Source organism: Perlucidibaca sp., assembly GCF_057084925.1.
This window is the reverse complement of the sequence record NZ_JBXMRC010000027.1, coordinates 113450-171120: the sequence shown is the minus strand read 5'-3', so window position 1 is coordinate 171120 and position 57671 is coordinate 113450. Positions and strand designations below refer to the sequence as shown.

Annotated in this window: 47 protein-coding genes, 2 tRNA genes and 1 pseudogene (2 of these 50 running past the window's edge); 16 read left to right on the top strand and 34 right to left on the bottom strand. The window is 55.4% G+C overall.

All coding sequences use genetic code 11. The features are described 5' to 3' along the window. A protein-coding gene (locus AC14IB_RS08605) for a DUF4394 domain-containing protein (RefSeq protein ID WP_484231490.1) crosses the window boundary here: on the top strand, window positions 1–1239 show its 3' portion. 441 nt of this gene lie to the left of the window's left edge; only the last 1239 of its 1680 coding nucleotides appear in the window; its start codon lies off the left edge, out of view; the stop codon is at window positions 1237–1239. A gap of 80 nt (window positions 1240–1319) precedes the next feature. On the opposite strand, the gene AC14IB_RS08600 is transcribed toward AC14IB_RS08605, so the two are convergent. From AC14IB_RS08600 to AC14IB_RS08585, 4 genes are read right to left on the bottom strand one after another with little or no spacing between them, the layout of a single operon-like run. Then, window positions 1320–2387, bottom strand: coding sequence for a mechanosensitive ion channel family protein (locus AC14IB_RS08600; RefSeq protein ID WP_484231489.1), 1068 nt, complete (start codon window positions 2385–2387; stop codon window positions 1320–1322). A 40-nt stretch (window positions 2388–2427) separates the two neighbouring features. Continuing rightward, window positions 2428–3282: an alpha/beta fold hydrolase gene (locus AC14IB_RS08595; protein ID WP_484231488.1), complete on the bottom strand. Its 855-nt coding sequence runs from the start codon at window positions 3280–3282 to the stop codon at window positions 2428–2430. Beyond that, on the bottom strand, window positions 3279–4193 hold the full coding sequence (locus AC14IB_RS08590; RefSeq protein WP_484231487.1) for an acyltransferase: 915 nt from the start codon (window positions 4191–4193) through the stop codon (window positions 3279–3281). The genes AC14IB_RS08595 and AC14IB_RS08590 overlap by 4 nt, the downstream gene beginning before the upstream one ends. 15 nt (window positions 4194–4208) lie before the next feature. Further along, complete coding sequence (locus tag AC14IB_RS08585; protein WP_484231486.1) at window positions 4209–5405, bottom strand: L-dopachrome tautomerase-related protein; 1197 nt, start codon at window positions 5403–5405, stop codon at window positions 4209–4211. Window positions 5406–5576: 171 nt separating this feature from the next. Here AC14IB_RS08585 and AC14IB_RS08580 point away from each other — a divergent pair, with 171 nt between their 5' ends. Next, entirely contained in the window at window positions 5577–6359 is a 783-nt protein-coding gene (locus AC14IB_RS08580; protein ID WP_484231485.1) for an SDR family oxidoreductase, read from the top strand. Here AC14IB_RS08580 and AC14IB_RS08575 read toward each other — a convergent pair. The 10 genes from AC14IB_RS08575 to AC14IB_RS08530 all read right to left on the bottom strand — a co-directional run bounded on the left by AC14IB_RS08575 (window position 6336) and on the right by AC14IB_RS08530 (window position 14990). Further along, window positions 6336–7358, bottom strand: coding sequence for a CDGSH iron-sulfur domain-containing protein (locus tag AC14IB_RS08575; protein WP_484231484.1), 1023 nt, complete (start codon window positions 7356–7358; stop codon window positions 6336–6338). The two genes, AC14IB_RS08580 and AC14IB_RS08575, sit on opposite strands and share 24 nt — an antisense overlap. Before the next feature lie 60 nt (window positions 7359–7418). Continuing rightward, window positions 7419–7495, bottom strand: a tRNA-Arg gene (locus AC14IB_RS08570). A 92-nt stretch (window positions 7496–7587) separates the two neighbouring features. Next, a tRNA-Ser gene (locus AC14IB_RS08565) sits at window positions 7588–7678 on the bottom strand. Between the two features lie 67 nt (window positions 7679–7745). Next, window positions 7746–8273: a chalcone isomerase family protein gene (locus AC14IB_RS08560; RefSeq protein WP_484231483.1), complete on the bottom strand. Its 528-nt coding sequence runs from the start codon at window positions 8271–8273 to the stop codon at window positions 7746–7748. 111 nt (window positions 8274–8384) lie between these two features. Then, on the bottom strand, window positions 8385–8597 hold the full coding sequence (gene csrA / locus AC14IB_RS08555; protein ID WP_068860090.1) for a carbon storage regulator CsrA: 213 nt from the start codon (window positions 8595–8597) through the stop codon (window positions 8385–8387). A gap of 155 nt (window positions 8598–8752) precedes the next feature. Then, on the bottom strand, window positions 8753–9979 hold the full coding sequence (locus AC14IB_RS08550; RefSeq protein ID WP_068860092.1) for an aspartate kinase: 1227 nt from the start codon (window positions 9977–9979) through the stop codon (window positions 8753–8755). Window positions 9980–10038: 59 nt separating this feature from the next. Then, window positions 10039–12672, bottom strand: a complete 2634-nt coding sequence (gene alaS / locus AC14IB_RS08545; protein WP_484231482.1) for an alanine--tRNA ligase — start codon at window positions 12670–12672, stop codon at window positions 10039–10041. 123 nt (window positions 12673–12795) lie between these two features. Beyond that, entirely contained in the window at window positions 12796–13383 is a 588-nt protein-coding gene (locus tag AC14IB_RS08540) for a regulatory protein RecX (RefSeq protein WP_484231481.1), read from the bottom strand. After that, entirely contained in the window at window positions 13349–14398 is a 1050-nt protein-coding gene (gene recA / locus AC14IB_RS08535; RefSeq protein WP_484231480.1) for a recombinase RecA, read from the bottom strand. Before recA ends, AC14IB_RS08540 begins: the two co-directional genes overlap by 35 nt. A 91-nt stretch (window positions 14399–14489) precedes the next feature. Continuing rightward, the gene (locus AC14IB_RS08530) at window positions 14490–14990 is read right to left on the bottom strand and encodes a CinA family protein (protein ID WP_484231479.1); all 501 of its coding nucleotides are present in this window, start codon (window positions 14988–14990) and stop codon (window positions 14490–14492) included. Between the two features lie 137 nt (window positions 14991–15127). Here AC14IB_RS08530 and AC14IB_RS08525 point away from each other — a divergent pair, with 137 nt between their 5' ends. The 6 genes from AC14IB_RS08525 (at window position 15128) to fdxA (ending at window position 22429) form a co-directional block, all read left to right on the top strand. Further along, on the top strand, window positions 15128–16285 hold the full coding sequence (locus tag AC14IB_RS08525) for an iron-containing alcohol dehydrogenase (RefSeq protein WP_484231478.1): 1158 nt from the start codon (window positions 15128–15130) through the stop codon (window positions 16283–16285). Further along, window positions 16285–17439: an iron-containing alcohol dehydrogenase gene (locus tag AC14IB_RS08520; protein ID WP_484231477.1), complete on the top strand. Its 1155-nt coding sequence runs from the start codon at window positions 16285–16287 to the stop codon at window positions 17437–17439. Before AC14IB_RS08525 ends, AC14IB_RS08520 begins: the two co-directional genes overlap by 1 nt. Window positions 17440–17450: 11 nt before the next feature. Then, the gene (locus AC14IB_RS08515) at window positions 17451–17912 is read left to right on the top strand and encodes an acyl-CoA thioesterase (protein WP_484231476.1); all 462 of its coding nucleotides are present in this window, start codon (window positions 17451–17453) and stop codon (window positions 17910–17912) included. After that, window positions 17909–19360: an NAD-dependent succinate-semialdehyde dehydrogenase gene (locus AC14IB_RS08510; RefSeq protein ID WP_484231475.1), complete on the top strand. Its 1452-nt coding sequence runs from the start codon at window positions 17909–17911 to the stop codon at window positions 19358–19360. The genes AC14IB_RS08515 and AC14IB_RS08510 overlap by 4 nt, the downstream gene beginning before the upstream one ends. Window positions 19361–19419: 59 nt before the next feature. Beyond that, window positions 19420–22029 (top strand): DNA mismatch repair protein MutS, encoded by a 2610-nt coding sequence (gene mutS / locus AC14IB_RS08505; RefSeq protein ID WP_484231474.1) that lies wholly within the window; start codon window positions 19420–19422, stop codon window positions 22027–22029. Between the two features lie 76 nt (window positions 22030–22105). Beyond that, window positions 22106–22429, top strand: a complete 324-nt coding sequence (fdxA, locus tag AC14IB_RS08500) for a ferredoxin FdxA (RefSeq protein WP_068860113.1) — start codon at window positions 22106–22108, stop codon at window positions 22427–22429. Window positions 22430–23096: 667 nt separating this feature from the next. Here the strand turns inward: fdxA and AC14IB_RS08495 are convergent. Together AC14IB_RS08495 and AC14IB_RS08490 are read right to left on the bottom strand one after the other, a co-directional pair. Next, on the bottom strand, window positions 23097–24710 hold the full coding sequence (locus AC14IB_RS08495) for an ATP-binding protein (protein WP_484231473.1): 1614 nt from the start codon (window positions 24708–24710) through the stop codon (window positions 23097–23099). Window positions 24711–24712: 2 nt separating this feature from the next. After that, window positions 24713–25423: a response regulator gene (locus AC14IB_RS08490; protein WP_068860116.1), complete on the bottom strand. Its 711-nt coding sequence runs from the start codon at window positions 25421–25423 to the stop codon at window positions 24713–24715. Between the two features lie 535 nt (window positions 25424–25958). Here AC14IB_RS08490 and AC14IB_RS08485 point away from each other — a divergent pair. The 7 genes and pseudogenes from AC14IB_RS08485 to AC14IB_RS08455 all read left to right on the top strand — a co-directional run bounded on the left by AC14IB_RS08485 (window position 25959) and on the right by AC14IB_RS08455 (window position 36714). Further along, entirely contained in the window at window positions 25959–28826 is a 2868-nt protein-coding gene (locus tag AC14IB_RS08485) for a ribonucleoside-diphosphate reductase subunit alpha (RefSeq protein ID WP_484231472.1), read from the top strand. Between the two features lie 24 nt (window positions 28827–28850). Next, on the top strand, window positions 28851–30179 hold the full coding sequence (locus AC14IB_RS08480) for a ribonucleotide-diphosphate reductase subunit beta (protein ID WP_484231471.1): 1329 nt from the start codon (window positions 28851–28853) through the stop codon (window positions 30177–30179). A gap of 5 nt (window positions 30180–30184) precedes the next feature. Beyond that, window positions 30185–30493, top strand: a complete 309-nt coding sequence (locus tag AC14IB_RS08475) for a hypothetical protein (RefSeq protein WP_484231470.1) — start codon at window positions 30185–30187, stop codon at window positions 30491–30493. A gap of 165 nt (window positions 30494–30658) precedes the next feature. Then, entirely contained in the window at window positions 30659–31537 is an 879-nt protein-coding gene (locus AC14IB_RS08470) for a hypothetical protein (protein ID WP_484231469.1), read from the top strand. Between the two features lie 247 nt (window positions 31538–31784). Continuing rightward, a complete protein-coding gene (locus AC14IB_RS08465; RefSeq protein ID WP_484231468.1) occupies window positions 31785–32777 on the top strand; it encodes an efflux RND transporter periplasmic adaptor subunit in 993 nt (330 codons plus the stop codon). Between the two features lie 12 nt (window positions 32778–32789). Beyond that, window positions 32790–35849 (top strand): annotated as a pseudogene (locus AC14IB_RS08460) (efflux RND transporter permease subunit). Window positions 35850–35910: 61 nt separating this feature from the next. Then, a complete protein-coding gene (locus AC14IB_RS08455; RefSeq protein ID WP_484231467.1) occupies window positions 35911–36714 on the top strand; it encodes a tRNA threonylcarbamoyladenosine dehydratase in 804 nt (267 codons plus the stop codon). A gap of 80 nt (window positions 36715–36794) precedes the next feature. Here AC14IB_RS08455 and AC14IB_RS08450 read toward each other — a convergent pair whose 3' ends face one another. The 17 genes from AC14IB_RS08450 to rpsP all read right to left on the bottom strand — a co-directional run bounded on the left by AC14IB_RS08450 (window position 36795) and on the right by rpsP (window position 56100). Continuing rightward, window positions 36795–38186 (bottom strand): NAD(P)(+) transhydrogenase (Re/Si-specific) subunit beta, encoded by a 1392-nt coding sequence (locus tag AC14IB_RS08450; RefSeq protein ID WP_484231466.1) that lies wholly within the window; start codon window positions 38184–38186, stop codon window positions 36795–36797. Between the two features lie 12 nt (window positions 38187–38198). After that, entirely contained in the window at window positions 38199–38561 is a 363-nt protein-coding gene (locus AC14IB_RS08445) for a proton-translocating transhydrogenase family protein (RefSeq protein ID WP_484231465.1), read from the bottom strand. 13 nt (window positions 38562–38574) lie between these two features. Next, entirely contained in the window at window positions 38575–39705 is a 1131-nt protein-coding gene (locus AC14IB_RS08440; protein ID WP_484231464.1) for a Re/Si-specific NAD(P)(+) transhydrogenase subunit alpha, read from the bottom strand. A gap of 258 nt (window positions 39706–39963) precedes the next feature. Beyond that, window positions 39964–40209, bottom strand: coding sequence for a hypothetical protein (locus tag AC14IB_RS08435; protein WP_484231463.1), 246 nt, complete (start codon window positions 40207–40209; stop codon window positions 39964–39966). Between the two features lie 141 nt (window positions 40210–40350). Then, on the bottom strand, window positions 40351–43713 hold the full coding sequence (locus AC14IB_RS08430; protein WP_484231462.1) for a thrombospondin type 3 repeat-containing protein: 3363 nt from the start codon (window positions 43711–43713) through the stop codon (window positions 40351–40353). A 16-nt stretch (window positions 43714–43729) separates the two neighbouring features. Further along, entirely contained in the window at window positions 43730–44890 is a 1161-nt protein-coding gene (locus AC14IB_RS08425; RefSeq protein ID WP_484231461.1) for an OmpA family protein, read from the bottom strand. Window positions 44891–45004: 114 nt separating this feature from the next. Continuing rightward, on the bottom strand, window positions 45005–46537 hold the full coding sequence (gene lysS / locus AC14IB_RS08420; RefSeq protein WP_484231460.1) for a lysine--tRNA ligase: 1533 nt from the start codon (window positions 46535–46537) through the stop codon (window positions 45005–45007). Window positions 46538–46549: 12 nt separating this feature from the next. After that, a protein-coding gene (prfB, locus tag AC14IB_RS08415) for a peptide chain release factor 2 (RefSeq protein WP_157686398.1) occupies window positions 46550–47645 on the bottom strand; the annotation gives its coding sequence in 2 pieces (ribosomal slippage) (window positions 46550–47581 and window positions 47583–47645; 1095 coding nt in all). Between the two features lie 77 nt (window positions 47646–47722). Continuing rightward, entirely contained in the window at window positions 47723–49474 is a 1752-nt protein-coding gene (recJ, locus tag AC14IB_RS08410; RefSeq protein ID WP_484231459.1) for a single-stranded-DNA-specific exonuclease RecJ, read from the bottom strand. 74 nt (window positions 49475–49548) lie between these two features. After that, window positions 49549–50700 (bottom strand): threonine synthase, encoded by a 1152-nt coding sequence (gene thrC / locus AC14IB_RS08405; protein ID WP_484231458.1) that lies wholly within the window; start codon window positions 50698–50700, stop codon window positions 49549–49551. After that, on the bottom strand, window positions 50697–52010 hold the full coding sequence (locus AC14IB_RS08400; RefSeq protein ID WP_484231457.1) for a homoserine dehydrogenase: 1314 nt from the start codon (window positions 52008–52010) through the stop codon (window positions 50697–50699). The genes thrC and AC14IB_RS08400 overlap by 4 nt, the downstream gene beginning before the upstream one ends. A 103-nt stretch (window positions 52011–52113) precedes the next feature. Further along, window positions 52114–52851, bottom strand: a complete 738-nt coding sequence (locus tag AC14IB_RS08395; protein ID WP_484231456.1) for a DsbC family protein — start codon at window positions 52849–52851, stop codon at window positions 52114–52116. Window positions 52852–52932: 81 nt separating this feature from the next. Further along, window positions 52933–53817, bottom strand: coding sequence for a site-specific tyrosine recombinase XerD (xerD, locus tag AC14IB_RS08390; protein WP_484231581.1), 885 nt, complete (start codon window positions 53815–53817; stop codon window positions 52933–52935). A 172-nt stretch (window positions 53818–53989) separates the two neighbouring features. Then, window positions 53990–54361 carry a 50S ribosomal protein L19 gene (gene rplS / locus AC14IB_RS08385; protein WP_068860157.1) on the bottom strand — a complete coding sequence of 124 codons (372 nt, stop codon included), beginning with the start codon at window positions 54359–54361 and terminating at the stop codon, window positions 53990–53992. 156 nt (window positions 54362–54517) lie between these two features. After that, the gene (gene trmD, locus AC14IB_RS08380; RefSeq protein WP_484231455.1) at window positions 54518–55267 is read right to left on the bottom strand and encodes a tRNA (guanosine(37)-N1)-methyltransferase TrmD; all 750 of its coding nucleotides are present in this window, start codon (window positions 55265–55267) and stop codon (window positions 54518–54520) included. 42 nt (window positions 55268–55309) lie between these two features. Beyond that, on the bottom strand, window positions 55310–55849 hold the full coding sequence (gene rimM / locus AC14IB_RS08375; protein ID WP_484231454.1) for a ribosome maturation factor RimM: 540 nt from the start codon (window positions 55847–55849) through the stop codon (window positions 55310–55312). A gap of 2 nt (window positions 55850–55851) precedes the next feature. Next, window positions 55852–56100: a 30S ribosomal protein S16 gene (gene rpsP, locus AC14IB_RS08370; RefSeq protein ID WP_068860161.1), complete on the bottom strand. Its 249-nt coding sequence runs from the start codon at window positions 56098–56100 to the stop codon at window positions 55852–55854. Between the two features lie 121 nt (window positions 56101–56221). Between rpsP and AC14IB_RS08365 the strand changes: the two genes are divergently transcribed. After that, window positions 56222–57115 carry a DMT family transporter gene (locus tag AC14IB_RS08365; protein ID WP_484231453.1) on the top strand — a complete coding sequence of 298 codons (894 nt, stop codon included), beginning with the start codon at window positions 56222–56224 and terminating at the stop codon, window positions 57113–57115. Here the strand turns inward: AC14IB_RS08365 and AC14IB_RS08360 are convergent. Then, window positions 57045–57671: the 3' end of an ArnT family glycosyltransferase gene (locus AC14IB_RS08360; RefSeq protein WP_484231452.1), read on the bottom strand. The gene runs 1008 nt beyond the window's last position; only the last 627 of its 1635 coding nucleotides appear in the window; the start codon falls outside the window, past its right edge; its stop codon occupies window positions 57045–57047. The two genes, AC14IB_RS08365 and AC14IB_RS08360, sit on opposite strands and share 71 nt — an antisense overlap.

Here is a 57671-nt window from a genome sequence, read left to right as displayed (position 1 = left end):
CCAGTCGTCGACCGATTGCGGGTCATTGGAAGCGAAGGTGCCAACCTGCGAGTGGATGTCAACACTGGAGACACTATCTCTGATGGCAATATCGAGACCGGCCACACTATTACTGCTGCTGCCTATGAAGACAGCTTCTCTAGTTCCGGCCGCACCACTCAGCTATTAACGCTCGATAGCATTGCAGATAGCGTAAACTTACAAGACCCGCCTAATAGTGGCTCTCAATCCCCCCTCAAAATGCTTTTAGGCACTACCAACGTTGAAAGAATTGATGGCTACGACATCAATCCAAGCAATAATGCTGGCCTAGCTATACTGTCAGTGGGTGGTACTCAGCAGCTTTTCAACATCAACCCAAGTGCTGCCGGTAATGCAGCCTCCTTATTAGCGGCACCACCGCGGCTGACAAGCGGAATTAAATATAAGGCCCTCACTTTCATCACTACCGCCAACCCGACAGTACTGGCCCTGACTAAAGACAACAGATTCAGCAGTTTCAACGCTAACACACCAAATCAAGTGAGCAATCCGGTAACTATCAGTGGGTTGACGGCACCTGAGAAAGTTATCGGCATCGACTTCAGTCAATCTGCTCGCAAGCTCTACGCCCTGACAGACACCAGCAACGTATATACGATCAATCTCAACCCGCCTGCGGTATCCGGCAACCCTGATGCTGGAGCAGCTACATTAGTAAGTACTCTGAATCAAAAACTGAAAACACCTAACATCACATACACCATGGACTTCAATCCATTCGTCGGCACTGCACCCAATCCAAATCTACTTCGTCTCATTGGTAGCAATAACGACAACGCTGAAGTCACGGTCCAGGATGGCACCGTTATACTCAACAAGGCTATTTCAGGCGCAGCAACACCTCTGGTCAAGGCTGCTGCTTACGTCAACAACTTCCGCGGGACATCTCCCACGAGACTTCTCGTGATTGATCAAGCCAGTAACTCACTGAGCATGCAGGATATTTCCACGGACATGGCCAGACAAGGCTCACTGACACGCCTTGCCGCCTTGGGCATCACCTTAGACCCTAGCAGCCCAGTCGGTTTCGACATCTCCGGTCGCAACAACGAAAACCAACTGCTGATGGCTCGAACGACTCCCAATAGTAACTTCTCGCTGTATCGCGTTAATAGCGCGGTCACCAGCAATCCGCTCACGTTAGTGGGTGCCATTGCGAGCTCCAGCGACTTTATCGACATCGCCATTCGTTTCTAAGTCACGCTGATACAAAACAGCCCACGCCTTCGGACGTGGGCTTTTTTGTATCTACAGGCGACCTCGGTGAATTTCAGTGTTTACCGAGACACTGGCTTTAAAGCCCCAGGGGCTAGCGCAGCTGCCGAATGGGACAACTCAATACCCGCCTCTTGCAATCGCTCGAGCAACGCCAAGTTCACCTGCTGCTGTGCATCCATGCTGAGCTGAAAGTCTGGATTGGTCATCCAATACACCACTTCAAACTCGAGAGCCGATGAACCAAACGCTTTGAAATGTGCGCGCTCGAAACGGGCCTGCGGCACGGTCGCCACAATGTCCCGCAGTAGCTCGGGAATGGCCGCCAGTAGCGCGGGAGAAGTTTCGTACACCACCCCGAAATTGAACAACATGCGGCGTTCGGTCATGCGCTTGAAATTACGAATGCGTGTTTTCAGCAGATCACTGTTGGAGATAATGATTTGCTCACCCGTACTGCTGCGCAGGCGCGTGGTTTTCAGGCCCACATGTTCAACACTGCCGGTGAACGAGTCCACGGTAATAACATCACCAATCACAAACGGCTTATCAATCACAATCGATAACGAGGCAAACAGGTCGCCCAGGATGTTTTGCATGGCTAATGCCACCGCAATACCGCCCACGCCCAAGCCCGCCACCATGGCGGTTACGTTGACGCCAAGGTTATCCAGCATAAACAGGACCAAGAAGGTCCACAGCAAGACGCGACCGACAAAGCTGATCGCAGCAAGGCTAGTCGCAGCGGCTAAATCTCGGCTCATGCTTTGACGGCGATAATGTTCAATCCAGAAATTGAGAGCACCGCTCAGCCATAAACCCAGCTGCAAGAAACCCGAAATGGTGGCGACTTTAATCAAGACATGGTCAATACCTACGGGCAAATCAAGGTAGCGTGTACCCGCCAATAAGGTCACCCCAAACACGAGGAGTTGCTTGGTGTAACGCGCCATCGCAACGATTACATCGTCCATTTTCCGGTGCGATGTACGTGCCACTTTCGCTAAGCGATGCTCAATGAGCCACTTCAAAACGCCCACAAACAAATTGATGCTCAGTGCCAGGCCAAGCGCCGTGCTCCAGTCGCGCAGGCTATTGCCTTGCCAGATAAATTCCAAATCCACCATCATGAACAATTCCTAAAATAAGACGCGAGCATCGCTCGCAGGGCTAGTCAGCCCAGTGTTGTGAAAGTGCCTGCAATACCTCCTCAGGCATTTCGACTTGCGGGAAATGGCCGCAGGCCAGCTCCGTTACTGGCCGCCCGGGCAACAGCTCCCGAAAGCGCGCCACCATATGTGCACCCGATACGGGATCGTGTACGCCATCAATCAGGCTCAAAGGCACCAGCGTGTGTTGTAACGCTCCCACCCATCGGGTGCGTTGACGCTGGCGCTCGCGAATGTACTGAATATGCTTATGAAGCAAGTGCTGGCCCTGCTGGCGAGACATTAACGTCCAATAGTCTGACAGCTCTTGAGGCGTCGGCTGTGTATTGGGCCCAAACACTTCTGCCATGCCCTTTCCGAAGCGTTTTGCACTGCTTAAGCGCGCCACACAAGCACCCAAAGGGGTGAGCAACAGACGCTGTAAGGGGCGCATACGGTGCGCTTCGGGAAACAGTCCGCCATTGAGCAAGCACACGCGTGTGAGTTGAACAGGCACCGGCCCTTCTAATTGACGCGCTAGCCAGGCCTGCGTGATAGTGTTGCCCACATCGTGGGCCAGGATTCTGACCTTCGTGATGCCCAGCGCACTCAATACAGCCCAGGTCCGCTGCAAATGCGCGCCAATGGTGTAGTCACCCTGTCGGGGTTTATCTGAAAAACCAAACCCGAGCTTATCGTAGGTAATGACGCGATAACGTTTGGTTAGTGTCGGCCAAATCGCCTGAAAGTCCCACGAGCTGGTTGGAAAACCATGCAACAGGAGTAAGGGTTCGCCTTCACCAGCCACGCGAAAAAACACGCGGCCGTCATTCAGTTCCAGGTAATCCCCACCCTGCTCCCACTCGTGTAGATTCATGATGACGAAGTGCCCCCCGCTTCCTGCAACAACTCGCCGATGCGCTGATCTTTAAGCTGCCAAAGTTGCGCGACCCAGGAGTGGAACTCGGCACGGTATTTGGGGTCATTCTCATAATCACCCTGATAAAAAGCATGCGGCAGCGTGATGGACTTCACCTCCACAATTACCCGTGGCACACGACCCGCCAAGAAATCCCACAGCCCTTTTGAGCCATCGGGATACACGATGGTGATGTCTAGCAGCGTGTTAATACGTTCCCCAAACGACGTCATGGCAAAGGCTAATCCGCCCGATTTTGGCTTCAATAAATAGCGATACGGCGATTGGGTGCGCGCATGCTTCTCTGGGGTGAATCGCGTGCCTTCCAGAAAGTTCAGCACCAGCACGGGTTGAGATTTGAATTTTTCACAAGCTCGGCGTGTCGTCTCAATGTCTTTGCCTTTTAAGGATGGATTCTTCGCGACCTGCTCCCGCGTATACCGTTTCATAAAGGGGTAGTCTAAACCCCACCACGCTAGGCCCAGTAGCGGCACCCAAATCAATTCCTGCTTCAGGAAGAACTTGAAAAATGGCGTTTTAAAACCAAACGCTTTCATCACCACCACAATGTCATTCCACGATTGGTGATTAGCACACACCAAATATTGGCCCTTGGGATCAAGACCTTCCGGCAAGCGGATATCCCACTTCACGCGCATAAACACGGCAATAAACAGGGAGTTAAAAAACGCCCAGATTTGCGCGCATTTTGAAGCAAAACGAGAGCACAGATCTCGCCAGGGTCGGATGGGAATCATCAGCTTAAGAATGACGGCAAAATAGATTGGAATAACCCAAAAAGAAATATTTGCGATCATCAGCAGCAGCATAAAAAGTGCTTGTAGTGGGCGCGGCAACCAAAACAACATGACCTATCCTCTCAGTTATTGCCCGGGCACGCCCTCAGTGCCGGGTTTGAAACGAAATATGCGATACGGCGCTTGCTCACGCATATGAGACTTACTGCGCAACATCTGATCCGGGATGGCCGAGTCAGCCACATAAAGCCAGCCATCTGGCCCAAAAGACAGGGCATCCGCCCAGCGCAAGCGCTTCATATCTTGCACCACCGTGCTGAGCAAACCCGCGGGCGTCATCTTCATGACGCTGCCATGCTCCACATCGGTGATGAAAATATTATCGTTACGATCCATAGACAAGCCATCATTCAATGGCTTGCGACCCAGGGCTTTAACTTGCAACGCAGCTTGCCCAGCTTCTTCACGGCGAAGCGCCGCGGTGGGCACACTGAATAAGGTGTCATGAGCCATGGCGCCGTAGACCAGAAACTGGTCATTTTTACTGATGGCGATGCCGTCAATCCCGGGCTTCAACGTAAACAGCCCACCCAGCCAAGACATCGTTTTAGTGGGGTTGCGAATAATCCACGACTGCGGCATGACCGACGGATCTTGGTCCAGCGCGCGCCAGGCATCACCCGATTTTAGATCCACCATCACCAGCCCGGGTGAGTTTCGCAAAAAGCTCACATCGGCAATATAGGCCATGGTACCCGTTGAATTGACCTGCAAGTCCTGCAAAAAAGAACCCTTAGGTGCCGCATCCGACTTCAGCGAAAAATCCTTTAACACCTTGCCTGTGTTGATATCAAAACCCAATAAACGGGGCTGACGAAACCCATGTTGACCATGATCTATGGTCCACAAAGTGCCGCGAGCATCAATCACGACACCCATTACCGCGTCGAATAAATCGGCCTGAGCAGCTTCCGATGGAAAGGCACGAATGCGGCCATCTGTTTCACGCACCAGAAGTTTATTGCCTGAAGGACGCGACTCCGGATGTACCGTAAAAAATACGCGTCCAGTCGCCGATACCGCGAGATTGCCCAATGGCTCGGGATAGGCCAAAACCTCCTCAAGCACTGGCATATTCGCGGCAGGCATGGTCAGGTCTGGGTAGGGCTTGCCACCACCAAAGCGCAAGTAGATAGCACCAATCACCAAAGCCAACACCACAATGGCAAGTAATGCTCGTTTTTTACCCACCCCACTGCGAGCTGATCGATATCGACTGCTACTTTGTCGAACTAATAAACGCTGATCGGCCTTCTTCAACATTGAGACTGCTTCCTGAGGCGATACATCATTAAACGCTCATGGCGCTAGGCATGAACGCAAACTAACAGAACTTGCAGGTCATTTTGTCATATTTGGTCATTTTCAAGCACTTACCCATGTGTATGCTCCAGATATCGCCTCCTCAATCAGGCATTTCTCGAGAAAATCGTTATGAGCTTATCGTTGTTTGATTTGACTGGCCAAACGGCTTTAATTACCGGCGGCTCTCGTGGGCTCGGCCTGCAAATGGCTCAGGCACTTGGCTCGGCGGGCGCACGCATTATGCTCAGCTCACGTAAAGCTGCAGACCTTGCCCAGACCACCGAGCAGCTCCGCGCTGTCGGCATTGATGCCGACTGGATAGCGGCCGATGCGGGTAACCCCGACAGCATCGCTCAACTGGTGGCAGAGGCATTGCGACGATTAGGGCATATCGATATCTTGATCAATAACGCCGGAGCAAGCTGGGGTGCAGCCGCCAGCGAGCACCCGCTATCCGCTTGGGATAAAGTCATGGACTTGAATGTGCGTGGCTACTTCCTTCTGGCACAAGCTGTCGCGCGTGACAGCATGATTCCCCGCCGCCAAGGTCGCATCATCAATGTCGCGTCTATTGCGGGTCTCGGCGGAAACCCGCCGTGGATGGAAACCATTGCCTACAACACCAGCAAAGGCGCTGTGGTGAATTTCACCCGCGCACTGGCCTGCGAGTGGGGACAGTTTGGTATTAACGTGAATGCCCTTGCCCCCGGATTCTTCCCGAGCAAAATGTCCCAAGGACTCATCGAACGCGTTGGCAGTGATGCCATGGCAAAGCAGGCTCCCCTCCAGCGCTTGGGCGATGAGCAGGACTTAATGGGCGCTACCTTGCTATTTGCCAGTGCCGCCGGCAAACACATTACCGGCCAAATTCTGGCGGTAGATGGCGGCTTAAGTGCCGTCGTGGGGGCTTAGCCCCCTGAGCGCAGCCAATAGCGGTGTCAGCACCCGTTCCCTCACCACCGGGTGTTGACGCTCGACCGGATAGCAACGCACCAAGGCCAAGTGATCCACGCCCTCGGTCTTTGCTAAAGCGATATTTTCTACTTGAGTTGCCACGCTGCTAGGCAAGGCATTCCCCCGTGATGTTGGGTCGGTCCCTAAGCAGTCTTCGTGGGAATAAATGTTGAGCAGTGTGTGAATATTGCTGGGGATTCGACGCACCGGAAACGCCCACTGCGCAGGATGCAAGCGCCCCAACCCACCTGCGGCAATGCTCACCAACACATCCACATTCAAACCACGAGACGCCAGCACCTTAGCCACTTTAATGACCTGAAAACCACCTTGGCTATAACCCACCAACGCGATCTGACGGCCCTGCGCTTTGGCGACTTGCAGGAAATCGGCAACCACCTGAGGTGACGTGTTATTGCTAAATAGGCTAGCGTCTTCAAAGCCTGCATCTCTCAACCAACTTAAGAGATGCCTAGCCATGTGCCGGCCTGCCAAAAGGCCATGAATCAACACGACTCTGGGTGCCTGGGTGTTCGCCGCGGCATCAGACATCCACGCGATTTCCTGCTCCATTCTTGGCAATTCAGACTCCTGTATTTTGCGCTGATACAGCTCACTTAAGCGATTATGCGCGGCATCACAATAGGGCGCCTGACGTGTGAATTTGCAGGTACAGACCCAGTCCAGTTGCGTGCGTTTAGGGGTGAAAATGAGCGGCCTCCAAGACGTGCCCGCGTGGCTGCCGTCACAAAAAGGCTGGCGTTGAGATAGTCCGCAACTACACCATGCGTAATGCTGACCGACTTGTAGCGAGACCAACGCAGGTTCAATACAGGCGACCACAGGGAGTCCGTGAGACTGAGAAACGGCAGGAGACTTTTCTGGGACATAGCGCTGTACGGATGTATCAGCTAGCGTGTTATGACGACGCTTTTTCAATGCAAAAAATTTGTTCATTTGCAGGCCACCCAGAAAGACAAAAGGGCTAACCGTTTCCGGTTAACCCTTTGTTTCGTATGGTGCGCCCAGAGAGATTCGAACTCCCGACCCCCAAGTTCGTAGCCTGGTGCTCTATCCAGCTGAGCTATGGGCGCATTGCTGAGGCCGCGTATTCTATGGATCGGCCTCGGTATCGTCAAGCTGATGTTGCTTGAAATTCAAACACTCAGAACAACTTACGCGATGATGGCGGAGAGTAAGGGATTCGAACCCTTGAGGAGCTTTTGGCCCCTACTCCCTTAGCAGGGGAGCACCTTCGGCCTCTCGGTCAACTCTCCATCAAGGCGGCGATCATACAGACGCAAACGCGACTTGAAAAGGCTGTGACGCTGTAATTTCCACCACTTAACGCTTTTGACCATGCTGTGACAGCAATTGTTTACGCATTTCAGGTTCAGACGATTTCGTACCCAACCAAATATTGAAGAACTGCTGGGTGAACTCCGCATCCTTGACTTGACCTATACGCTCCAGACCCCGATAGAAGACCACCTCCCCCACGTTCGTTCTAACCGCAGTCAATTCGCTACCCGCTTGCACATCAGGAAATATCGAGGCCATTTGGCGTCGCCAAAGTGCTAAGTTTTTCTCATTGGCATAGCCCTGTTTGCGCATTTCCTCCACGCTACGCTGAGCAATCATGTCACCCTCAAACGCCCGTAAATAACGCAAGCTCAGTACATAGGGCTTATCCGGATGAAACTGGCCTTTAGGTGCATACAGCGTGGCGTCGTAGACTTTGAACAACAGCACCGTTAAGCGTGCCTTACCGACAACTTCCGGCTGCTCTAGCACCTGCTGAGCCAGCGTCATATTCGCTTGAGCACTACCTGTGAACACCAGTAATACCAAGACTTTTAGCCACTGAGACATCGCCCCCACCTTTTTACTTATGTTCGGAAGCCTCTAATAAACATATAACGGAGATGGACACCATTAAACAGAAAAGCCTCTACAAGAGAGGCTTTTTCAGTCACTAAGTACTTAGTAGTTACCCACGTCGTCCTCGAGGCTACTGGCTTCGCCAGGATTTTTTTCCTGCTGTATGCGCTGATAAATCTCTTCACGATGCACAGCCACATCTTTCGGCGCGTTCACACCAATACGAACTTGGTTGCCTTTAACGCCCAAGACGGTAACTGTCACTTCATCGCCAACCATTAAGGTTTCGCCAACACGACGGGTCAAAATCAACATGTCAAACTCCAAGATAAACGGACTGAACAAGTCCAAAAATGTTTGGGGTGGGCGCGGAGTCCGCCTCCAAAAGCCCTAACGATAACCTTAGCTATCGCGATGGCTTGGGACGCTCCTTCGCCCATGACACATCCCGCCAACCAATTGCAGCAGATTTAAGCTGCTGGCGCATCCAAATCAAACGCGGTGTGCAGTGCACGCACAGCCAGCTCTAAATACTTCTCTTCAACCACCACAGAAATTTTGATTTCCGAGGTCGAGATCATCTGAATGTTAATGTTTTCCTTCGCCAGGGTGGCAAACATTTTGCTCGCAACACCGGCATGAGAGCGCATACCCACACCCACGAGCGAAACCTTACAAATTTTGTCGTCGGCAATGAGTTCGCGAGCGCCAATATCGTTAGCGACCGACTCGAGCACAGCCACGGCTTTCTTCATGTCACCACGAGCCACGGTAAATGTGAAGTCCGTTGTACCATCGGCAGACACATTCTGTACGATCATATCGATTTCAATGTTGGCATCGCCAACCGGACTCAAGATGCGCGACGCAATACCGGGGGTATCTGGCACGCCACGCACCGTCAGCTTGGCTTCGTCACGATTAAACGCAATCCCGGAGATGACCGGCTTTTCCATATCGTCCTCTGCATCAACAGTAATCAAAGTACCGCCACCCTCACCAAAGCTGGAGAGTACGCGCAACGGTACATGGTATTTGCCGGCAAATTCGACCGAGCGAATCTGCAGCACTTTCGAGCCTAACGAGGCCATTTCGAGCATTTCTTCGAAGGTAATGGTCTCGAGACGGCGGGCTTGCGGCACAACGCGTGGATCCGTGGTGTAAACACCATCCACGTCCGTATAGATCTGGCACTCATCTGCCTTTAACGCAGCCGCCAGAGCCACACCGGTTGTATCTGAACCGCCACGACCCAGGGTGGTGATATTGCCTTCAGGATCAACGCCCTGGAAGCCTGCCACGATGACCACGCGACGCGCATCTAAATCAGCACGCATGCGAGCATCGTCAATCGCCTCAATACGCGCTTTATTAAACGAGCTATCGGTTTTGATCGCGACTTGCGCACCCGTGTAGGAACGCGCCGGCACACCGCGCTTCATCAGTGCCATCGCCAACAAGGCAATGGTGACTTGCTCACCGGTGGAAACCATCATGTCCAGTTCGCGGGGCTCTGGCTCTGGCGAAATCGCCTTCGCTAGACCGATCAAACGATTGGTCTCTCCGCTCATGGCCGACAGCACCACGACGAGGTCATGACCTTCGTCGTACCAGCGCTTCACACGCTCAGCCACAGCCTCGATACGATCTGTCGTGCCTACCGACGTACCACCGTATTTTTGAACAATTAGTGCCATTTCTTTAATCCGTAACTCAATGACCTTTCACAAGGTCGCTTAAACCATGACGAAGGCGCTTAGTTCACGCGCTCATTCACAAACTGTTTCACCGAAGCCAAGGCCGCAGGCAGCGCACCCACATCCGAACCGCCCGCCATGGCCATATCTGGACGACCACCGCCTTTACCGCCAACCTGAGCCGCCAAGTAGCTCACCAACTCACCAGCTTTCACGCGTGACATTACGTCGGCACTCACGCCAGCGGCGAGGCTCACCTTGCCATCCTGCACCGTCGCCAACACTACTACCGACTGACCAAGCTTATTGCGTAGCTGATCGACCGTATCGCGCAAGGATTTCGCATCGGCACCATCAAGTACAGAGGCCAATACCTGAACTTGACCCACTAATTCCGCTTGATTCACTAAATCATTACCAGCAGAAGCCGCCACTTTCGATTTCAGTTTATCCAGCTCTTTCTCTAACTCACGCTGACGCTCAAGTAACTGTCGCACTTTTCCGGCGACCGAATCACGATTGCCCTTAACGGCATCAGCCAGTTCCAGCAGCGTTTGCTCACCGGCATTCAACCAGGCCAACGCGCCTTCGCCAGTTCGAGCCTCAATACGACGTACCCCTGCAGCTACACCCGCCTCAGAGGTAATTCTCAATAGGCCGATATCGCCTGTACGTGCCACATGAGTGCCGCCGCACAATTCCACAGAGAAACCCGCCTCACCCATGGTCAGAACGCGAACGACATCGCCATATTTTTCACCGAAAAGCGCCATGGCACCTTTAGCACGGGCAGTATCAATATCCGTCACATCGGTTTCTACGGCGGTATTGGCCAAAATTTGACCATTCACACGCGCTTCAATTTGGCGCAACGTTGCTAACGGAATGGCTTCTGGATGCGAGAAGTCAAAACGCAGATAGTCCGCACAAACCAATGAGCCCTTTTGCGTGACATGCGTGCCTAATGTTTCGCGTAATGCCGCATGCAGTAAATGAGTGGCGGAGTGATTACGCGCAGTGGCCACGCGCAAATCCGCTCGCACGTCTGCCGCTAAGGTGTCGCCAACCGTTAACACGCCTGCGGTAATCATGGCCTGATGCAAATGATGTGCGCCGGCTTTTGTGGTGTCCTGCACTTCGGCCACCACTGTTGCATTACGCAAATAACCCACATCGCCTGCCTGACCACCAGACTCTGCATAGAAAGGGGTTTTATCTAAGATGATCGCAACCTGATCGCCGACATTAGCTGATGTTACTGATTCACCGCCGACATACAGCGCACGCACCTGCAAAGCCTCAGCTTGCGTAGTGGCATATCCCAAGAACGTGGTTTCGCCATCCAGCTTGATGAGTGTGTTGTAGTCCATATCAAAGCGCGAGCTGGCACGAGCGCGCTCACGCTGCGCGGTCATGGCCGCTTCAAAACCGGCAAGATCCAGCGTGAGGTCGCGCTCACGGGCAATATCACCGGTGAGATCGACGGGGAAACCATACGTATCGTAAAGGCGGAATACGGTCTCACCCGGAATCACACTGCCTTTAAGACCGGCAAGATCTTGATCCAGGATGCGCAAACCTTGCTCCAGCGTGCGAGCAAACTGCTCTTCTTCTTGCTGAAGCACACGAATAATGGTGGCCTGCTGAGCTTGTAACTCCGGATACGCGCCCCCCATTTCCGTGACTAACGCTGGCACGACACGATGGAAGAAAGTGCCGGTAGCGCCTAGCTTGTTACCGTGACGGCAGGCTCGACGAATAATGCGGCGCAGGACATAGCCACGGCCTTCGTTCGACGGCACCACGCCATCTGCAATCAGGAAAGAACACGAACGAATGTGATCCGCAACAACCTTGAGCGATGCCTGATTATCGTTGGCACAGCCAATGGCCTCAGCGGCCGCCTTTAACAAGGACTGAAACAGGTCGATTTCATAGTTAGCATGCACATGCTGCATAACGGCCGAAATACGCTCCAACCCCATGCCAGTATCCACACTGGGCGCGGGCAACGGATGCAGTACGCCATCCGCCGTGCGGTTGAACTGCATAAACACGTTGTTCCAGATTTCGATAAAACGATCGCCGTCTTCATCGGGGGAACCGGGTGGGCCACCGGCAATGTCGGCACCGTGATCGTAGAAAATCTCTGTGCAAGGGCCGCAAGGACCGGTATCGCCCATCGCCCAGAAATTGTCAGAAGCGTAAGGAGCACCCTTGTTGTCGCCTATACGGATGATGCGTTCAGCCGGTACGCCAATGTCGTTTTGCCAAAGCGCAAAAGCCTCGTCATCACTGGCATAGACCGTCACGGTGAGCTTATCTTTTGGAATATTGAGCCATTGCGGAGAAGTCAAAAACTCCCACGCATACTGAATGGCATCACGCTTAAAGTAGTCACCAAAGCTGAAGTTACCGAGCATTTCAAAGAAGGTGTGATGACGCGCGGTGTAACCGACATTTTCCAAGTCGTTGTGCTTGCCACCCGCACGAACACATTTCTGAGACGACGTGGCACGGGTATAGGCCCGCTTGTCTAGGCCGAGGAAGCAATCCTTGAATTGGTTCATGCCCGCGTTGGTAAACAGCAGCGTCGGGTCATCATGCGGCACCAATGAGCTGGACGCTACTCGGGCATGCCCTTTTTGCTCAAAAAAACGAAGGAATGCTTCGCGGATTTCAGCGCTTTTCATGTACCGCTCCGAACCAATCAACCTGACGACCACCGAATTGCTATGCACATGCAGCCACAGCAGGCAAAAGACCGACGATTATAACGACAGAATTCTTGTGTTCGCAGCAAATCTGGATGAATTTCAGCAGTCTTCGTTTAGATCAACTAGCCGTCCTTCATCGGCATCGTTATCGATCCATTGATTTGCGCTTAACGCTAGCTTCATAGCTGTAAGTGCTTGCCCCATCGAAAAGCCACGATACTGCAAAAAACGTATGTATCGCGCCTTATCATTCATGTCACGGGATAATTCCGTGCCAAAACGTCGCAGCAATAGTTCGAGTGCGCGCTGCTCCCAATCGATATCGGCGGTTTGCTCGATGAGTGCCGGATGTTCGGCATCTAAGCCACGCTGTTGTAACACGTGTTTAATTGAGCGCTGACCACGCCCACGCAGCAATTGCGACCTGACGAGAGACTCCGCGAAACGGTCGTCACTTTGCAGGGAGTACTCAACCAATCGGCTTAGCACATCCTCAATTTGCTCTTGCGATGCGCCAAACTGGCTGAGTTTTTGGATCAGCTCCGTACGACTGTGCTCTCGCCGCCCTTGCAGCGACAGCGCTTTGTTCCAGACCTGCTGGGCCGTGATAACGATGGGTTCATCGTTATCACTAGCACCAAAGCCTACCCGCTTAGAAGCCGGCTTCTTCGAAAACGCCCGGCTCATCTGCATCCTCCGGCACTGCCGTTACAGGCCCAATGAGCTGATCTCGAATTTGATCTTCGATCACCTTGGCAATACTGGGGTTTTCAATCAGGTACTTACAGGCATTGGTCTTGCCCTGGCCGATTTTGTTGCCTTGGTAAGCGTACCAAGCACCGGACTTATCAATAAGGCCCAGTTTGACGCCCAGATCAACAATTTCACCCTGGAGATTAATGCCTTGGCCGTAAAGAATTTGAAACTCAGCTTCTTTGAATGGAGGCGCTACCTTGTTCTTAACCACTTTTACGCGGGTCTCAGAACCAATCACTTCCTCACCTTCTTTCACTGCACCAATGCGACGAATGTCCATACGAACCGAGGCATAGAACTTCAATGCGTTACCACCCGTCGTGGTTTCTGGGCTGCCGAACATGACACCGATTTTCATACGAATTTGGTTAATGAAAATGACCAAGCAATTCGAACGCTTGATGTTGCCCGTGATTTTGCGGAGTGCCTGCGACATGAGTCGAGCCTGCAAACCCACGTGCATGTCGCCCATTTCGCCTTCAATTTCAGCTCGCGGTGTTAGCGCGGCAACCGAGTCGATGACGATGATGTCGATGGAGTTTGAACGCACCAGCATGTCTGCAATTTCAAGCGCTTGCTCGCCGGTATCGGGCTGGGACACGAACAAGTCTTCGGTGTTAACGCCCAACTTAGCCGCGTACTGCGGGTCTAAGGCGTGTTCAGCATCAATAAACGCAGCGGTACCGCCAGCGCGTTGGCAGGCTGCAATGACTTGCAACGTCAGGGTCGTTTTGCCCGATGATTCAGGACCGTAAATTTCAACAATACGACCTTTCGGCAACCCGCCAATACCCAGCGCAATATCCAGACCTAAAGACCCGGTGGAAATGGCGGGAATGGCACCTGAAGCAGGCTGGTCACCCAGACGCATGACGGAACCTTTACCAAATTGCTTTTCAATTTGCGCCAGTGCCGCATTCAGTGCTTTTTGCTTGTTATCGTTCATCGGCGTTTCCTCTTTAGTCTGGCGGGAAGCCATGCTTAATGTTTTCAGTCAGTGTGGGGCCTAACGGCCATTACTGTTCTTGCGTACAGTATTATGGCATAGGGCCTAAGACTTCGCTACCGCACAAGGACTTAATTAATTCAGTCAGCGCCAAAGCGACTGTTTGCTCACGAATTTCCCTGCGATCGCCAGCAAATAATCGGCAGGCGGTTTGCGTGCCTTGAGGACTAGCCCAGGCCAACCAAACTGTGCCCACAGGCTTATCTAGACTGCCGCCACCAGGCCCTGCAACACCACTGACAGCGATTGCCCAGTCAGCCCCTGCACGTGTTCTGGCACCTTCAGCCATCGCCGATACCACGGCTTCACTGACGGCTCCATGTGCCTCAATCAGCTCGGGCGCAACGCCTAGTTGTGCGGACTTAGCTGCATTGCTGTAGGTCACCCACCCCTGACCAAACCAAGCCGAACTGCCCGCAATACGGGTTATGGCCTCAGCAATACCTCCGCCGGTACAGGACTCTGCCGTCGTGACCTGCAAACCTCGCTGTTGCAATGCTTCACCACACTGTTGAGCTAATTCGGTCAGCACGTTTTATCCTCAAGAGTTGCCGCGTAGAAGCGCACAGTATCGCCAAAAACAGTATGCTCGGCAGTTCATTATTCGTGCTACACACGCTCATCTGGTGAGCTATTTCATCCGAATTTCAGATTAAAAGAGAGGCACCTATGCTTAATTTCAGCTATCGCAACCCCGTCAAAGTCGTTTTTGGTGCAGGTAGCATCGCGCAGTTAAGCAAAGAAATTCCGCAAGATGCCCGTGTGCTCATTACCTATGGCGGTGGCAGCGTAAAGGCAACAGGGACACTGGCCGAAGTGCATGCCGCACTGAGCACGCAGACCGTTTTTGAATTTGGCGGCATTGAGCCCAACCCGAGCCTGGAAACCATCCAGCGCGCCCTCGCCGTGGTGAAAGCAGAACGCATCGACTTCATTCTCGCGGTGGGCGGCGGCTCGGTAATGGATGGCAGCAAGTTTCTCGCCGCGGCCGCCTGCTACGAAGGCGATGCCTTGGAGCTGCTGCACAGCCGGGGCCGCAAAATTACCGGCGCTTTACCACTGGGCGTGGTCGTGACATTGGCCGCCACCGGCTCAGAAACTAATAACGGTGGTGTACTGACGCATCTCGCCACGCACACCAAGCTGGCCTTCAGCCACCCGCTGCTGTATCCGCGCTTCGCCATCATGGATCCGGCCAAGACGCTGACCCTGCCGGCGCGCCAGATTGGCAACGGCGTGGTCGATGCCTTCGTGCATGTGGTCGAGCAATACCTGACCTATCCGGTCAATGCCAAGGTGCAGGATCGCTTCGCCGAAGGCCTGCTGCTGACGCTGATCGAGGACGGCCCGAAAGCCTTGTCAGAACCAGAAAATATAGAGGTTCGCGCCAATCTGATGTGGGCCGCCAGCCAAGCGCTCAACGGCCTCATCGGTGCCGGCGTGCCGCAGGACTGGTCTACACATATGATCGGCCACGAGCTGACCGCCGCGCACGGCATTGATCATGCGCAAACGCTGGCCATTGTGCTGCCGGCAATGCTGCAGGATCAGCGTGAAGCCAAGCACGACAAGCTCGTGCAGTACGCCGAGCGCGTGTGGAACTTGCACGACGGCAGTGCCGATGAGCGCATCACCGCCGCCATCGCCAAGACTCGTGACTTCTTTGAAACCATGCAGGTGCCGACGCGACTATCGGCTTATGGCGTTGGCACGGAACATCTCGATCATCTCGTCGAACAGCTGCAGGCACACGGCATGATCAAGCTCGGCGAGCGCCAGGCTGTCACACCCGAGGTCTCGCGCCGCGTTCTGGAGGCAGCACTCTGATGGCTACCAGCTTCAGCTTCGAAACCAGCCCGCGCATTCTTTGCGAGCAAGGCAGCGCCAGTCGTCTCGGCACTCTGGCCGCCGAGCTGGGCGCGAGCCATGTCTTTGTCGTGACCGACCGCTTTCTGCGCGACAGCGGCCTGACCGCTTCCCTGATCGCCGGCATGCAGGCCGCGAACGTCAGCGTCACGCTCTATACCGATGTCCTCGCCGATCCGCCCGAAGCCAGCGTCGAAGCCGCTGTGGCTGCGGCCGTCGCATCCGGTGCCGATGCCGTGATCGGTTTTGGCGGCGGCAGCTCCATGGATACCGCCAAGCTGGTCGCCCTGCTGGCACGCACACCGCAAAAACTGAACGACATCTACGGCCTCGGCCTCGCCACGGGTCCGCGTCTGCCGCTGATTCAAGTCCCAACCACCGCCGGCACAGGCTCCGAAGTCACGCCGATCTCGATTCTGACCACCCCCAGCGACGAGAAAAAAGGCGTGGTGTCTAGCCTTCTCTACCCGGACATCGCCGTGCTCGACAGCACGCTCACGCTGGGACTGCCGCCGGCCATCACCGCCGCCACCGGCATTGATGCCATGGTGCATGCCATCGAGGCCTACACCAGCAAGCACAAGAAGAACCCGCTGTCGGATGCCCTCGCGCTACAGGCGCTGAAGGCCCTGCACGACAATATCCGCCTCGTGCTCCAGGACGGCAGGAATGCCGATGCCCGCGAAGCCATGCTACTGGGCTCGCTGTTCGCCGGCATGGCCTTCGCCAATGCGCCGGTGGCGGCCGTGCATGCCCTCGCCTATCCGCTCGGCGGTCACTATCACCTGCCGCACGGCCTGACCAATGCGCTGGTGCTGGCCCCGGTACTCGCCTTCAACCAGCCCGCCGCCGCTCGCCACTATGCCGAGCTGGAGCGCCACCTCGACAGCACGGCCAGCGGCGACGATCAGATCGCCTCGCAAGCCTTCATTGCGCGCATGACCGCGCTGGTCGGCGAGATGCCCTTTGACCGGACCCTGCGCGGCAATGGCGTGCCCGAAGCCGACCTGCCCCTGCTCGCCCGCGATGCCATGGCGGTGCAGCGCCTGCTGGTGAACAACCCGCGTGAAGTCACTTACGACGACGCCCTCGCCCTTTACCAAGCCGTCTACTGAGCCGCTGAACCATGTCCCTGAAAGCACAAACCCGCAGCGACTACGCCCACTTCCTCAGCATTCCCACGCGCTGGATGGACAACGACATCTACGGGCATGTCAACAACGTGAACTACTACAGCTTCTTTGACACCGCCGTGAACCGCTACCTGATCGATGCCGGCGTGCTCGACATCCACGCCGGCACCACAGTCGGCTTCGTGGTGGAAACCCAGTGCCAGTACTTCTCACCCATCGCCTTCCCCGACACCGTGCACGCCGGCATCCGCGTGGCGCAGCTGGGCAACCGCAGCGTGCGCTACGAGGTCGGCCTGTTCCGCAACGACGACGCCACGCCGGCCGCCGCCGGCCATTTCGTGCATGTCTATGTGGATCGCGCCAGCAACCGGCCGGTCAGCATTCCCGACGATGCCCGCACGGCACTGCAAGCGCTGGTCATGCCCTCGCTTGTGATACCGGGAGCGCAGCCATGAATCCGCTGATCCGCCAGCAGGCCTTCATCAACGGCGAATGGCGCGATGCCGACCACGGCGGGCGTCATGCCGTGCACAACCCCGCCACCGGCGAACGCCTTGCCGATGTGCCCGACATGGGCGCCAATGAAACCCGAGCCGCCATCGCCGCCGCAGACGCCGCGCTGCCGGCCTGGCGCGCCCGCCCGGCCAAGGAGCGCAGCAACCTGCTGCGCAAATGGTTCGATCTGGTCATGGCGAACCAGGAGGCGCTGGCGCAACTGATGACCGCCGAGCAGGGCAAGCCGCTGGCGGAAGCACGAGGCGAAGTCGCCTACGGAGCCTCCTTCATCGAATGGTTCGCGGAGGAAGGCAAACGCGTTTACGGCGAAACCATCCCGGCACCCACCAGCGACCGCCGGCTCATCGTGCTGCGCCAGCCGGTCGGCGTGGTGGCCGCCATCACGCCGTGGAACTTTCCGGTCGCGATGATCACGCGCAAGGTCGCGCCGGCGCTGGCCGTGGGCTGCACCGCCGTGGTCAAGCCCGCCGAAGCTACACCGCTGTGCGCGCTCGCACTGGCCGCACTGGCGCAGGAAGCCGGCATTCCTGCCGGCGTGCTCAACATCATCACCACCGCCCGCCCCGCTGCTGTCGGCGATGAGCTGACGCGCAATCCGACGGTGCGCAAGCTGTCCTTCACCGGCTCCACCGGCGTCGGCAAACACCTCATGGCCGCCTGTGCCGGCACCGTGAAACGCCTGTCGCTGGAGCTGGGCGGCAACGCCCCGTTCATCGTGCTGGATGACGCCGATCTCGACGCTGCTGTCCTCGGCGCACTCGCCTCGAAATATCGCAACGCCGGCCAGACCTGCGTCTGCGCCAACCGCTTCCTCGTGCACAGCAGCGTCTACGATGCTTTCGCGGCAAAACTGCATGCCGCCGTCAGCGCCTTCAAGGTTGGCGATGGTGCCAGTGATGGCACGCAAATCGGCCCGCTGATCAACGCCGCCGCCGTCGCCAAGGTCGAGCGCTTAGTCGATGCCACCGTCGCGGCCGGAGCCACCTGCACACTCGGCGGCCAGCGCCATACCCTCGGCGGCAACTTCTATGCGCCGACAATTCTGACCAACGTCAGCGCCGACATGCCCATCGCCGTCGAAGAGAGCTTCGGGCCGGTCGCACCGCTGATTCGTTTCGACAGTGATGACGACGCCGTGCGCATCGCCAATGCCGTGCCGGCCGGCCTCGCGGCCTATCTTTACGGCAACGATCTGAAGCGCGTCTGGTCGATTGCCGAACGTCTTGAATACGGCATGGTCGGCATCAACGAAGGCATCATTTCCAACGAAGTGGCACCTTTTGGTGGCATGAAGGAATCGGGGCTGGGGCGCGAAGGCTCACGTCACGGCATCGAGGAATACCTGGAAATGCAGTACCTGTGCCTAGGCGGGATGACGGCGCGCTGAGCGCCGATCGCGCCATTTCGGTTACTATCGCCGGCTGATTATTCTTTGTGACTCGCGCTATGGCTACGCCTCCCGCCGATACCGGTCTTGATGCCCACACCCCGATGATGCAGCAATACCTGCGCATCAAGGCCGAGCACCCGCACGAGCTGGTGTTCTATCGCATGGGCGACTTCTACGAGCTGTTCTTTGATGATGCCAAGAAGGCCTCGCGCCTGCTCGACATCACGCTGACCCAGCGCGGCCGCTCGGCCGGCGAGCCGATCGCGATGGCCGGCATACCCTATCACGCCGCCGAGAACTACATCGGCCGTCTGATCCGCCAAGGCGAGTCCGTGGTGATCTGCGAGCAAATCGGCGAGCCCGGCGCGCAGAAAGGCCCGATGGAGCGTCAAGTCGCGCGCGTGGTCACCCCCGGCACCGTCAGCGACGAGGCCTTTCTCGAAGAACGCCGCGATACCCTGCTGGGTGCCGTCTGCAGCCTGAAAGGCGTGTGGGGTCTGGCCACGCTGGACATGGCCAGTGGCCGCTTCCGCGTGCAGGAGCTGACCAGCATCGAGCTGCTGCAAGCCGAGCTGGCGCGACTCAGCCCCGCCGAGCTGCTCTATCCCGAAGATGCCGCCTGGAAAGACCAGATCAGCGATTGTCGCGGCTTGCGTGCGCGCATGCCCTGGCACTTCGAGCACGAGTCGGCCTATCGCCAGCTCTGCCAGCAATTTGCCGTGCACGACTTGCAAGGCTTCGGCTGCGAGCACATGCCCGCCGCCATCACCGCCGCCGGCGCGCTGCTCGGCTATGCCCGCGAGACCCAGCGCTCGGCCCTGCCGCATTTGCGCGGCGTCAGTGTCGAAAATGCGCGCGATACTTTGCAGATGGATGCCGCCACGCGCCGAAACCTGGAGCTGACGCAGAACCTGCAGGGCGAAAATCAGGCCACGCTGGCCGCTGTCATCGATCAGACGCGCTCGCCCATGGGCAGCCGCCTGCTGCGACGCTGGCTGCATCAGCCCATCCGCCAGCGCGACACGCTGCGCGCGCGCCAACAAGCCATCAGCGAGCTGCTCGGGCTGCAAGCCTGGGATGAGCTCGGCGACTGGCTGGCCAATGTCGGCGATGGTGAGCGCATTCTTGCCCGCATCGCGTTGCGCACAGCACGTCCGCGCGACCTGGCGCGGCTGCGCGATCTGCTGGCGCTGCTGCCGGCCATCAGCGGCTGGCTGCTGCCCCAGGAATCGCAGCGCCTGCGCGAATTGCGCACCGCCATCCGACCCTTTCCGTCACTGGCAGATACCCTGCGCCGCGCGCTGGTTGAAGCACCGCCGGTGGTCTTGCGTGATGGCGGCGTGCTCGCCGAAGGTTTTGATGCCGAGCTCGACGAGCTTCGCGGCATCAGCACGCACGCCGGGGACTACCTGATTGCGTTGGAAACCCAGGAACGGGAACGCTCTGGCATCGCCGGCCTGAAGATCGGCTACAACCGGGTCAGTGGCTACTATTTCGAGCTGTCGCGCGCGCAGGCCGAACAGGCGCCAGCGCATTTCATCCGCCGCCAGACGCTGAAAAATGCCGAACGCTACATCACGCCGGAACTGAAAGCCTTTGAAGACAAGGCGCTGTCAGCCTCGGCCCGCGCCCTCGCGCGCGAAAAGCTGCTATATGAGCTTCTGCTCGATACCATCCTCGACGAGCTGCCACCGCTGCAAGTCCTCTGTGAAGCCCTGGCCGAGCTCGATGTGCTGTGCTGCCTGGCCGAGCGTGCGCATACCTTGGACTGGGTCTGCCCCGAGCTCAGCGAAGCGCCTGGACTCGCCATCCAGGCCGGCCGCCATCCCGTGGTTGAACGCATGCTGACGACGCCATTCACCGCCAACGACCTGACCCTGGCACCGAGCCAGCGCATGCAGGTCATTACCGGCCCGAACATGGGCGGTAAATCGACCTACATGCGACAAACCGCGCTCATCGTGCTGCTCGCGCATGTCGGCAGCTTCGTGCCCGCCAGCGCGGCGGTGATCGGCCCGGTCGACCGTATCTTCACCCGCATCGGCTCTTCGGATGACCTCGCCTCCGGCCGCTCCACCTTTATGGTCGAGATGACCGAGGCCGCCAACATCCTGCACAACGCCACGCCCGACAGCCTGGTCATCATGGATGAGATCGGCCGCGGCACCAGCACCTTCGACGGCCTGTCGCTGGCCTGGGCTGCCGCCGAGTTCCTCGCCGCCGACCGCCGCTCGCTGACGTTATTTGCCACCCACTACTTCGAGCTGACCGCTCTTGCCGACCAGCTCGATGGCGTCATCAATGTGCACCTGTCAGCCGCCGAGCACGAAGGCCATGTCGTGTTTCTGCACAGCGTAAAGCCCGGCCCCGCGAGCCAGAGCTACGGTTTGCAAGTGGCACAACTGGCCGGCATTCCGGCCGCCGTCATCCGCGCCGCTCGTGAAAAGCTGCAGCAACTTGAGATCCAAAGCGCGGCGATGAAAGGAGCACAGCATTCGAGTCAGCCCCAAAGCCCTGCCCCCTTGGCTGCTGCAAGCCTGCAGCCAGACCTGTTCGCCACACGCTTTCCCAGCGATGTAGAGCTTCGTTTGCGCGATGTAGACCCCGATGGTCTGACCCCGCGTGAGGCTCACGCATTGATTTATGTATTGAAACAGCTGCTCTAAGCCTCGCGCTCAATTGCCAGCGTGAGGCGCGGGCAGTAAACTTGCCGCCATTAAAATGCGCCCAGAGGCTTAAGACATGGCATTTGTCGTTACTGAAAACTGCATTAAGTGCAAATACCAAGACTGCGTAGAAGTCTGCCCTGTCGACTGCTTCTACGAAGGCCCTAACTTTTTGGTGATTCACCCAGACGAGTGCATCGATTGCGCGTTATGCGAACCTGAATGCCCAGCCAATGCGATTTTCTCGGAAGATGAAGTACCGGCTGATCAGAAACAATTTATTAAGCTTAATGCCGAGCTGGCCGAAATCTGGCCAAACATCACTGAAATTGGTGAGCGCCCAGCGGATGGTAAAGAGTGGGATGGCAAGCCAGGCAAGTTCGCGCTACTTGAGCGTTAATGATCTGCAGCTTTTGCTGCCGCTAAAACTGAAATCTGTTAAAAACAAAAAAGAGCCTTGAGGCTCTTTTTTGTTTTATCGTCTCAACGATTAAATGGGTCTGCACCAACCATCCTGGTATTCCTTGGCGCTACAGCTTCCCTAGCCAACGACCGCAAACCTAGACTCCTCCTTGAGTCAGCCCATCCACTGGCTGTCCTACATGCTAGAGAGCTTTTCAACTCCTCCCTGCACACCCAGCCAGCTTGGCCGAGCCTACTCATGAGCTGCTCACATCCTGTGTGCGGCTCTCCTTGAGTTGAGTGAGCTTAGCGAAATTGAGGTACGGCTCAAGCGCAATAATTCGCTCAATAAATACACAAATTAAACAAAAGATATGATTAACAGATACATAGAAGAGGATTACGGATCGCGCCCGCGAGATTTTCAGGAAAAGCTGACAGACAATGTAGGACCAGGACTACACGCCAAGCTGCAGCTCGGCGTCAATCGCAGATAAAAAAAGGGGAACACAGCCTGTGTCCCCCTTAAAAACGCGATAAGCACGCTACCATTCATTCAACCTAAGAATGCGATGTGTGCATTCATAGGATGAGAATAAGAGTTTATTTGCGCTTTAAAATATGACAGTTGCTGGATAATTGTGGTGTTTTGTAACTGGCGCCATTTAAATACGTTTTTTGGGCCAGCGCATGATGAAGGCAGCGCCACCGAGGTCAGCACTTTTGGATACGTGAATATCGCCCGCAAACCAAAATACGATTCGATTCACAATCGACAATCCCAAACCATAACCCCCTGTGCTTCGCGTACGGCTATCGTCTAAACGAGTGAATGGCTCAAACACACGGCTACGCTGATCTTCCGGAATGCCTGGACCATCATCCTCAACCAGCAACACCGCGCTATCTCCGTCTAGGCGACACGTCACCCGCACTACACTGTCGGCATAACGCAGCGCATTGCCAACCAAGTTCTGAATCACTCGATGCATATACCGCGGCACGGCATCCACCACTAAGGTCTCTGGCACAACCACTTCTAATCGAGCGGGCTTCCGCAATGCCTCTGTTTCGCGTTGAATGCGCTGCATCAGCGCCACCATGTCCACTGGCTCAAAGGCAAGGTCAGGTGTGCCCTTTTCAAGATTGGCATAGGTCAGAATCTCGTCAATCAACTGATTTAGCTGAGCAACGTCTTCATCTAAGCGCTCCAACTGCTCGTAGCGGTCTTCAATGTCATTGCTTTCAGCTAACATTTCCATACCAAAACGAAGGCGTGCCAGCGGCGTTCGCAACTCATGCGAAACTGCCTGAGTCAATTCGCGCTGGGCATCCAATAGACGTTGTATATGGCCCGCCATTTGGTTCAGTGTAAGACCTAGACGGCTAATTTCGTCGCTACCTTCCATTTCCACACGTGCCGACAAGTCCCCTTCACGAATGCGGGCTAACGTGGCCTCAATGGTCTGAATACGCAGTTCGAATATATGAATAAGCCCGTAAGAAGCGAGTGTAATCAGCAACAGCGCCAGCACCGACGCCATGATGATCAATGACACCGGGATGGCTTCAAACAGCTCCATGGGGCCGAGGCGTAATAGTTTTCCGGGGGTGGTCTGACTCGGCGCGTACACCGTAATTGCAGAGCGCCCCGAAGCGGTAAGTTCTTTAAAACGCACCACGATTTCGTCTTGACGCAAGCGACGCTGCTGCTCGCTATCTAAACCGGCTTCATCAAAAGGCACCAAGCTCATGGGGAAGCCGATATAGGGTGCCATCGTGCGCAAACGCACATCTTCTTGCTCGGGATAATTGGACAAGTCTTCGAGATAGAAAGTGGCAGCAGCGCGGGCTTGTTTTTCGCCAATACCCGCCAACTCGGACTCTAAGTAAACCGCAGGCCCAGGCCTTGGCACCTTAATCCAAATTTGATTTCGATCATCATCGACAGGATGAGCAATCGCTAAGCCGCGCTTAATGCGCTCTTGCTCATGCTCAGTCGGCTTAAAAGGTAGCTGACTTATTAAGCGCAGGGGCGTACCTAAAAGGGCCTCAGCGTCCTGCAACCACAAGGGAATACTATCTTCACTTTGGCGGGCCACAGCGATGGCTGTGATGTGGTAGAGCGCGGTGGCCATACCCTCGGTATAGCGTTGCGCGCGCTCATTATTGATGTAGGTCAGTGCACCATAAGAGGCCAAACCTACCACCACAATGACCAACAGCATGCCACCGTAGATCGTGGCAAAAATGCTGTTGGGCTTAAAGCGACGCCACATCCTCAGACGGTGCCGCTATCTTTCACAAACAAGTACCCCTTGCTACGGACGGTTTTGATCATGCGAGGACTATCGGGGTCATCGCCAATTTTGGGGCGAATACGCGAGATACGCACATCAATAGAACGGTCTTGGCCATCATATTCAATGCCGCGCAACTGCGTGAAAATGTCTTCGCGTGACAGGATACGGCCTGCGTTGGAGGCCAGCAGCCAAAGCAAGTCGTACTCAGCGCTCGTGAATTCAACCAACTCTTCTTTCAATGCAACCGAACGTGCGCCGTTATCAATAACCAACTCGCCGAATACCAGGCGCTGGTTGCCCGTTTCCGGCTTATCGTTACGACGCAACTGGGCACGAATTCTGGCCAGCAAAACACGGGGCTGAACGGGCTTAGGCACATAATCGTCTGCACCCATCTCTAAACCCAAGACTTGATCCATGTCGTCGGTTCGAGCCGTGAGCATGATGATGGGACGCGAGTAATGACTGCGTACCTCACGGCAGACCGTGAGGCCATCAGCGCCTGGCAACATCAAATCCAGCACAACTAAATCGGGCTGCTCGTCGGTAATGCGTCGAATGGCACGCAGGCCATCGCCTTCAATGCTCACTTCCAGACCGTTACGAATCAGATACTCCTGAGTCAACTCGGCCAAGCGCTGGTCATCTTCAACAATCAAAATACGATGTGGGGCTTCATGTGATGACATTCAGCTAACTCCTTTTCACCCAGTAGTTGTTATGAAACTTATTATTAGTTGCACATGTAAGTCATGCTAAATGCGTACGAATTTTGTTGTGACTATACGGCATGACTGCACGCGACCCAAGCCATCATCAGCGCTGACACATAACACTACATCTTGTGGTTTACCGCAAGCCAACACAAAAGCGTCCAATGTTCACGCTTATCTACTCTCCATGACCAACAAAGGCACAACTTACTCACAGAGTTATCCACAGAACACCTTTGACCAATCCGCTATATGGTGGCTACACACCTAGGGCAACCACTATATCTTGCGTTAACCTAAAAAAAATAGTGGACAAGCTAACGCGGTTCGTCCGATCATGCGTCGTGGAAATAAGCCCTGTAAGAAGCTAAAACCACGCGTGATTCGTGCTAAAAATACAACGAATCAGAACAAAGAACACACAATATCTAGGGTCTGGCCTTGTTGCCAATCCAGAATCGATAACTCGATCTTCTGTTACGAAGATCACTCATTTGTGTCGAGGACTCTCATGCAAGCCGACATTTTTGCCGAAACACCTGCTGCAAACGCCCATTCGGCCACCCCCAATACGCTTGGCCAGAACGCCACCGCGCCGGGGCAACTACGCGTCATCAAACGTAATGGCACCGTGGTGGGCTACGACGACAGCAAAATTGCGCTAGCTATTAGCAAAGCCTTTTTAGCGCATGAAGGCAGTGCCGCTGCGAGCTCGAGCCGCATTCATGAAACGGTCGCGCAACTCACCACACTGGTGAGCTCCACGTTCAAGCGCCGTATGCCTACCGGTGGCATGGTCCACATTGAAGAAATTCAAGACCAGGTAGAACTGGCACTCATGCGCTCCGGCGAACAGAAAATTGCGCGTGCTTACGTCTTGTATCGTGATGAGCGTTCACGTGCGCGTGACGTATTGGCGCCTAATAACGTCAGACATCACCCCACGCTGCATGTGTTAAAGGCAGATGGCAGCCGTGAGCTGCTCGATCTGGGTCGCTTAGAAGCGCTAGTGAACAATGCCTGCGAAGGCCTCAGTGGCGTGGAATCGTCCGCCATTGTCGAAGACACCCTACGCAACCTCTTCGATGGTGCTCGTGAAGCCGACATCAACAATGTGCTGGTGATGTGCGCTCGCGTCATGATTGAACAAGAGCCCAACTACACTTATGTGACTGCGCGCTTGCTCATGGATCATCTGCGCGCTGAGGCGTTGTCGTTTATGGGTATTGCCGAGTCTGCCACCCAAGGTGAGATGACCCAGTACTACCCACAAGCTCTCCCTGTTTATATTCAGCGCGGTATTGAACTCGAACTGCTGGATCCGGCATTGGCCAACTACGATATGGCCCGTCTGGGTGCTGCGCTAAAGCCTGAGCGCGACTTCCAGTTCACCTACCTTGGCCTGCAGACGCTGTACGATCGTTATTTCTTGCATAGCAATGACGTGCGCTTCGAACTGCCACAGATTTTCTTTATGCGCGTCGCCATGGGCCTCGCCCTGCGTGAGTCCGGCGACCGCGAAGCTCATGTCATCGAGTTCTACGACTTGATGTCGAGCTTCGACTACATGGCGTCTACACCAACGCTATTTAACGCGGGTACTTTGCGTCCACAGCTGTCGTCTTGCTATCTGACCACCGTTCCCGATGACCTCCATGGCATCTACGGCGCTATTCAAGACAACGCTATGCTCTCGAAGTGGGCTGGCGGCCTCGGCAACGACTGGACCCCCGTGCGTGCGCTCGGCGCCTACATTAAAGGCACCAACGGCAAATCACAGGGTGTAGTGCCTTTCCTTAAGGTCGCCAACGACACGGCAGTTGCCGTGAACCAAGGCGGCAAGCGCAAGGGTGCGGTCTGCGCCTACCTGGAAACCTGGCACCTCGACATCGAGGAGTTCGTCGAGCTGCGCAAGAACACCGGCGATGACCGTCGCCGTACGCACGACATGAATACCGCCAACTGGGTGCCCGACCTGTTCATGAAGCGCGTCTTCGACAACGGCACGTGGACATTGTTCTCGCCATCCGACGTACCGGACCTGCACGACCTCTATGGCAAGGCCTTCGAGCAGCGCTACAGCGAATATGAGCAGATGTGCGACAACGGCCAGATGCGCTTGTACAAGCGCATCCAGGCTCAGGACCTATGGCGCAAGATGCTGTCCATGCTGTTTGAAACCGGCCATCCTTGGATCACCTTCAAGGATGTCTGCAACCTGCGCTCGCCGCAGCAGCATGTCGGCGTTGTGCACTCGTCGAACCTGTGTACTGAAATCACGCTGAACACCAACAAAGACGAAATTGCCGTCTGTAACTTGGGCTCGGTGAACCTGGTCAATCACATCTCCGCCGATGGCCTGGATCAGACCAAGCTGCGTCGTACCGTGCGTACAGCAGTACGCATGCTCGACAATGTGATCGACATTAACTACTACGCCGTAGAAGCGGCGCGCACCTCGAACCTGCGTCACCGCCCGGTCGGCCTGGGCATCATGGGCTTCCAAGACGCGCTGTACGCACAGAAGATTGCCTACGCCAGCAACGATGCCGTGACCTTTGCGGATCGCTCCATGGAAGCCATTAGCTACTACGCCATTGAGGCTTCCTGCGAGTTAGCCGCTGAGCGTGGTCGCTACTCGACCTTTGAAGGCTCGTTGTGGAGCCGTGGCATTCTGCCCATCGACTCACTGTGGGCGATTGCCGAGCACCGTGGCGCTCAATATGTGGAAGTGGACTTCAGCCAGACACTGGATTGGGCAACGCTGCGCGAACAGGTTAAAACCGTCGGCATGCGTAACTCCAACGTCATGGCGATTGCGCCGACCGCCACGATCTCGAACATCTGCGGTGTATCGCAGTCGATCGAGCCGACCTACCAGAACCTGTACGTGAAGTCGAACCTGTCGGGCGAATTCACGGTGGTCAATCCGTATCTGGTGCACGAGCTCAAGGCTCGCGGCCTGTGGGATGCCGTCATGGTCAACGACCTCAAGTACTACGAAGGCTCGGTGCAGAAGCTCGACCGTATCCCGGCCGACATGAAGGCGATTTACGCCACCGCGTTTGAAATCGAACCGCGCTGGTTAGTGGATGCCGGTTCGCGTCGCCAGAAGTGGATCGATCAGGCCCAGTCGCTGAATCTGTACTTGGCGGAAGCCTCAGGCAAAAAGCTCGACATCACCTATCGCATGGCGTGGTACCGCGGCCTGAAAACCACGTATTACCTCCGTGCCATTGGTGCCACCGCTTCCGAGAAATCGACGGTTTCGGATGGCGCGCTGAATGCCGTGAAAGCACAAATTGAAGAAATGGTTGAAGCCGCGCCAATTCCGCTGGCTTGTTCAATCGACAACCCGGACTGCGAAGCCTGTCAATAAGCGTAGTCTTAGAGGAGTTAAAATATGATTAGCTGGGATGATTTTAATGCGGACGAAAAGCCCACTACGAAAGCACAAACTACGCCGGCAGGAACTGCGCAAGCAGCTGCGCGCGTCACAGTTGCGCCGGCACCAGCAATGGCACCTGCTCAACCAGCCGCAGCAGAATCTGCCCTTCGTGGACTTGAGGCACCTGCTGCCATCGTCACTGCGGCCATCCAACGAGTAGAGGCTGACGCCCGCGTAGCTGAAGAAGGCTCGGCTCATGAGCGTGCAGCGGCAGCACTCGCAGTGCTGGATGCCACGCCTGGCCTGGAAGACCTAGGCATGGGCGCTGGCCGTATTAGTGTTGACGACAAGCGCATGATTAACTGCCGCTCCGACCTGAACCAGCTCGTGCCGTTCAAATACGAATGGGCGTGGCAGAAGTACCTCGACGGCTGCGCCAACCACTGGATGCCACAGGAAGTGAACATGTCGAAAGACGTGTCCATGTGGAAGTCCAACGATGGCCAGCTGACCGAAGATGAACGCCTGATCGTCATGCGCTCGCTGGGCTTCTTCTCCACCGCCGACTCGCTAGTGGCGAACAATCTGGTGCTGGCGATCTATCGTCTCATCACCAATCCAGAGTGCCGTCAGTACATTCTGCGTCAGGCATTTGAAGAGGCGATTCACACCCATGCCTACCAGTACTGCATCCAGTCGCTGGGCATTGATGAAGGTGAAGTCTTCAACATGTACCGTGAGGTACCCAGTGTGGCTCGCAAGGCTGCGTGGGGTCTGAAGTACACTCAGTCGCTCAGTGATCCCACGTTCAATACTGGCACCATCGAAAATGATCAACGTCTATTACGTAACTTGATCGCATTCTATTGCGTACTCGAAGGCACGTTCTTCTACTGCGGCTTCACCCAGATCCTGTCCATGGGTCGTCGCAACAAGATGACCGGCGTCGCCGAGCAGTTCCAGTACATCCTGCGCGATGAGTCCATGCACGTGAACTTCGGCATCGATGTCATTAACCAGATCAAGATTGAAAACCCGCAGCTGTGGACCAAGGCCTTCCAGCTCGAAGTTACACAGATGATCTTGGAAGGGACTCAGCTGGAAGTCGAATATGCGCGTGACACCATGCCCCGTGGGGTACTGGGCATGAACGCGGCGATGATGGAAGAATATCTGCAGTTCATTGCTAACCGTCGTTTGGTGCAATTGGGCTTGCCAGAACAGTTCCCGGGCGTAAAGAATCCCTTCCCGTGGATGTCTGAAATTATGGACCTCCGCAAGGAAAAGAATTTCTTTGAAACCCGTGTCACCGAGTATCAAACGGGTGGCGCTCTGGCCTGGTAATTGTCATGAATAAACGCGTGTTGGGGTTGCTGGGACTCATGGGGTTGGTGGTTGTCGGCTCCTTCGTTTGGCATCGCCAACACGCGCTTCCGCAAGAAGTCGCTAAACAGGATCCAGCCGCCGTGAACGCCTTGCCGGCTAGCGCTGACACACTGGCGCTAGAACTAGAGTCCATTGAGGCGATCAAAGCCGATAATGCCGACCTGGAGGCGCGTATCGAAGCACTGCGCCTGCAACAGGCCGATGCCGACAAACTCATCGCACTAAAAGCCGCTCGTCTGGAGTCGCTGGAAAAACCGCCACAAAAGCCCTAAATTTCAGATCGGTCAAAGACTTAGGTCGCTTGCGGCGCCAAGGACATACGTGTGCTTCGACTATTCCTGTGCTTCACACTGCTTTTGCCGCCTTTGGCGCATGCCACGACGCTCATCAATCCTAAAACATGTCAGAAAATAGCCACGGGCCCCGGGCCTGACGATATGACGCTGCAAGCCAGCGCGATCCCGAGAATTATTTTCTCCAGTCACGACCGTCGGAACTTTCGCAGTCATGGCAACCTCTATGCTCTTGCACTAAATAGCGACAAACCCCTGCTTTTGCAGCGCTCACAAGAGCCTGAAAGTTTTATTTTGCGACCCCATGGACTAGACCTCATCCAACGCAACGGACGCTGGTGGTTGTATGTCATTAACCACGATAAGGATCTGTTCAGTGATCGCCATGCCTTGGTTATTTATGAGCTCGTCGGCGACACCCTCATTTTCCAAGAGCAATTACGCAGCCCCTTGCTGTCTGCACCAAATGATGTGGCCGTGGCAGACAACGGCGATGTCTATGTCACCAATGAGCGCGAAGATGGCTCCAGCATTGCCGAACTGATCTTTCTGCAACGCAAGGGCTATGTGGCGGTCTATCGTCCGAACATAGGATGGCGTGTCGCTGCCGACGATTTTGCTGTCGCCAATGGCATTCTCATTCAAGGCAATACCGTGTGGATCACCCAGACGTTAGGGGAAGGCCTGCGTCGCTATCAGCGCGCGCCAGATGGTCGCCTCGTGCAACAAACGTCCTTGGGCAATTTATCCCTGCTCGATAGCATTAACCTGGCCGACAACGCTCACTTTATTGTGCCCTCCTACCCGTCTCTGCCCAGTGTGCTTTTGCACTGGCAGCTACCAGGCCAACGCTCCCCCACCAAGGTCTATGACGTAGACCCAGAGACCGGACGCGGCAGCCTGTTATTTGCCGATGACGGCTCCACCATCAGCGCCGTTAGCGCCGCTCTGCCCGTACAAAACCAACTGTTCCTGAGCCAACTATTCGACAGCTTCATTTTACGCTGCCCAATGACGCCCTAACGCATCGCCGGTATAGGCCGCCCCCCACAGGCAAAGTTTGCTACTGGGCGAGTGACCCAAATCGCCATGACTCTCGTCAGATTTCCCATAAAACATACTGATGAGTATGTTATGTTCAGGTCATCAGAATGACTGCTAGGTATGACCCATGCTCTCTCACGGCCGCATGCACGACACTCGTGCCAATCACACTCGCCTTTCACACCTTCTGTTGATGGCTTCGCTCACCGCATCCAGCGTATTTTTAATGACCGGCTGCAGCAAAGAGGTAACGCCGGTAGCAGCACCCGCTCAACCGGTACGCGTTGTGGTCGTCGGTCATGACAGCAGTGCCAATACCGACGTTGCAACAGGCCTGGTTGGCAGCCAAGAAGAGTTTCGTCTCGGCTTTAAAACAGGCGGGTTGATTAGCCGTATGCTGGTGGAAGCTGGCGATAATGTGCGCGCAGGCCAGACGCTAGCGACCCTAGACACCACCGAGCTCGATGCGCAAGTTCGTCAAATCAGTGAAAGCTTAAATAAGGCTAAGCGTGATGCTGCCCGTGCGGAATCGCTATTCAAGCAAGGCGTGTTGGCAGAACAAGTGGCGCAAGACGCACGCACACAAGTCGCCATGATGGAGTCCAATTTAAGTGCGGCTCGCTTCAACCGCCAACAAGCCGTCATTGTTGCGCCTGCCAATGGTGTGGTGCTACAGCGTCTCGCCGAGGCCCGTGAGGTCACTGCACCAGGCACACCGGTTCTGGTCGTGAGTCGTGCCGATCAAGGCTGGGTGCTGCGTGTCGGGCTAAATGATCAAGCCGCAACACGCGTCAAAGTGGGTGATAGCGCCCTAGTCCGCATCAATGCCTATCCGGGCCAAACCTTCAATAGCCGCGTGAAAGAGGTTGGAGCAGCCACTGACCCTCGTACCGGAACAATTACCGTGACCTTGGCACTCCCTTCGGTTGCAGGCGTTAAGTTCATTGCTGGCCAAGTCGGAGAAGCCCAACTGTTGTCGTCGAAAAACTCAGGGCAGCAGCTCACTGTGCCATTGGGCGCAGTGCTTGAAGGGCAAGATAAAAAAGCCAAGGTCTACATTGTGGATGCGCAAAATAAAGCTCAACAGAACATCATCGAAGTGGGTGCCATTCAAGATGATCGCGTGATCGTCACCGCGGGCTTAAAAGCCGGGCAGCGGGTCGTTAGCGAAGGTGCAGCCTGGCTGAATCCTGGCATGCCTGTTCGCGTCTTACGGTAATCGGAGCCGAACATGCGTTTAACCGCCTTCTCCGTACGTAACTTCCAATTCACGCTGGTGATGTTCGCGCTGCTCATGGCGCTGGGTTGGCATACCTGGAAAAACATCCCACGTGGCGAAGACCCCACGTTTGCCATCCCCGTGGTCACTATTGTGGCGGTCTATCCCGGTGCCGACCCGGCCGACATGGAAAAGCTCGTTGCTGACCCGATTGAAGATGCCATCAATCGTATTGATGACATTAAGAATATTTGGAGTGATAGCGAGAACGGGCTAGCCGTGGTGCGCGTCGAATTCGATTGGAGCAAAGACGCCGAAAAGAAGTACGACGAAGCCCTCCGTGAAATCAATGCGGTACGCAGCAGCCTGCCTGCTGACTTAAAGTCACTTCAGGTGATGAAGGCCAGCCCCGGTCTAGTCAATATTTTGCAGATGGCTTTGATAGGCCCGAACGGTTCGCCACGGGAAATGCGCGAGGTCGCTGAAAATCTGCAAGATCGCTTAGAGCAGGTTAAGGGTGTGCGTGACGTGGAGATTTGGGGCCTGCCTAATGCGGAGGTTCAAGTCGCTTTGGACTTGAGCAAGCTGGCGCAATTCCAAGTACCGGTTAGCCGTGTTGCTCAAATACTGCAAAGTGAAAATCGCAATATTCCCGGTGGCGCCATTGAGGCCGGTAGTCGTCGCTTCAATATTCGTACAACAGGTAGTTACACCTCGCTCAGTGAAATCGCCGACACCGTGATCGCCAGCAATGGCGGCCGCATTTTGCGTTTGAAAGATGTGGCCAATGTGAGCTGGGACTACGCCGAAGAAACCCATCGAACGTGATATCAGGGGCAGCAAGCACTGTTCATTACGGCCAGCCAAAAAGATAACCAGAACATCTTTGTGGTGCGAGACGCGCTGATTAAGGAAGTCGATAGCTTTCGAGAAAAACTCTCGCCCAACTACCGCTTAGAGGTCGGATTCGACCAATCGAAAAATGTCAACAAACGCTTAGGTCGCCTCGCTGCTGACTTCCTGATTGCGATTGGTCTGGTGCTCATCACGCTACTCCCCCTAGGCTTGCGCGCTGCCGGTGTGGTCATGGTGTCTATCCCACTGTCGTTGGCGATGGGCATGTCCATGCTCTACTTTGCGGGCTTCTCGCTCAACCAGCTCTCTATTGCTGGCTTTGTTTTAGCCTTGGGCCTGTTGGTGGATGACTCCATTGTGGTGGTCGAAAACATCGCCCGCTTTATGCGCCAAGGCTATAGCCGCACACAGGCCGCCATCAAAGCCACGAATCAAATTTATCTGGCGGTGTTGGGCTGTACAGCAACCCTGCTGTTTGCCTTTTTACCGCTGTTTTTCCTGCCCGAAGGCGCGGGTAAGTTTATTCGCTCTTTGCCAGCGGCCGTGTCGTTTACGGTACTGGCCTCGTTTTTCGTTTCGCTGACCATCATTCCTTTTCTCGCGAGTCGCTGGCTCTCGCCAGAAGAGCACCCTGAGGGCAATAAACTCTTACAAGCAGTCATGCGCGGGATTCATACGGTGTATCGCCCCCTACTGGGCTGGGCCTTATCGCACCCGCGAAAGACCTTAGGGATGGCTTTTGCAGGCTTTCTCGCGACGTTGCTTTTAGCTCCGCAGCTTGGCATGAGCCTGTTCCCGAACGCCGATGTACCGCAGCTGCGCATCTCCGTGGAGGCGCCTGATGGCACCAGCTTGGAACGCACAGATGAAGCCGTTCGGTACGTTGAGCAGTATTTGCTCAAGCAACCGGAGGTGGAGTCGGTCTTTGCCAACGCAGGTCGGGGCAATCCACGCATTTTCTACAATGTGTTTCCCCGCGAAACGCGCGCCAACATTGGCGATCTATTTGTTATTTTGAAGCGGTATGACCCCGACACCACACCCGACTTCTATGTGCGCCTCAGACGTGAGTTAAGCAACTATCCAGATGCTCGTATCATCGTTAAACCGTTTGAAAACGGCCCGCCAATTGACGCACCGATTGCCATTCGCTTAATTGGCCCCAGCATCGAAGAGTTACGCAGCCTGGCACTGACAGTCGAGAAGCAGCTCAATGCATTGCCCGGCACACGCGATGTGGTTAACCCCGTTCGCTTGTTACGCACGGACATTGATCTGGGCATCGACACCACCAAAGCCTCACTGTATGGCATTAGCTCACAAGACATTGACCGTACCGTCCGTTTGGCGATTGCCGGCGAGAGCATAGGTAAGTTTCAGGAAGACGACGGCGATGAGTTTGACATCACCTTACGCCTACCTTTGGAGGACGGGCACGCGCGCCTGAGTAATTTGGACAAAGTGTATGTGAACTCGCCAAGCGGCGCCGCCATTCCCCTAAGTCAGCTCACCCAACCGACCTTCGTGGCAGCGCCAAACTCCATCCCACGCTATCAACGTCAGCGTGCCGTCACCGTAACCTCTTATGTGAAAGACGGTTTCAACACGGAGAAAGTCACTAATGAGCTTGTCAAAGAATTGGATAAGCTCGAATGGAAGACAGGCTATAGCTATAAAGTGGCCGGACAAGTAGAGGCTCGCCAAGAGAGCTTCGGTGGCATTGAAACCGCCGCGCTGGTTGCTGTTTTTGGTATTTTAGCTGTGTTGATTTTGGAGTTTGGCAACTTCAAAAGCACCGCGATTGTGGCGGGTGTCATCCCCTTAGGAGTCATGGGTGGGCTGGTGGCGCTGTATTTGGCCGGTCTATCAGTATCCTTCACTGCCATGATTGGCTTTATTGCCTTGATCGGCATTGAAATTAAGAACTCGATCCTGCTGGTCGACTTTACCAATCAACTGCGAGAAGACGGCCGAACTCTCATGGAGGCCATACAAGAGGCTGGAGAAATCCGCTTCTTGCCGATTCTGCTCACCTCGATGACCGCGATTGGCGGCCTGATGCCCCTGGCGCTGCAAGGCTCCCCACTGTATGCGCCGTTGGCCTGGGTCATTATTGGCGGCCTCATCTCCTCGACTTTCTTGGCCCGCTTGGTTACGCCAGTCATGTACTTATTAATGGCCCCTCCAGTAGTGAATCGAAAAGGTCGCGACGACTAAACACACGCCATCCCGATCGACCCGCCGCTATACTGCGCGGGTCGATCGGAGTCCGCGCACCATGAATATCTCAGCACCACTCACACCCACCTTATTATTGTCGCCAGAGGATGATTACGATCGTCGTTTCGCCGGTGTGGGCAAAGTCTACGGGGATGCGGCGCTCCTTCGATTTGCCGAAAGCCATGCCGTGGTGATTGGTCTTGGCGGCGTTGGTTCATGGGTGGTTGAGGCGTTAGCACGCAGTGCAATCGGGCAGCTGACCTTGGTCGATCTGGATGTTGTGGTGGCTTCTAATGTCAATCGCCAACTGCAAGCCACCACTGAAGACTTTGGGCGTGGGAAAGCGGAAGTGCTGGCTGAACGCGTACGCAGCATTAACCCGCGACTTCAGGTGCGTATCGTGGATGACTTTCTCACCCGCGAAAACGCGCCCGACATACTCACGCCACAGCCTGACCTTATTTTTGACTGCTGCGATGACGCTAAGGCTAAGCTGACACTGGCACTGCATGCGCGCCGACATCGTAATGTGTTGATTGTCTGTGGTGCTGCAGGCGGCAAAATGGACCCCACACGCTTAGGTGTAGAAGACCTCTCCCGCACCGAGCAAGACCCGCTGCTGGCGCGCTTGCGAAAACGCCTGCGTAAGCATCACGGCTACCCCGAAGAGCCGGGCAAGTCGTTTGGCATTACCTGCATTTATTCTGATGAGCCCATCACAGAGCCCGCTGCAGGAGTCTGCGATAACGCCGGGCTAAATTGCGCTGGTTATGGATCACTGGTGACAGTCACCGCCAGCATGGGTTTGCTCGCGGTCAGTACGGGCTTGAAGTTATTGTTGCGGAGAAGCAAGCGAACCTAATGTTATCAAGTTTAATGTACGGGCCTACCCATAAAAAATGCCGGCATGAGCCGGCATTTTTATGATCGCAGTAGCAGCCCTTAGTGGCCACCACCGGTTACACCTTTCACCATATCTTCCAAGACTTTCTTCGCATCGCCAAAGACCATCATGGTCTTGTCGAGGTAGAACAAGTCATTGTCAAGACCGGCATAGCCGGTAGCCATCGAACGCTTAATGACCATGACGGTGCGCGCACGGTGTGCTTCCAGAATCGGCATGCCGTAAATCGGCGACGCGGGGTTGTCTTTGGCAGCAGGGTTAACCACGTCATTCGCACCAATCACCAACACCACATCGGTCGATGCGAAGTCACTGTTGATTTCGTCCATTTCACAGACGTCCTCATAAGGCACATCGGCCTCAGCCAAAAGTACGTTCATGTGGCCTGGCATACGACCGGCAACCGGGTGGATGGCATATCGCACGTTTACGCCTTTCTCTTTCAGGACTGTTGCCAGTTCCTTCACGGCATTTTGCGCTCGCGCTTGTGCCAAACCGTAGCCAGGTACGATGACAACTGAGTCGGCATTAGACATTAAGAAGGCAGCGTCGTCGGCTGAACCGGAGCGGTGAGTCTTTTCGGTGCCATCACCTGCATCAACTGCGGCACCTGCGCCAGCGCCGAAGCCGCCAAAGAGCACGTTCAGCAAGGAACGGTTCATGGCATTGCACATCACGTAGGACAGAATCGCACCCGAAGAGCCCACCAGCGAACCAGCAATGATCAGCATCGGGTTGTTCAGTGTGAAACCGATACCAGCCGCAGCCCAGCCCGAGAACGAGTTCAGCAACGACACCACCACTGGCATGTCACCACCACCGATCGGGGCAATCCAGATAAAGCCGAAAGCAAGCGCCAAGGCTGTCATCGCGTAGAAGGCATTGAGGTCTTCGGAAACGAAGTAGACCGCACCAAAACCAATCATGCCCAGGAACAACGTAGCTTGCAGTGGTTTTACCCAAGCGCCGCTCACCGACTTGGCCCATTTCTTGGCGGCCAGCTTGCCGTATGCAAAGACCGACGCTGTGAAGGTGATAGCACCCACAAAGCAACCCACGAAAAGCTCAAAGCGATGCAAGGCATCGTGGTGAACGCCTTCGTGCAGGACCGCAGCCACAGCGATACAGACCGCCGACAGACCGACCAGCGAGTGCATCATCGCGACGGTTTCTGGCATCTGCGTCATGGGCACCGTGCGTGCACGATGCAAGCCAATCACGGCACCAGCAACCATGGCAGCAATGATGAGGCCGAGTACTGGATTTGGCGCGACGAAGAACGTGGTCAGAATGGCCAGCGTCATACCGATCATGCCGTAGCGGTTGCCCATGATTGCCGTCTTAGGGCCGGACAGACCGCGCAGGGTCAGAATAAATAGAACAGAGCCGACGAGGTAAAACCAATCAGCGTATTGTGCAAAAGCAGTCATTTGAGTCGCTCCTTACTTCTTCTTTTTCTTGAACATATCCAGCATGCGTTCAGTGACAGCAAAGCCACCGAAGATGTTGATGCTGGCCAAGAAAACGGCGAAGGCGCCCAAAAGGCTGGTGGGGGTGATGGTTTGCAGTGCAGCAGGATCGCTACCGGAGGCAACGGTTTGCAGCATGGCACCAACAATGATGATGCCAGACAGGGCGTTGGTAACAGCCATCAGTGGGGTATGCAGAGCGGGAGTAACTCCCCAAACCACATAATAGCCCACGTAAATAGCCAAAATGAAAATGGTAAAAGTGCTTACAAACGGTACGCTGGTAGCGTGTTCAGCGATCTGCTGAACCTGCTCGATGTTGACGATGTCTTGCATAGCTAGCTCCTAATCAGTTCGGCTTCTTGTAGATGAGGGTGCCAGCATCGACGATCAACGTCGGCTTCACCATGTCATCTTCACGATTCAATACAATCGTGCTGGTTTCCTTGTTATGCATAGGCGCTAGGAAGTTCAGCAAATTACGTGCGTAAAGAGCCGAGGCTTCAGTCGCTACCAGAGCCGGAATGTTACCGATACCGACAATACGGGCGCCGTTTTCGGTGATGACAGTCTCGTCCAGCTTAGAGCCTTCCACGTTGCCACCGGAGCTGACCGCCATATCGATAATGACGGAGCCTGGTTTCATCTTGGCAACGGTTTCAGCTTTGACCAGCACCGGTGCTTTGCGGCCTGGAATCTGCGCGGTGGTGATGACGATGTTGGCATTGGAAACGGCCTTGTCGACCACCGCAGCCTGATCACGGATATATTCAGGCGATGGCTGCCAAGCGTAACCGCCGGTGCCGAGAGCTTTTGCTTTCTCTTCGTCAGACATTGGCACGTCTAACCAACGACCGCCCAACGACTCTACCTGCTCTTTAGCCGCTGGACGTAAGTCAGAAGCTTCAACCACGGCACCCAAGCGCTTACCGGTAGCGATAGCTTGCAGACCAGCAACACCCACACCCAGCACAACAATGCGAGCGGGCTTAATCGTGCCGGCTGCTGTCATCATCATGGGGAAGAGGCCAGCATATTCGTTTGCTGCCAGCAAGACGGCCTTATAGCCAGCCAAGTTGGCTTGCGAGGACAGAATATCGGAGCTCTGTGCACGCGTAATACGCGGAATCAATTCCATGGCGACACAGGTCAAGCCACGAGCGGCATAAGTCTCTAATTGATCGTTCTGGTGTGGTGCAAATGCCGCCAGCACCGTTGCTCCCTGTTTAATAAGTGCAGTTTCAGCAGCACTTGGGGCGGCAACTTTGAGAATAATGTCCGTGTTTAGCGCATCGGCTGCACTAGCAACGACCTTTGCGCCGGCAGCTTCATACGCTGCATCGGTGCAGCTGGAAGCTAGGCCAGCGCCGCGTTGTACGAGTACTTCACAGCCCATCGCTGCAAACTTCTTCACGGTTTCTGGTGTTGCAGCGACGCGAGTCTCGCCGGCCAGAGTTTCCGCGGGGATACCAATCTGCATGGTTCGTCCTCTTATATCGATAGATCAGCCACTCACCTCTTAGGTCAGGGCAGCGACTTATCAGCGCAAGGGTTTTGCACTGCGTAAACCGGCGGATTGTAAGTCATCTACTACGACTTTTGTCGAGACTTAAAAAGAAGTTTGCGATGGAAAATGGATAGAAGTGACGACCATCATAAAGTGACCTGAAGCTAGCCGATTAGGTTTATCTACACTTTCAACTAGTTCAGGCCGCCATATACTTAGCCAAAAAAATTATTACAGTGCTGCTTTGATCTCACGCTGCAACTTCAAAATATTGGAAGAAACCTGCCATAGTAACCAACCATAGGCCGCATATAGTGGAAGGCTGCCTAGTCCAAGTTTCTCAGCAACCAGTCCCAGATAAAACGCCAAAATAATGACGGCCAAACGCATCAATATGTTTTTAGCTTGTGCGCGCTCCTCAGACGCTGCTGGGTAATGCCACAAAAAATACACGGCTGCAAAAATAATCAGCAACATGATCGGCGGCCAAAAAAGCATAATAAACATGGCCACATATAGTGCCTGCAACTGTCGTATGTACCTGTAATTCATAATCTTTTATTCCAATTAAACGAAAAGGCCTCACAGAGGAGGCCTTTTCGTGTTTCTACATCACCATTAACCCAATGGCGCTGGCAATCCACCACCCAGCAAGCCGGTTAGTGGAGCCAAGGCATTGGTCAATGCGGTTGGATCTGTAGGCAAACCACCACCTAACAAATCAGTGAGCGCAGCAGGATCTGTTGGTAAGCCGCCACCCAGTAAATCAGTCAGCGGTGCCAGTGCATCCGTCAATGCTGCTGGATCTGTGGGTAAGCCACCGCCCAGCGCATCAGCCAATGGGCCCAGCACCGTATCCAATGGTGTACCGGTTGGCCCCGTACCACCACCGGTGCCACCACCGAGCAAGTCAGTCAGTGGTGCCAGTGCATCCGTCAGAGCACTTGGATCCGTGGGTAAGCCGCCACCCAGCGCATCAGCCAATGGGCCCAGCACCGTATCCAATGGCGTGCCGGTTGGTCCCGTACCACCACCAGTGCCACCACCGAGCAAGTCAGTCAGTGGTGCCAAGGCGTTGGTCAGATCAGTTGGGCCCGGCAATCCGCCGCCAGTACCAGGACCATCGGAATTGAGTAAGTCATTAACTGAACTACCCAAGAAGCTCAGAGGCGTATTAACAAGTCCACCTGTTACCGCATTCGACAATGGATCAGCCAAAGGGCTTAGTGGGCCAGTTAGTGGCACCAAAGCTTGGCCAATTGGCTGAGTAATGGCTGCTAACGGATTATCCTCCCCGTTTGAAGGCAGCGCGTCAGTTAGCGGGCCAAGCAATAGATCCAATGGCGTACCTGTTGGGCCATTGCCACCGCCTGTACCGCCACCTAATGCATCTGTTAATGGATCAAGCAACAGGTCCAATGGTGTACCTGTAGTACCACCCGAACCACCACCGCCCGTTGAACCCGTACCCGCCAATGGCAGGCCACCGGTTACACCAACCGTGGTGAATTGCGAGCACACATCGTGAACACGTAACTGCTCGAGCAGATCCACAGAAACACCACCCGTGACCGTCAACTCAATCGTGTCGTAGGTATTGACTGGACGGAAACCAATCAGACCACGGGTTTCGCCATTCACAGGGCTGAGGCTGAGTAAGTCCAGTGCAAAACCATAGCTCGCTGGGTCAGTACTTCCGCTAGTCAATACACCAGCAGGATCACCCAAAGTGCTACGCGACTCCACCGCTTGCGCAGGCTTAGTGCTGTCATAGACACGCATGGTGACATTACGGAACAAGCTCAGGTCCAGCGTGCCGCCCGGGATTGCTACCTCCAAGGCAGCAATTGAGCCCGCAGCTTTAACCGCATTGAGCTTGATACGTACACCCACCTCACCCGTCAACGCATTGGTAAACAAGCTATCGGGTAATGTGACCGCATTATTAATGGTGGCAAACGTTTCCTTATTGCCATCCGCAGCCGCTGTCGGGTCATTCACATTGCATAAGCCCAAAGGCTGACCCAATGCGCCCGTCAAGGTGCACAGACCGCCCGTAATGATCGGCTCAACAGTACCCGACTCATAAGCAGAGCAAGCGAGCTGATCTACTGGCGTATCCACGCAAGGGTTTACGGTTTGATCTGGATTCGCGATCAAATCGCAATTGTCAGTGGCATCTGGAACATTGTCGCCATCATCGTCAGTGTCACAAATATCACCTAAACCATCGCCATCGGTATCTACCTGGGAAGGGTTGGGGTTATTAGGACAGTTATCACCGCCGTTATCACCACCACCGCCAGTTGTATCAGGCACACCGTCATCGTCGCTGTCACCGTCACAATAACGGCCATCGTTAATCAGGTTGCCTTGGGCATCTTTGGCCGTTGCAGGATTGAACGGACACACATCCGCAGCGTCTAGGAAGCCATCATTGTCATCGTCGGTATCGCAGGCGTCGCCACCTTGATTAGCAGCGATTGCAGGGCGCGTCGGGAACGGGTTACCCGTCATTGCAGGGGTGTCACCATCGCTATCCGCTTGGTTCGCATTAGCAACTGCTGGGCAGTTGTCAAATGCATCGGTCACACCATCCTTGTCGCTATCCCGCGAGCACACACGCGGATCATTATCCGGGTTCGGAACATTCGGGCAGGAATCTGCCGAGCCCAGTAGACCATCGCCATCGGCGTCGTCTTGGCAGGCATCGCCCACACCATCTTTTGCCAAATCAATTTGATCTTGGTTAAACGTGAACTGACAGTTGTCGGCACGTGTGACACGATCATTGGCCGCTACACCAGCACCAACACCATCTACTGGAGTCTTACCCGGCTGCCAATCCAGCACACGATCATTATCATCATCTTCGTCACAGGCATCGCCACCGCGCTTGCTCGCATCAAAGAGGAAGTTGCCATTTGCATCTTTGGCATTATCTGGCGTTTGCACTAATACGCGAGACTGACCATTGACTACAACCGTGCGAGCCGTTGCGTCAAAATCAGCTTGATCCGGGTTGGAGAAACTAGGGCAATTATCGACGGTATCAAGAACACCATCATTGTCGTCATCGTCGCAAGCATCGCCTACGCCGTCGCCATCCACGTCATCCTGTCGACCATCGTTATTACGATCGCCATCTCGACGGCTGCCATCAAAGGGTTGGCCCGCAGCAATGATGCCATTGGGTGTGGCTAAGCAATTGTCGTTTGCGTTCGTCACCCCATCGCCATCAATGTCTTCGCTCTGATGAATGTCGCAGACATCGCCTTTTCCATCGCGGTCCAAATCGGCTTGATTGGGGTTCGCGAGTAAGCGGCAATTGTCAACAGGGTTATCAATGCCATCGCCATCGACATCCGAGTCGCAGGCATCACCCAAGTTATCATTATCGCTGTTTTGCTGGTTGGAATTAGGAAAAGCCGGGCAGTTGTCTACCGAATCGGTAAAACCATCGCCATCAGTATCTGTTGGCAAAGGGGGTGTTACTGCACCTTCACAGGCATTGCCAATACCGTCTGCATCGGAATCGACTTGATCCGGATTGGGAACGAAATCGCAGTTATCACCAACATCTTTACCATCTGTACCGCGAATAACAACGTCATTGACGCCATCGTTGTCGTTGTCCAAATCACAGAAGTTACCGCCTATGACGCGATCAGCCGCGGTCAACGGCGCATCGCCGGTTTTAACGACGCGCTGCTTCGAAGTGCCATCCGGATTGGTCCCATCACCATCGGTGTCACGATTATCGAAAGGCAATGAATTTTTGTCATTCGGGCACAAGTCAACCTTATCGCAAACACCATCCAAATCGGTGTCAGCATCGCCACCCGTACACGACGTAATGACTTGAGGAGCTGGCGGGTTAGAACCCGATGCATTATTTTTTGCGTCATTACAGCCTGTCAGCGTTAAGGCCGAAGCCAACGCCATCACGACTGCAGGGACTGCTGATTTAAGCAGGTGCATAAGCTTGCTCCGCTAGTTAGTGGGTCGCAGAGGCGACAAGAAGAAATTCAACACGGCGGTTTTCGGCGCGACCACCATCCGTACTATTGCTAGCGATCGGCAGGGTTTCACCCAAGCCAATGGCCTGCAAACGACTCGCCGTCACACCACGCTGGATCAGTGCCGCTTTTACGGCCTCAGCACGGCGCTTAGACAGGGACAGGTTGCTGGCATCTTTACCGACGCTATCCGTATGGCCTGCAATCACTGAACGCATATCAGGTTGCTGCTTGAAAAATTCTGCACTAGCGTCTAGCAGCGATTGTGACTCCGGTTTGATCGTGGCTTTATTGGTGTCAAACACAATGTTCTTGAGCACCAATGTCTGCGTAATCGCACAACCATTATTGTCGGTGCGCACATCCGTTAATGTACTAGGGCATTTGTCGAAGGCATCCGAAATACGATCACCGTCACTATCGGGAGGCGGGACCTCTTTGATAACCTCAACTTCCTTAATTGTTGGCACAGCGCCATCGACTGCAGCCACCGGCACCAACTTCTCCACTTCGACAACTTTTTGTACTTCGACAATTCTCTCAATTTCCACGACCTTTTTACGGCCTAGCGGAATTTCAATCCCTGCTTGGATGGTCCCATCGACATAACCATCTTGCCATTCATCATAATTCGCACCCACTTCAACACGACCGCGAACAAACTCACCGAATCCGCGCGTCAAGCCTGCGCCTAAATAGCCCGTAAAGCCGGTCTCATCTTCGCTATCAGGAATGATGTCGTTACGCGCCAAGCCCAATGCCGCCTTCACATAAGGCGTTAATTCGTCTCGATTCCCCCACGAGTACATCAACCCCGCAGTCAAATCATGGCGAAAAAAGCTAGAAGAAATGGCTTTAGGCGTTTTGAACGTACGGGTTGTCGCCCCAAGCTCCAAATGCCAACGATTACCTTCAGCACTCAGGGGGATACCGACTGCACCGGCAAAACCATTACCATTTTCAACCAATGCGCGCTGACTATCGGGACTGCCGTAAAGTGCACCCATGTAAACATGATAAAGGCTCGATACTGGCTGCGCAGCGGTCGCGCCTACTGGAGTCCCAGCCAAAATCATGGGCAACAACCATATTTTTGTAATTTTCATGAAACAACCCGTCCTTAAATTAGCAATCCGCAATATAAATCATTTGTTTATTTACTAAGTATCAATTTTGTTACATGGACGCATCGATTTTTAACAAATTATCAACCAAGAATTTGAGTTCTTGTGTAAACGAATTTAATACTTCGTTTACACCTCCGGTCGCATATGCGGGAACAAGATCACATCCCGAATGCTTGGCGAGTCCGTAAACAACATCACCAGACGGTCAATACCAATGCCCTCGCCTGCTGTTGGCGGCAAACCGTACTCGAGCGCACGGATGTAGTCAGCGTCGTAATGCATGGCTTCGTCGTCGCCAGCATCCTTTTCACGCACTTGTTGCATGAAACGCTCAGCTTGATCTTCAGGGTCGTTGAGCTCAGAGAAACCATTAGCGATCTCGCGGCCGCCAATGAAGAATTCGAAACGGTCGGTGATGAACTCGTTGTCGTCGTTGCGGCGAGCCAGCGGTGATACTTCCGCCGGATATTCGGTAATGAAGGTGGGCTGACGCAACTGGGTTTCCACCGTTTCTTCGAAGATCAGCGTATGCAGCTTACCGATGCCCCAGATCGATTTGACCTCCATCTTCAACTGCTCACGTACAACTTTAGCCGCTTGGTCGTAGTCCCAGAGCTGCTCGCGGGTTAGGTGCGGGTTGTACTTGAGAATGGAGTCGACCATGGATAGGCGCTCGAACTTCGAGCCGAAGTCATAGACCTCGCCCTGATACGGCACCATGGTATTACCTAGAATATCCTGCGACAGCGTACGCAACATGTCTTCGGTGAGATCCATCAGGTCGCGATAATCGGCATACGCCTGATAGAACTCGATCATGGTGAATTCGGGGTTGTGGCGCGCCGACACGCCTTCGTTACGGAAGTTGCGGTTGATTTCGAACACGCGCTCGAAGCCGCCAACCACCAAACGCTTGAGATAGAGCTCGGGCGCGATGCGCAGGAACAGCGGCATGTCGAGCGCATTGTGATGCGTGTTGAACGGTTTGGCTGCGGCGCCACCGGGGATGACATGCATCATCGGTGTTTCCACTTCCATGAAATCGCGACCAGCCATAAAGCGGCGGATGCCTTCGATGACTTGTGAGCGAATGCGGAAGGCGCGACGCGTGTCTTCACTGACAATCAGGTCAACATAGCGCTGGCGATATTTCATTTCTTGATCGGCCATGCCGTGGAACTTGTCCGGCAGCGGACGCAGACCTTTGGTCAGCAAGCGCAAGCTTTCCACATGCAGTGAAAGCTCGCCCATTTTGGTCTTAAAGACATAGCCCGTGGCACCGAAAATGTCGCCCAAGTCCGTCTGCTTAAAGGCCGCGTAGGCCTCTTCACCAATGGCATCCCGCGAGATATAGAGCTGGATGCGACCACCCATGTCTTGAATGGTGGCAAAGCTGGCCTTACCCATGACACGCTTCAGCATCATGCGGCCGGCAATCGAGAAGGGATGCTTTTCAGCCTCCAGCACTTCAGGGGCGACGTCGCCAAATCGGGCGTGCAAATCCGTAGCCAGTGCGTCGCGACGGAAATCGTTGGGGAAGGCTTGACCCTTCTCACGAATACTCGCGAGCTTCTGTTTGCGCTCGGCCATGAGCTTATTAACGTCGGCAGCTGGGGCATCCGCTGCTGCGGTTACGGGCGTGTTCTGGTTTTCTGTCATGGTCATATCCGCTTACAGGCCCATCTTGAGCGAGGCTTCGATGAATTCGTCGATATCACCGTCAAGCACGGCGTTCGGGTTAGAGTTTTCGATGTTGCTGCGTAAATCTTTCACCCGAGACTGGTCGAGCACATAGGAACGGATCTGGTGACCCCAACCAATATCAGACTTCGTGTCTTCTAGCGCTTGCTTAGCCGCGTTACGCTGCATCACGGCCAGCTCGTAGAGACGAGCACGCAGCATCTTCCACGCGCGATCACGGTTGGCATGCTGCGAACGCTCGTTCTGACAGGCCACGACCGTGTTGGTCGGGACGTGGGTGAGACGCACAGCCGAGTCGGTTTTGTTGATGTGCTGACCGCCGGCGCCGCTGGCACGATAGGTATCGGTACGGACATCCGACGGATTGATGTCGATTTCGATGTCATCATCAATTTCCGGCGACACGAACACGGCGGAGAACGAGGTGTGACGTCGATTGTCGGAGTCAAACGGCGACTTGCGGACTAGGCGATGAATGCCCGTCTCAGTACGCAGCCAGCCAAAGGCATAGTCGCCTTCAATGCGAATGGTCGCGGACTTAATGCCCGCAACCTCACCATCCGACACTTCCATGACCTCGGTCTTAAAGCCCTTCTTGTCGGCCCAGCGCAAGTACATGCGCAGCAGAATGCTGGCCCAGTCTTGCGCCTCGGTGCCACCTGCCCCGGATTGAATATCAATAAAGCAGTGATTGGCGTCCATTTCGCCGGAAAACATGCGGCGGAATTCGAGATCGGAGAGCAGTTTGTCGAGATGATTTAGCTCGGCTGTCACATCATCGAGCGTGCCTTCATCGTCCTCTTCTACGGCTAAATCCAACAGGTCTTTGGCGTCGGTTAGCCCCTGCGTGAGCTGGTCAATGGTGAGTACCACCCCTTCCAACGCACTGCGTTCACGACCAATGTCTTGCGCCCTTTTCGGGTCATTCCAAATGCTAGGATCTTCGAGTTCGCGCAGGACTTCTTCCAAACGCTCCTTCTTCAGATCGTAGTCAAAGATACCCCCGGAGCGACTCGGTACGCTCAGTGAAGTCTTTGATTCGGTTCAGGTAGGGGTTGATTTCCATGGGGTACACGCCAGCTGGGTTTCAAAGCGCGCGATTGTAGCCGATTCCCTGCAACGACGCATGTTCACATGGCGCTGTTATGACAACGCCTGCAGGTCCTCGATTCTCAATTGCAGCGTCTCCATGCCACGGAAGAAATTCAGATCCAGACGGTAAGCGAGCTTGACGCGCTTGCACGCTGCGTTCGGCCAAAGCGCGCGATCAATATTGAAAGCGATGCCATCAAAGATGCGATTGGAGTCTGGGTGACTCAAGCTGAGCTTGAGGTGCTTATCTTTCAGCAGTCGCTGATCCAGCAGCAAAAACTCGCCTTCAAACAGCGGCTCGGGAAAGGCCTGACCCCACGGGCCCGCATCCCGCAGCAGACGCGCAGTCGTTTCCGTAAAGTCCGCCGGCGCAAGTTCACCGTCGGTGAGCAAGACCGCTTCCAAATCGGCCTCATCCATCCAATCTCGGAGGACTTCATCGAAGGCCTCACGAAAGGCGGCAATGCTTGCACCCGGCAAGCTCAGGCCCGCAGCCATGGCATGGCCGCCAAACTTGCTTATCAAGCCCGGATAGCGCGTCGCCACGGCATCTAACACATCCCGAATATGTACGCCCGGAATTGATCGCGCCGAGCCTTTAAGCTCCGCAGGCTGCTCACCATAGGCTGGCGCTTGCGCGGGGGCGAACGCGATGACCGGACGGTGATAACGCTCTTTGATACGGCCCGCCAAGATACCAATGACGCCCTGATGCCAGTGCCGGTCGTAAAGCACCAAACCATGCGGAAGCGTATCGGCTGTGAACTTTAGGGCATTAAGTGCCGCCATGGCCTCATTCTGCATGCCACCTTCGATGTCACGGCGTTCCTGATTGAGCGCATCGAGCTCGCCCGCCATGCGTAACGCCGCCGTCGGCGAGTCGGTAAGCAAACAGAGAATGCCCTCGGCCATGTCATCTAAGCGCCCCGCTGCATTGAGTCGCGGGGCCACGACAAAACCCAAGTCAGTGGCTTGAAGACGCGCCGGATCACGCTCCGCGACTTTCAACAAGGCCGTGATGCCTGGGCAGCAACGTCCTGCCCGAATACGCGCCAAACCTTGCTGAACCAGCAGACGATTATTGGCATCGAGCGCGACAACATCCGCCACTGTGCCGAGCGCGACCAAATCCAAATAATCGGCCATGTTCGGCTCGGTTAGACCCTGTTCGGAAAACCAGCCGGCAGCGCGTAAGCGCGTACGCAAGGCGGACAACACGTAAAACACGACGCCAACACCGGCCAGATTTTTGCTCGGGAAGTTACATCCAGGTTGATTGGGATTGACGATGGCATCCGCTGGCGGCAGGGTCGGACCCGGCAGGTGATGGTCGGTAATGAGCACTCGCACACCCGCTGCCTGAGCGGCAATAACGCCTTCGTGGCTGGCAATGCCGTTATCCACGGTAATGATGAGTTGGGGCTGCTTCTCGGCCAACGCCAAGGCCACGATGCCCGGCGTAAGTCCATAGCCATAGGTAAAGCGATTGGGCACAAGAAAGTCGACGTGCCGCGCCCCCAACGCACGCAGCGCACGGACGGACAATGCGGTACTGGTTGCGCCATCGGCATCGAAATCGCCAATGATGAGCAGACGCCATTGCTCACGCAGCGCACGTTGCAGCAGATCCAGAGCTGCCTCTAGCCCCTGCAGCGCGCTGGCTGGCTTCAATGCGGCCAAGGTCTGGGCCAACTCATCCGACGATTGCACCCCACGCGCCGCATACAAACGCGCCAGCAAGGGATGCACGCCCAGGAGGGCTGATGCAGGACTGGCACGGCGACGCCACACTTTGGTCGTCATCTCAGCGCTCTCCGAAATTCATCTTTGCCATAAAAAAAGCCGCCCGCAGGCGGCCTTGAGCAGGCAGGAATGCGTTAAACACCCATGGTCTGCAGGATACTGTCGCGCACTTGATCCAGCTTGGCATCAATGGTCTTGAGCACAGCACTGGCGCACTGGCCAATTGCAGTGTCAGGATCCTTCAGGCCATTGCCGGTCAATGTGCAAACAATCACCGAGCCTTCCGGAATCTTGCCGCTCTTAATGTCACGCAGCGCACCACTGAGTGATGCCGCTGAAGCAGGCTCACAGAAAATACCTTCCGACATGGCCAGCAGACGTTGGGTGTCGAGAATTTCTTGATCGGCCAGCTCGTCGAACCAACCGCCCGATTCTTTCATCACGGTGTGCGCCTGCGCCCAGCTCTGTGGGTTACCAATACGAATCGCGGTCGCTACGGTTTCGGGATTAAGCACGGGCTCGCCACGCACAAACGGGGCAGAACCGGCGGCTTGGTAGCCCAGCATTTTCGGACGGCCCGTGGTGATCGGGGCTTTCGGGTAACGGCAATCGCCATCGCAGAAGGCGCAGGAATCCGTGACTTTTTGACCGATCGGCGTGGAGGACTCACAGTAGCCAATCCAATGCGCGGTGATGTTGCCGGCATTACCAACAGGCAAGCAGTGATAGTCTGGTGCGCGGCCCAGCTCTTCCACAATTTCAAATGCCGCCGTTTTCTGGCCTTGCAGACGGAATGGGTTCACCGAGTTCACGATGGTGACTGGAGCTTCGTTGGCCACTTGCTTGACCAACTCCATGCCGTCATCGAAGTTGCCACGAATTTGCAGTGTAATAGCACCGTACATCATGGCCTGAGCAAGCTTACCCATGGCGATCTTGCCTTCCGGAATCAGCACAAAAGCCTTGATGCCGGCGCGTGCCGCATAGGCCGCCGCAGCCGCAGACGTGTTGCCCGTGGACGCGCAGATCACGGCCTTGGAGCCCGCCTCAACGGCTTTGGTCACGGCCATGGTCATGCCGCGGTCCTTGAACGAGCCCGTGGGGTTCAGACCTTCGTACTTCACGTAGATTTCAACATTCTTGCCGATTAAGGCTGGAATGTTCTTCAGCTTCAACAGCGGCGTATTGCCCTCGCCCAGCGAAATCAAACGCGTATCTGCACTGACCGGCAGGCGGTCACGGTAGCGGCTGATGAGGCCGGTGTAGCGATTGCCTAAAGTGGTCATGCCAAAGTCTCCAAACGAATACGGGTCACGGCACCAACGATATCGCTCAGTGCTTCCAGTTCGGCGATGGCGCGGTTCATTTCACGCTCCAATACCGGGTTAGTCAGAATAATCACGGGGACAGCGCCCTCGGCCTGCACCGGCTTTTGCACAATGGCCTCGATGCTAATGCCACGACTGCTGAGAATGCGCGTGACATCGGCAAGCACACCGGGCTTGTCTTCGGCTTGCAAGCGCAGGAAGTACGATGTCACCACCGACTCCATGGGCAAAATCGGGGTGGCAGCAATGGCCTGTGGCATAAAAGCCAAGTGCGGCACATTGGGCGATGATTCGGCGGTCAGCGAACGCACCAAATCCACGATGTCCGCCACTACCGCCGAAGCGGTTGGACCAGCGCCCGCGCCGGCACCGTAATACAAGGTTGCACCCACCGGGTCAGACTGCACCAAGACGGCATTTTTTACGCCATGCACATTAGCGATCAGGCGCTCGGCCGGAATCAGCGTGGGGTGCACGCGCAACTCAATGCCATCCGCAGTGCGACGCGCAATGCCGAGATGCTTAATGCGATAGCCCAGCTCTTCGGCATACGCCACGTCGTCACGCGTGAGCTGGGTGATGCCTTCAACATAAGCCTTGTCGAACTGCAACGGAATGCCGAACGCCAGCGAGGCCATGATGGTGAGCTTGTGAGCAGCATCAATGCCTTCAACATCAAACGCCGGATCCGCTTCGGCATAGCCCAGCGCCTGTGCTTCCACCAAGACGTCGGCAAAGTCACGGCCCTTGTCGCGCATTTCGGTCAAAATAAAATTGCCGGTACCGTTGATAATGCCCGCCAGCCAATCCACCCGGTTAGCCGCCAAACCTTCACGCAGCACCTTAATGATGGGTACGCCACCCGCAACCGCCGCCTCAAAAGCGACATAGACACCCTTGGCCTCGGCTGCGGCAAAAATTTCGTTACCGTGCTCAGCCAGTAGCCACTTATTGGCTGTGACGACATGCTTGCCGTTGGCAATAGCTTGCAGCACGACTTCACGCGCCGTGGTCGTGCCACCAATCACTTCGACGACGATGTCCACAGCCGGATCATTGACCACGGCAAAGATGTCGTTGCTAACGGTGATGCCCGCCAGATCCAGGCCGGGCTTATCACGACGAATACCGACATGCGAGACACGAATCTCGCGACCGGTGCGGCGCGACAGTTCAGCAGCGTTATCGCGCAGCAAATTCAGGGCACCACCACCGACAGTACCGAGACCGACGATACCGACATTAACCGGCTTATTGAGAGCGTTCACGACACCACCTAAAGAAGCTAGTGAGCCGGCAACAAGGCGTTGCCGGCCCGAAAAATCAAGGCGCGCATTATAACGGCGAACGCGCGTTTGTCGAACCGCGCGCTTAGTTCAAACCTAGGCGTTGCGCAGCTTGCTTAGCGGTTAAATAGCCGCCCAATTGTCGGCCTTTTTCATCAAAAATGGCTGGCGTGCCGGTAACGCCCATTTGCTGGCCGAGGGCATATTGCTCTGCGATGGGTGCCTTGCAGCCTTTGCGTGCTGCGGGAATGGCTTGCCCCTGCTTGGCCAAGGTCATGGCTTGCTCTGGGTTGCTGGCACACCAGATATTCGCTAACTCAGCGCCCGTACCTGCATTCACCCCCACGCGCGGCAGATCTCTGGGGTACGCTAGATAGCGTACCTCGATTCCCACTTTGTTCATGGCCGGCACTTCCTGATGAAGCTTGCGGCAATAGCCGCAGTGGGTATCGGTGAACACCGTTATCACTGCCTTAGGCTTTCCATTTGCTGGAAAAACAACGGCTTGACGCTTATCAATGGCGCGAATTAAACCCACGCGCGCACTGGCCTGAGCCTGTTCAGTCAGGTTCACCACTTGCTTGCCCTTGAGCTGCAATAACTCGCCTTGTAAGACAAATTGACCGTCAGCACTCACGTAAACCAAGGCGCCGGGAATCGACACTTCATAAAAGCCCGGTAACGCGGCCGGTTTAATGGACTTAATGTCTGTGCCGGGCACCGCTTGCTGCAACTTGCTCCGAATGACGTCTTCTGGGCCTGCAAAGGCAACACCGGCCGTGACAACTAGCCACAGGGCAAACGTGGTTTTAAACAGGCGCATTGGCGTGTCCTCTAAAATGATATATGGCCAACAGGGAACGATTTCTTGGGGGCTAGAGCATACGAGAAAGTCCGGCCAGCGTCAGCCTCTTGGGTGGTGCCGAGCATGCAGTTCTTGCAGGCGTTGTCGAGCCACATGGGTATAAATTTGCGTGGTGGATAAGTCGCTATGGCCCAGCAATAGCTGAATCACACGCAAATCCGCACCATGATTCAACAGATGGGTGGCAAAAGCATGGCGCAAGGTATGCGGCGATACTGACGCTGAAATAGTGGCTTGCAGCGCATAACGCTTAATCAAATGCCAAAAATTTTCACGGGTCATGGCACTGCCGCGCTGAGTAATAAATAACGCCGGGACCGTGCCCTTAAGCAACTGCGGCCTAGCTTCATCTAAATAACGCTGCAACCAATTCGCCGCGGTTTCTCCAAGGGGCACCAGGCGCTCCTTGCTGCCCTTACCCATCACCCGTAAAAACCCGCCGCGCAAATTCACCGCCGCTAACGGCAGACCTGTCAGCTCGCTGACCCGCAAACCACAGGCATAGAGCAGCTCCAGCATCGCCTTGTCACGCAAGCCCAATGCCGTAGTCACATCGGGCGCGGCCAACAGCGCATCCACATCCGCCTCAGATAAATCCTTGGGCAAGGGCCGTCCTAAGCGTGGGCTATCTAGGCCAATGGTGGGATCTTGAGTCGCCTCACCGCGCGCTAGCAGGCCACGCCACAAATGGCGTAAAGCAGACTGCAGACGCGAAACGGATCGCGGACTCTTGGTCATCACTTCCGGGCTGGCCAGATAGGCCGCCAGGTCGTCATGGCCTAATGCCAGTAAATCACGCGGCGCGACCCAGGTCGCCAGCGCGGCGGCATCACTGAGGTACGCCTTGCGGGTATGCTGGCTCAGGCCCTCAGCGGCGAGCTGGTGACGAAAACTGGTCAGCACGCGCTCGGAGGCGCTGGAAATCTCAGGGGGATCAATGGCATTTATCATGCTGGCAGTCTAACGCATCCCATTCAGTGCTTGGCATGGGCATAAAAAAAACCGCTCACGGTTTGCACCGGAGCGGTTTTTCTTGCTGATGCTGTGCCGCGTTGGCAACACAGCAGGCGTGCCGAATAAGATTCTTGCGGAAGCCTTATTTCGGAGCGCGCGGAGCCAGCTTTTCCTTGATACGTGCCGACTTGCCGGAACGATCGCGGAGGTAGTACAGCTTGGCGCGGCGAACATCACCACGACGCTTCACTTCGATGCTCGAAATCACCGGGGAATGGGTCTGGAACACACGCTCCACGCCAATGCCGTTGGAAATCTTGCGAACAGTGAACGCGGAGTTCAGGCCACGGTTCTTGATCGCAATAACCACGCCTTCGTAGGCCTGGAGACGCTCACGGTCGCCTTCCTTCACTTTCACTTGCACAACCACGGTATCGCCTGGGGCGAAGGCCGGGATGTTGGTTTTCAGCTGGGCATTTTCCACAGCTTGAACTAACGGGTGCTTACCACTCATGTTACTTCTCCGACTACCCCTAACCAGAGGCTAAGCGCATGGTTTAGGGTGCTACCAGATGCCTGTCTGACCCGGCGGCTCATGGCCTGACACGGGCGGCATCTAACCTGGAACGCAGAGGCTAAGGCGCATGCGGTCCCCTCGAACTTCGCTGGCTCAGGCGTTGTCGGCTTGATCCAGCAAGGTACGTTCTTGCTTGCTCAACGTGCGACCCACGAGTAAGTCGGGGCGTCGCGCACGTGTACGCAATAAACTTTGCTGCAAGCGCCAACGCTTAATCGCCGCATGGTCGCCACTGAGCAGCACCGCTGGAACACTCTCGCCGTCGTACACCTCAGGTCGGGTGTAGTGCGGGCAATCAAGCAATCCGTCGGCAAACGAATCTTCTATAGCGGATGCCTCGGTGTTCAACACACCTGGCAGCAAACGCGCCATTGCATCAATCATGACCATGGCCGGCAACTCACCGCCAGACAGCACATAGTCGCCAATCGACCATTCGGCATCCACTTCGCGCGCAATCAGGCGCTCGTCGATGCCTTCGTAACGACCACAGAGCAGGATCACGCCTTGCTCACCGTGGCTTGCCACCAATTCCGTGACGCCAGCCTGATCAAGCTGCCTGCCTTGCGGCGACAGATAGATCACTGGTGCTTGCACACCCAGCCCTGCGGCTTCGGCTCGCGCTGCAGCAATGGCACGACTCAGCGGCTCGATGAGCATGACCATGCCGGGGCCGCCACCATAGGGACGGTCATCGACTCGGCGATAGTTGTCCTCGGTAAAGTCACGAGGATTCCAGCTCGCCAGCGTGAGCTTGCCAGTGGCAACGGCTCGCGCTGTTACACCCGACTCGCTGATGGCCCGGAACATGTCCGGGAACAACGTGATGAGGCCTACCCACATGGCACTGCCCTCTCTCACCCAAGCCTACATCAGCCCGTCGGCTTAAAATTCAGGATCCCAATCCACCGTGATGCATTTCGCCTCGCGATCAATTTTGAGCACCACCTGATCCACCCAGGGCAATAACCGCTCTTGATCATCCACGCTGCCATCACAGGCCTTCAGCACGATGACATCGTTCGCGCCGGTCTCCATCATGTCATCCACACAACCGAGCAAAACACCTTGCTCATTGACTACCCGCATGCCCATCAGATCTGACCAAAAGTATTCATTGTCAGACTGGGTCTGTAGCGCAGACTTAGGCACCCAAATCGTAGCGCCGATCATCAGATCTGCGGAATTGCGGTCTTCACAACCGGCAAATTGGGCGACTAGACCCTTGCCTTGGGCACGATGGTCGGCCAGTTCGACCTTCGCCAGCGTGCCAGCACGATCCAGATACCAAGGACCGTACGAGAAAATATTGGCAATGGGCTCGGTGCGGGACATTACCCACACCCAGCCCTTGATGCCGTAGGCGGTGTGCACATGGCCGACCTGAATCAGGTCATCGCGCGAGGGCAGCGCCGCCTGAGTCATGTTCAAGCAGCCTTCTGGGCTTCCTTGACCAACTGGGCCACGCGCTCAGATGTCTGAGCACCGTTGCTGATCCAGTAAGCCAGACGCTCCATGTTCAGGCGCAGACGCTCTTCCTGACCACGGGCAACGGGGTTGAAGAAGCCAACGCGCTCGATGAAACGGCCATCACGGGCATTGCGGCTGTCGGTGACAACGATGGAGTAGAACGGACGCTTCTTGGCGCCGCCACGGGCGAGACGAATGGTAACCATGGGTCGTTTCCTTAATTAGGGTTTCTGTGGTCTTTCGGTCCGTGCAGGCGCCACAGAAATCGACCTGGCACGGAAGGTCGCGTATTGTACGCACTTCTTCCGCTCAAGACCAGTCCACCCCATGCACTACCAAGCTCCCCAACAATCCCTGTTGCGAGGCCTAGCGCTACTCACGCTTTCGGCCCTGCTGTTCTCAGCTATGGGCGTGCTCATCCGCCTTGCCTCGCACACCGTAAACAATGAAACCATCGTATTTATGCGCAGCGTGGTGGGGTCCATTTTGCTTCTGCCGCTGTTGGCCGTCCATGGCACAGCCCTGCTGAAAACTTCGGTCCCGTGGAAGCATGCCTGGCGCGCAGTGGTGGGCCTCGCCGCGATGTATGGCTTCTTTTATGCCATCGCGCATATCCCACTCTCCAGTGCGATGGTCTTTACTTACTCTTCGCCTGTCTTTATTCCGCTCGTGGCTTGGCTATTTCTGAAAGAGGCGATTACGGCACGCATGATGATCGCGGCGACGCTCGGCATGGCCGGCGTGTTAATGGTCTGCAAGCCTGAGCTGGCCGGCAACGGCTGGATATTGATTGTCGGCATCAGCTCCAGCTTACTGGCCTCTATGGCCTTTGTGACCGTGCGATCCCTTTCCACCACCGAGCCGACCACGCGCATCGTGCTGTACTTCAGTTTGTTTTCGGCCGTCATCTCCGCCATTCCCATGCTTTGGGCCTGGCACCCACTAAACGCCTATGAGCTCTTGCTAGTAACAGGCGTGGGTTTGCTCGCCACGCTGAGTCAGTTGGCCATGTCGAAAGCCTATGCATTAGCACCGGCCGGCAAAATTGGACCGGCGGCTTATTTAGCCATTGTGTTTGCTGGCCTATGGGCCTGGATATTGTGGGGCGAAGTACCCGATCAACTCGCTGTGATCGGCACCGTGATCATTTTCATGGCGACGCTGTTGTGTTTACCCCAACGCCAATCGCAGCGGCCGCCGGAGCCACTGGCGGAGCAGTAAAGTAGCGCTCAGTCACCGGGCAGCTCGCCACTGGCAGCCAGTCAGGTGCTGTATAGAACTTATCTCTCACGGGCACTAGCACCTGCGACCAATAGCGCGCGTAGTTAAAGCCTTCTCCCAACGCGAAAATATAGCGTTGACCGTGGAAGTTCACGTTCACGGTGCGAACTTGCTCAAACCATGCCGACACCGCCGCCAACTCGGCGGGGCGTTTTACGTAAATCAAAATGGACCGCCCATCGAGGGCACGGAAATCGGTCCAGAAATCATCTTGGCGGGCATATTTTGATCCGGGCCCAATGACCATGACCGGCTCTTTAATCTGATACGACAACACAGAGGCCCAGGTATAACCCCTCGCCGCGACGGGTAAACTTGCAGCTTGCGCAGGATTCAGCCCTGCCTCTTTAACGAGCTGATCTCTCGCCGCAGCCAACAGTGCCGGCGCCTCGGTAGCGGCCAGCAAATCCTTTGCCACTTTCGGGTGATGCTGCCAAACGCTGTAGGGCACCAACAAAATCGCGAAAATCACCACAACATGTGCGGCACTGAGCCA

Excerpts from the sequence above, each read along its gene's own strand:
- AC14IB_RS08550 (WP_068860092.1), bottom strand. The coding sequence starts at position 9,979 with ATGGCACTAATTGTTCAAAAATACGGTGGTACGTCGGTAGGCACGACA.
- AC14IB_RS08395 (WP_484231456.1), bottom strand. The coding sequence starts at position 52,851 with ATGCGCCTGTTTAAAACCACGTTTGCCCTGTGGCTAGTTGTCACGGCC.
- rplS (WP_068860157.1), bottom strand. The coding sequence starts at position 54,361 with ATGAGTGGTAAGCACCCGTTAGTTCAAGCTGTGGAAAATGCCCAGCTG.
- rpsP (WP_068860161.1), bottom strand. The coding sequence starts at position 56,100 with ATGGTTACCATTCGTCTCGCCCGTGGCGGCGCCAAGAAGCGTCCGTTC.
- AC14IB_RS08480 (WP_484231471.1), top strand. The coding sequence starts at position 28,851 with ATGATTAGCTGGGATGATTTTAATGCGGACGAAAAGCCCACTACGAAA.
- AC14IB_RS08510 (WP_484231475.1), top strand. The coding sequence starts at position 17,909 with ATGAATCCGCTGATCCGCCAGCAGGCCTTCATCAACGGCGAATGGCGC.
- lysS (WP_484231460.1), bottom strand. The coding sequence starts at position 46,537 with ATGACAGAAAACCAGAACACGCCCGTAACCGCAGCAGCGGATGCCCCA.
- AC14IB_RS08525 (WP_484231478.1), top strand. The coding sequence starts at position 15,128 with ATGCTTAATTTCAGCTATCGCAACCCCGTCAAAGTCGTTTTTGGTGCA.
- AC14IB_RS08590 (WP_484231487.1), bottom strand. The coding sequence starts at position 4,193 with ATGTTGTTTTGGTTGCCGCGCCCACTACAAGCACTTTTTATGCTGCTG.
- AC14IB_RS08575 (WP_484231484.1), bottom strand. The coding sequence starts at position 7,358 with ATGAACAAATTTTTTGCATTGAAAAAGCGTCGTCATAACACGCTAGCT.
- AC14IB_RS08465 (WP_484231468.1), top strand. The coding sequence starts at position 31,785 with ATGACCGGCTGCAGCAAAGAGGTAACGCCGGTAGCAGCACCCGCTCAA.
- AC14IB_RS08435 (WP_484231463.1), bottom strand. The coding sequence starts at position 40,209 with ATGTTGCTGATTATTTTTGCAGCCGTGTATTTTTTGTGGCATTACCCA.
- AC14IB_RS08440 (WP_484231464.1), bottom strand. The coding sequence starts at position 39,705 with ATGCAGATTGGTATCCCCGCGGAAACTCTGGCCGGCGAGACTCGCGTC.
- AC14IB_RS08475 (WP_484231470.1), top strand. The coding sequence starts at position 30,185 with ATGAATAAACGCGTGTTGGGGTTGCTGGGACTCATGGGGTTGGTGGTT.
- recJ (WP_484231459.1), bottom strand. The coding sequence starts at position 49,474 with ATGACGACCAAAGTGTGGCGTCGCCGTGCCAGTCCTGCATCAGCCCTC.
- AC14IB_RS08515 (WP_484231476.1), top strand. The coding sequence starts at position 17,451 with ATGTCCCTGAAAGCACAAACCCGCAGCGACTACGCCCACTTCCTCAGC.
- csrA (WP_068860090.1), bottom strand. The coding sequence starts at position 8,597 with ATGTTGATTTTGACCCGTCGTGTTGGCGAAACCTTAATGGTTGGCGAT.
- AC14IB_RS08560 (WP_484231483.1), bottom strand. The coding sequence starts at position 8,273 with ATGTCTCAGTGGCTAAAAGTCTTGGTATTACTGGTGTTCACAGGTAGT.
- AC14IB_RS08520 (WP_484231477.1), top strand. The coding sequence starts at position 16,285 with ATGGCTACCAGCTTCAGCTTCGAAACCAGCCCGCGCATTCTTTGCGAG.
- mutS (WP_484231474.1), top strand. The coding sequence starts at position 19,420 with ATGGCTACGCCTCCCGCCGATACCGGTCTTGATGCCCACACCCCGATG.
- trmD (WP_484231455.1), bottom strand. The coding sequence starts at position 55,267 with ATGTGGGTAGGCCTCATCACGTTGTTCCCGGACATGTTCCGGGCCATC.
- alaS (WP_484231482.1), bottom strand. The coding sequence starts at position 12,672 with ATGAAAAGCGCTGAAATCCGCGAAGCATTCCTTCGTTTTTTTGAGCAA.
- AC14IB_RS08580 (WP_484231485.1), top strand. The coding sequence starts at position 5,577 with ATGAGCTTATCGTTGTTTGATTTGACTGGCCAAACGGCTTTAATTACC.
- AC14IB_RS08445 (WP_484231465.1), bottom strand. The coding sequence starts at position 38,561 with ATGCAAGACATCGTCAACATCGAGCAGGTTCAGCAGATCGCTGAACAC.
- fdxA (WP_068860113.1), top strand. The coding sequence starts at position 22,106 with ATGGCATTTGTCGTTACTGAAAACTGCATTAAGTGCAAATACCAAGAC.
- AC14IB_RS08485 (WP_484231472.1), top strand. The coding sequence starts at position 25,959 with ATGCAAGCCGACATTTTTGCCGAAACACCTGCTGCAAACGCCCATTCG.
- AC14IB_RS08495 (WP_484231473.1), bottom strand. The coding sequence starts at position 24,710 with ATGTGGCGTCGCTTTAAGCCCAACAGCATTTTTGCCACGATCTACGGT.
- AC14IB_RS08585 (WP_484231486.1), bottom strand. The coding sequence starts at position 5,405 with ATGTTGAAGAAGGCCGATCAGCGTTTATTAGTTCGACAAAGTAGCAGT.
- AC14IB_RS08470 (WP_484231469.1), top strand. The coding sequence starts at position 30,659 with ATGACGCTGCAAGCCAGCGCGATCCCGAGAATTATTTTCTCCAGTCAC.
- thrC (WP_484231458.1), bottom strand. The coding sequence starts at position 50,700 with ATGACCACTTTAGGCAATCGCTACACCGGCCTCATCAGCCGCTACCGT.
- AC14IB_RS08430 (WP_484231462.1), bottom strand. The coding sequence starts at position 43,713 with ATGCACCTGCTTAAATCAGCAGTCCCTGCAGTCGTGATGGCGTTGGCT.
- AC14IB_RS08595 (WP_484231488.1), bottom strand. The coding sequence starts at position 3,282 with ATGAATCTACACGAGTGGGAGCAGGGTGGGGATTACCTGGAACTGAAT.
- AC14IB_RS08455 (WP_484231467.1), top strand. The coding sequence starts at position 35,911 with ATGAATATCTCAGCACCACTCACACCCACCTTATTATTGTCGCCAGAG.
- recA (WP_484231480.1), bottom strand. The coding sequence starts at position 14,398 with ATGAACGATAACAAGCAAAAAGCACTGAATGCGGCACTGGCGCAAATT.
- AC14IB_RS08600 (WP_484231489.1), bottom strand. The coding sequence starts at position 2,387 with ATGATGGTGGATTTGGAATTTATCTGGCAAGGCAATAGCCTGCGCGAC.
- AC14IB_RS08540 (WP_484231481.1), bottom strand. The coding sequence starts at position 13,383 with ATGAGCCGGGCGTTTTCGAAGAAGCCGGCTTCTAAGCGGGTAGGCTTT.
- AC14IB_RS08365 (WP_484231453.1), top strand. The coding sequence starts at position 56,222 with ATGCACTACCAAGCTCCCCAACAATCCCTGTTGCGAGGCCTAGCGCTA.
- AC14IB_RS08450 (WP_484231466.1), bottom strand. The coding sequence starts at position 38,186 with ATGACTGCTTTTGCACAATACGCTGATTGGTTTTACCTCGTCGGCTCT.
- AC14IB_RS08490 (WP_068860116.1), bottom strand. The coding sequence starts at position 25,423 with ATGTCATCACATGAAGCCCCACATCGTATTTTGATTGTTGAAGATGAC.
- rimM (WP_484231454.1), bottom strand. The coding sequence starts at position 55,849 with ATGACTCAGGCGGCGCTGCCCTCGCGCGATGACCTGATTCAGGTCGGC.